Raw genomic sequence first — 55418 nt, 5'->3', positions numbered from 1 at the left:
ACGCCATGACCGCCATCGGTTACGGCGGCTCGTTCATCGCCTTCACCTACCTGGCGCCGATTCTTCAGGACATCTCCGGGTTCAGCGCCGGCACGGTCAGCCTGGTGCTGCTGGTGTACGGCGTGTCGGTCGCCGTCGGCAATATCTGGGGCGGCAAACTGGCCGACAAACGCGGGCCGATCAGCGCCCTGAAAATCATCTTCGCCCTGCTCGCCGCCGTGCTGTTCGTGCTCACTTTCACCGCCGGCAACCCGTGGCTGGCACTGGCCACCGTGCTGGTCTGGGGTGCGGTCGCCTTCGGCAACGTGCCGGGTTTGCAGGTGTATGTGGTGCGTCAGGCGGAACATCACACCCCGCAAGCGGTGGACGTGGCTTCGGGGTTGAACATTGCGGCGTTCAACCTCGGGATTGCCGGCGGTGCCTGGGGTGGCGGGCTGATTGTCGAGCACATCGGCCTGATCCACACCGCGTGGATCGGCGGGCTGGTGGTGCTGGTGGCATTGGCACTGACCGCCTTGAGCGGTCGCCTCGACCGGCTGGGCCCGGTGTATGCCGAACCCGCTGAAGGCTCTGCTCGCGTCATTACCGGCCACTGATCTGACGAATACCGACCGTCCGTAGTCCCGTCGAAACTTTCTCGAACCGACCGCAGTCATCCACAGACAGAGGCGGTACGAGGACTTTCGACGGGAGGACGGCATGGCGGCGATTCGCATCGATGACTCAAAGGGGCGCCCTGCCCCTTGGCGCGGCAAGCGCCACACCCCTGCGGGCATGCCGTCATGAGCATTCCCGAGCCGGTCGGCGTCACCGATGAGCAGGCCAGCGTCATCACCACGGTGCGCCGCTTTACGGTGCTGACGGTCAATACCCACAAGGGCTTCACCGCGCTGAACCGGCGCTTCATCCTCCCGGAACTTCGCGAAGCGGTGCGCAGCGTGTCCGCCGACGTGGTGTTCCTGCAGGAAGTCCACGGCACTCACGAACACCATCCCAAGCGCTACAACAACTGGCCGACGATGCCGCAATACGAGTTCCTCGCCGACAGCCTGTGGCCGCAGTTCGCCTACGGGCGCAACGCGGTGTACCCGGAGGGCGATCACGGCAATGCCCTGCTGTCGAAATTCCAGATCGTGCGCCACGACAACCTCGACGTTTCCATCAGCGGTCATGAAAACCGTGGCCTGTTGCATTGCGTCCTGCGCCTGCCGGGAGACGATCGGGAACTGCATGCGATCTGCGTGCACCTGGGCCTGCGTGAAAGCCATCGCAACGCACAGCTGAAACTGCTGCGAAAACGCCTCGCTGACCTGCCGAACGATGCGCCGGTAATCGTCGCCGGCGACTTCAATGACTGGCGCCAGCGCGCCGATGCGCTGCTGGAACCTTGCGGCCTGCGTGAAGTGTTTGCCGAGCATCAGGGCAAACCGGCGCGCAGTTTTCCGGCGCGCTGGCCGGCGTTGCGGCTGGACCGGATCTACGTGCGCAACCTCAAGGCCTGCCAGCCGAAAGTGCTCGCCAACCGGCCCTGGTCACACCTGTCCGATCACGTGCCGCTGTCAGTGGAGATCGAACTATGAGCAGCGCGCCGCTGGAAAAATCCGCCGTGGAACCGATCACCATCACCCCACCGATCCGAGAGCCCGGTCACGTCGATGTCGACTATGGCTGGCAGGGCAACAACCGCGTCGAACTGCTGGAAAACGGCGAGGCGTATTTCCCGCGAGTCTTCGATGCCATGCGCGCGGCGAAGAGTGAAATCCTGCTGGAGACCTTCATCGTTTTCGAAGACAAGGTCGGTAACGAGTTGCAGCAGATCCTGATCGACGCCGCCCGGCGTGGCGTGCGCACCACCGTCAGCCTCGACGGCTTCGGCTGTGGCGAGCTGAGCACCGGTTATCTGACCGCGCTGAGCGATGCCGGTGTGCACCTGCAAATCTTCGACCCGGCACCCAAACGCCTGGGTTTTCGCACGAACTGGTTCCGGCGCCTGCACCGCAAGATCGTGGTGGTCGACGGGCTGATTGCGTTTATCGGCGGGATCAATTTTTCCGGCGATCACCTGGCGGATTTCGGCCCCGAGGCGAAGCAGGATTACGCGGTAGAAGTTCAGGGCCCGGCGGTGGCCGACATCCATCATTTCGCCCTGCTGCAAAGCGGTCGCCCCGGTCGGGCGCGGTTCTGGTGGCAGCGCCGGCGCCAGCGTCGGGCGGAGATGGCGTTCACCGAACATGACGGTCAGGTGCGCCTGGTATTCCGCGACAACGACCAGCACCACACCGATATCGAAGACGTTTATATGCAGGTATTGCGCAGGGCGCGTCGGCGGGTGGTGATCGCCAATGCCTACTTTTTTCCCGGCTACTGCCTGCTGCGTGAAATGCGCAACGCGGCCCGGCGCGGCGTCGATGTGCGGCTGATCCTGCAAGGCCAGCCGGACATGCTGGTGGCCAAACTTGCAGCACGCATGACCTACGACTACCTGCTCAAGGCCGGGGTGCAGATTCACGAATATTGCGAGCGTCCGCTGCACGGCAAAGTCGCGCTGGTGGATGAGGAATGGAGCACTGTCGGGTCGAGCAATCTTGATCCGCTGAGCCTGTCACTGAATCTGGAAGCCAATGTGTTGATCCGTGACCGGGCCTTCAATGGTCATCTGTTTGAACGTCTCGAAGATCTGAGCAACAACCATTGCAAAGCGATGGACGCCAGCAAATCGCCGCGTGGACGTCTCTGGCACATGACCGTGGGGTTTCTGGTGTTTCACTTCCTGCGCCATTTCCCGGCCATTGCCGGTTGGTTGCCAGCACATAAACCACGGCTGAAACCCTTCATCCGCACTGCCGGGAGCGATCCGTCATGAGCCGTTCCGATGCTCCCGCCGCCACACATTCGAAGCCTGCGGCCACGTCACGCTGGAGCCGCTGGAAGCGTCCGCTGACGTTGCTGTTTTTCCTCGCACTGATCGTCCTGCTGACGATGTTCGCCAGTCGCATCGAATGGACCGAGGTGCTGCAAACCCTCGCCGACTTCAAGGTGCGCACGCTGATCATCGCTTCCAGCCTGACGCTGTTGAGCTTTCTGGTGTACGCCAGTTTCGACCTGATCGGCCGCACTTACATCCGTCAGGATCTGACCTGGAAACAGATCCTGCCGGTGGGCATCATCAGTTACGCATTCAACCTCAATCTGAGTGCGTGGGTCGGCGGGATCGCCATGCGCTATCGGCTGTATTCGCGACTCGGCGTGAGCAAAAGCAACATCGCCAAGATCCTCGGGCTGAGCCTGGCCACCAACTGGTTCGGCTACATGACCATCGCCGGTGCGGTGTTCAGCAGCGGTCTGGTCAGCATGCCGCCGGGCTGGAAAGTCAGCAGCGATGCGTTGCAGGGCATCGGCGTGTTGCTGCTGTTGCTGAGTGCCGGTTATCTGGTCGCCTGCCAGTTTTCCCGGCGCCGCGAGTGGTCAATTCGCGGGGTGGAAATCAATCTGCCGTCGCTGCGCATGGCCGTCCTGCAACTGCTGCTCGGCGCGCTGAACTGGTCGTTGATGGCGGCGGTGATTTTCACCTTGTTGCCGGGCAAACTCGACTATCCGCTGGTGCTCGGGGTGCTGTTGATCAGCGCGATTGCCGGGGTCATCACCCACATTCCGGCCGGACTCGGCGTACTGGAAGCGGTGTTCGTGGCGCTGCTGCAACACGAGGCTTCGCGCGGCAGTCTGGTGGCAGGCTTGCTGGCCTATCGGGCGATTTATTTTCTGCTGCCGCTGCTGATCACCGTGCTGATGTACCTGGTGGTGGAAGCCAAGGCCAAGGCATTGCGGATCGAGAAGAAACCCAAATCTGATCAGCGCGACTGAATGATGCTCAACCGTTCGCCCACCACCATCTCGGTGATCCAGTCGACCAGGATCGAGGTGTAGGCCTGCTGAGAAGTTGGATCGCTCAGGGCATGGTCGGCGCCGTCGATGATTCGGTGTGTCAGCGAGTGGGTCTGCTGACACGCGGCGCGGTAGCTCATGATTGTCGCGTGGGGCACGTAGTCGTCGGTTTCCGATTGCACCAGCAGCACGTCCCCGGTGAATTGCGAGCAGGCATGCAGCGCCCGATTGCTGTCGGCCCGCACCAGCGTGCCGCGATAATCGCGCAGGTCAGCCTTGTCCAGATCGCGCTTGGGCGTGTGCCATTGTTCGTCGCGATACAGCGCCGGCACCCGCAGCGCCAGCCAGCGCACCGGGCGCAATGAGGTGAGGATCGAAGCGAGATAACCGCCGTAGCTGGTGCCGACCACCGCGATGGCCGAGGTGTCCAGCGCCGGGTGCGCGAGCAGCCGGTCGTAGGCCGCCAGCAAGTCCCGCAGGTTGTCTTCACGGGTCACCCGGCTCAGCGGAATACCGGTGCCACCGGTATGCCCGCGCAAATCGAACGTCAGGCACACGCAGCCCAGGCCGGCGATGCCTTTGGCCCGTTCCAGATCTCGCTCCTGGCTACCGCCCCAACCGTGCACGAACAACACGCCGGGGACTTTCGATTTGGGGCTGAGGAAGGTCCCGCTCATCTGTTCGTCATCAATGTCGATTTGAATGCTTTCGCTTCTAGCCGTCATAGGATTTGACCGTTACGTATTTGAGGAGAAAGTCGCTGTTCTCGGCCGGGCCGCGATAGATCTCGATGGCATCCGCCGGCAGAGCCTGGTCGATGTAGGTTTCCACCGACGAGACGCGGATCGCCTGCATCGACGGATCGTTGACGAAGCTCTGCAACGCCGCCACTTCGGCACTGCTCGCGCCGCCCATGCGCCAGGATTGTTCGAGCACGCCGCTGCGCTGCTGACCATCACTGCCCAGCCCCTGGGCGATGTCGTAATTGCGCCGCGAGGCGTAGAAGCGTGGATAGGCTTCATCCGCCGCACTGTCGAAAACCTGCGCCTGTTCGATGGCCAGCCGCACATCGCCCGGCAGATCCAGCTTCAGCAGTTCATAGTAGCCGCCCTGCACCACCAGCAGGTTCGAGCCGCCATAGACATCTTCGCCGTGGGCGTCCTCGGTCAAGTATTGATCACCGCAGTAACTGAGCACCCGGTCACCGATGAACGACTGGCCGACGCTGTGGGTAACTACCTGGCTCAAGTCCTGTTCCAGCACCACGCCTTCGCTGAACTGCTTGGCAATATCCGGACGCGCGAGGACTTCGTCGAAAGCATCGAGGCTCTTGATAACTTCCTGACCGCGACCGGCACACGCATGAATCGGCTTTAAACGGATCGGGCCGCTGTACAACAGATGTTCGGCGGCAGGTCGCGCATCCTCCAGGGCAAACACACTCAGCCCGTCGAGCACGACATTGCGCGTGCGTTCGGAGAACAGCGGCGACCAGCCTTGCGGCGCGTGAGCCCTATGGCTGCGCAAACCGTGGCTGATGGCTTTGGTGCAGATGAAATCGTGCTCGACGAAACCGCCCCACAGATCTTCGGGCCCCCTGATGCCCAGTTCATGGGCCTGGGCAGCGCCGACGATGGTTTGGGTCGGCAGCAGATACAGGTCGCGACCGCGGTGCTTTTGCGGGTCGTAGCTGCCGCCGAATTTCAGCCCGAGAATCTGCGCCAGCCAGCGGGCCAGCGCCTTGTTGGTCTGCACTTCGTGTTGTGGTGCCTCGGGGCGTACGGAATGGGCGACCACTATTTTGTTGCGAGGTGTCGGGGTCATGCGTCCCCCTTCCAGCGGCGAGATGAATGTAGGTCAGAGGGTGCAGAGATCAGGCCAAACGGCTGCTGCGCGAAACCCCACGCAAATCAGTTAATTAGCCTTTTCGTACTGGCACCCCGCCCGTTTCAATCTGCACGACCGGCGCCATGGCCCCGGCATTTTGCACGACCGTCAGACGCTATCTCGCCAGCGCCGTCGGCGGTGTCACGCCAAACCGCGCCCGATAATCGCTCGGCGCCAGCCCGGTGATTTTCTTGAAGATCGCGCGAAATGCCCCCGGATCCTGATACCCCACCGTCCACGCAATGTGATCGATGGTGCCGTTGGTGAACTCAAGCATTTCCCGCGCCTTGCCGACCCGCAGGTGTTGGCAGTACTCGGTGGGTTTCAGACCCGTCGCGGCACGGAAACGACGCAGAAATGTGCGCTCCTCCAGCCCCGAGCGCTCAGCCATCGAGGCCAGTGACACATCGGTCGCACCGGTGCTTTGCAGCCAGTGCTGGACCTTGAGAATCGACGCGTCGCCATGGCTGAGGATCGGCGCGAAATTGCTGCCGCAGGCACTGGCGCTGTCGCTGTGTTCCATCACCAGAAATCGCGCGGTGGCGCTGGCGATGCTCGGCCCCAGCAGACGATCGACCAGCCGCAGCCCCAGCTCCGACCAGGCCATCAGCCCGGCCGTGGTGATCAGGTCGCCGTCATCGACAATCGGTGTGTCAGCCTTGAGTTTGATGTCTGGATAACGCTCGGCAAACGCCTTGGCCGAGGTCCAGTGAGTGGTGGCGCTGCGACCGTTGAGCAGACCACTTTCGGCCAGCAACCACGAGCCCACGCAGACTCCGCCCAGCGTTGCGCCACGGGCATGCTGATCGCGCAGCCATTGCAGCAATCCCGGCGATGTCTGCTCCGCGCTGAACCCTGCGATCGAAGGTGGGATCAGCACCGCGAGCAAGCCTGTTTCGGTTGCGGGATGACTGTCGTAAACCCTGACCGGAGCTTGCCCGTTCTCGACCTGCCAGTGACTCACTCGCAGCCTTGGCAATTGCGCAGCCTGATGCTCGACCGCGATTCGATCGGCCACGCCGAACAGATCAGTCAAGCCATGCACCGCCGCCAGTTGCGCGCCGGGATAAATCAGCACGCCCAATTCGGCAACGGCCCTTTCAACACCCATTGTCAGTTTTCCCCTGTCTATTGTCGGTGCGGCCAATCCTCGAAACCGTGGCCAGCGCAAATACTGATTCCACACCCAACAAACACTTCGAGGACACACCCATGGCCAGGCAAGCACTCATCGTAGTCGATATCCAGAACGACTACTTCCCCCAAGGCAAGTGGCCGCTGGCTGGCGTCGACGCCGCCGCCGACAACGCCGCCCGACTGATCGCAGCGTTCCGTGAAGCGGGTGAGCCGGTGATCCATATCCGTCACGAATTCACCTCGGCGGATGCGCCGTTTTTCACCCCGGGCTCCGAGGGCGCCAGGTTGCATTCCAAGGTGCTCAACCGCGCCGACGAACCGGTAGTGCTCAAGCACTTCGTCAACTCGTTCCGCGAAACCGAACTGCAATCGATCCTTGATGAGCAAGACATCAAGGAACTGGTGGTAGTCGGCAGCATGAGCCACATGTGCATCGATGGCGTCACCCGCGCGGCGGCGGATCTGGGTTACACCGTCACAGTGATCCACGATGCCTGCGCCACCCGCGATCTGGAATTCAATGGCCTGACCGTTCCGGCGGCCTACGTACACGCGGCATTCATGTCATCGCTGGGTTTTGCCTACGCCAGCGTGGTCTCGGCAGACGAATTCCTCGCGGCCAGCCGTTAATCCTCGTCCGCGAACCTTCGCAAGAAACACAGGCCCGCCATGTTGCGGGCCTTTTTTCGTGCACTGAAAAAATCTCACGCGTGAGCCATTGATGGCACTTTGAATTGGTTGTAGTGTGGCTCACGCGTGAGTTATTCATAACAGAGTCATCGCCATGAAAAGCAACTCCCCAGCAACAAAATCGGAGAGCCCGAAGGGAGTACGCTCGACAACGTCCGCGAAAAAACCATCGAGTTTCTATATGAAGCAGATGCGTGCGGGCCTGGCGGCCGCCGGTTATGTGAAACACGAAACTTGGGTGCTTCCGGAGAACCGAAGCTTGCTCAAGCAAATGGAGCAACAGCTACGCCAACCGATTCTGGCTGGCTCTTTCATGTCGGAGAATTACATGAGCGCAGGCAACAACTGGAACATCGATAGCCTCTACAACGCTTTCAAGGCACTGGACGAAGTGGCTTCGCAAGAAATCACGCTGTCCCTGATCCAGAGCGCCGAACCCAGCCTCAAGCTGGAAATGAACGAATTCGGCGGCCTGCCGATTCACATCGCCATCGCGGGTCAGCAGATCATCGTCGACACCGTGCTGGTGGACATCGATTCGATCACCGACGTGCACACCTTCAACGATGCGGTCCTGCGCAGCCGGGAAATGTTCCCGCTGTCGTCGATCGGCATCGAGACCATGCCGAACGGCCAAACCGTCTACAACATGTTCGGCGCGCTGAGTGCTGATTCGAGCCTGACCAACGTGGTCACCGAGGTGAAAACCCTGGTCGATAACGTGCAGCGCGCCAGCGAAGCCTTCGAACACTTTTTCAAGTAATCAACAGGGAAAATCCAATGACTCAGTCCATCTGGAGCAAGTTGTTCACCGCACTGCGCGGCGGCGCCAATGAAGTCGGCGAAGCGATCGTCGATCAACAGGCCCTGCGCATTCTCGATCAGGAAATCCGTGACGCCGACAGCGCCCTGTCCAACGCCCGTCGCGAACTGGTCACCATCATGGCCAAGCACAAGCTGTCCGCCGACCGCGTGAGCGAGTACGACGCCAAGATCAAGGATCTGGAAGCCAAGGCAGTCTCCGCCCTGAACGCCGGCCGTGAAGACCTGGCGATGGAAGTGGCCGAAGCGATTTCGACCCTGACCAACGACCTGACCACCGAGAAGGCCCAGAGCGACGAATTCGGCACCTACGCCGAAAACATGCGCAAGGACATCAACAAGGCCGAAGCACGGATCAAGAGCCTGCGTCAGCAAGTAGACATGGCCAAGGCCCGTGAAAGCGTGCAGAAAGCGCAGGTCAGCGCCTCCATCGCCAGCGGCGGCGCCAACGGCAAGCTGGAAACCGCAGTCGGCACCCTGAACCGTCTGCAGGAGAAGCAAAAGCAACGCGCCGCCGAGCTGAACGCTCAGGACGAACTGGCCGATGCCACGACCGGCAACGACCTGGAGCGCAAGCTGCGCGACGCCGGCATCACGCCGAACGAGGGCAGCGCCAACGCGATCCTCGAGCGACTGAAGCAGAAGTCGGCCCAGTAAGGGTAGCCAGAGAAAAGAAGGGCACCGGGTGCCCTTCTTTTTCGCCTGCTCGTTTGTCACGAGGCCGGTACACTAGCGGCGTTTTGCCAACGAACACCTCCACCCGCTTCAAGGAATGTACCCATGGGATGGTTAAAGAACTTGCTGGGGACCCCGGCTCCAACACCTGAAGCTGTCGGCGGCCCGCTTGGCCTGGCGCAAGGCAAGGGGATCCGGTTCGATTCGACGCTCGGCCTGCTGCTCGATGGCAGCACCTCGGTACGGGTTCCCGAGGCCCAGGCCATCTGGAGCGCCGGCTGGATCGACCTCGGCCAGTCGAACAAGCTGCATCGCTATTACCTGAACAACGAAGATTTCTGGCTGCAGGTCCACGTCACCGGCGACGATCAGATCGAATCGGTGACGCTGTTCAATTACGTCAGCTACGTCACAGTCAACAGTGACGCCGAACTGCAGCGCCTGGCCGGCCCAAATAGCCTGATCGGCCTGCCGGTCTACACCCATGAGGGCGTGTCCTTCACCCGTGAATGGGGCACCGAACGCGGCCAGACCGAACTGGTCCCGCTCACCGAACAAGTGATCAATCCCGACGAGTCCTACACCATCGAACATCATTCGATGCTGTACGCCCGGGAAACCGGCCTGACCGATCGTCGTGAGCTGCTGCTGTTCTCCGTCGAACAGGACGAAGAAGGCACCGTCAGCCTGAGCACATCGCTGGGCATCTCGCTGTACACCACCGACCTGAGCACCATTTAAAAGGAAGTTCCCCATGCTGGAAGTGCTGTCCGTTTCCCTGAACAAGGCCGCGCTGGTCGGTTTCGCCGCCTACCTGATCGGCGCCGTGCTGCTGTTCATGCTGTTTCAGTTCGTCTACACCCGCATCACGCCACACAAGGAATTCGAACTGATTCGCGACGGCAACAACGCTGCCGCCATCGCCCTGTCGGGTGCGATCATCGGTTTCGCGATTCCGGCGAGCAACATCATCGCCCACTCGATCAACGTCCTCGATTTCGTGCTCTGGGCGGTCATCGCCGCTGCGGTGCAATTGCTGGCATTCCTGGCGACCGGCCTGGTGCTCAAAGGCACGTCCCAACGCATCGCCAACGGTGAAGTCGCCGCCGGCATCTACGTCGCTGCGGTAGCGATCAGCGTGGGCATGCTCAACGCCGCGTGCATGACACCGTCCTACTGATCGGCAGGAAGCCTGAAATGAAACGAAGCAAGTACGTTCAACTGTCCTTGGCGGCCTCGGTGGCGCTGGCGATTTCCGGCGAAGTGGCCGCCCAGGAACAACGCAACTTCCAGAGCGTGGAACAGTGCGTCGACGCCGAAGTGGCCGCCGATGCCTGCTCGAACGCCTACGTCGCGGCCCTGACCGAACACCGGCGCATCGCCCCGGCCTATGACGATAAAGCGCAGTGCGACGCAGACTTCGCCGCCGGCTGGTGTCAGAAAAACTCCGACGGCCGCTTTGTGCCGAAGCTGGGCGGCTTCAAGGTGCCGCAAAACGTTGAGCCGACGCAGAACCTCGATGCGATCGCCAATGCGCAGATGCCAGCGGGTGACCCGGCACCTGCCCAGACCACACAGAGCACTTCCCATGGTTCCAGTGGTGGCGGCGGTGGTAACGGCTGGCTCAGCGGGTGGCTGATCGGCAATGCCATGAGCAACAATCGCGCAAGCGACTCGCGGACGGTCTATCGCGATCGTGACACTCGCCAGACGTACGACACTTCGACGCTGAACCGCCGGATCGAATCAGCTCCGACGACTCGAAACGATTCGGACTACACCAGCTCTCGCAGCAAGTCGGTCAACGTGGCGTCCTCGACCTCCCGTGGCGGCTTCGGCAGCCAGTCCAGTGCGCGCAGCGGTTGGGGTGGCTGGGGCAGTTCGAGCAGCTGATCATGAAGAAGATCCATTGCGCTGAGCGCCCCGACTGGAAACAGACCGCCGAAAGCCTCGGCTTCCTGTTTCACACCATCGACGACGAGCCCTACTGGGACGAACGCGCGTACTACCAGTTCACGCTCGCGCAGATCGAAAACGATCTCGAGGATCCGACCACCGAACTGCACGAGATGTGCATGGACCTGGTCGACCGGGTGGTGCACAGCGAAGAGTTGCTCGATCGCCTGAGCATCCCCGCGTCGTACTACGACATGATCCGAACGTCCTGGCTGCAAGGTCATCCGCATCTGTACGGACGCATGGACTTCTCCTACAGCGGCAACGGCCCGGCAAAGTTGCTGGAGCTCAATTACGACACGCCCACCAGCCTGTACGAAGCGGCGGCGTTTCAGTGGGGCTGGCTGGAGCAATGCATCGAGCGCGGGATGCTGCCGCGCCATGCCGACCAGTTCAACAGCATCGACACCCGCCTGCATGAAGCCTTTGCCCAACTGAAGCTCAAGCGCCCGTTCTACTTTGCCTCGATGAAAGGCTCGGTCGAGGACAAGGGCACCACGGACTACCTGCGACTGATCGCGGAAAAGGTCGGCATCGAATCGCGGCACATCGATATTGAAGACATCGGCCTGACGGCCGAAGGACGTTTCGTCGATCTTGAAGATCGCTGGATCCCGCACCTGTTCAAGCTGCACGCCTGGGAGTTCATTTTCCACGAGCCGTTCGGCGCAGCCATCGCCGAATGCGACACGCAGTTTTTCGAACCAGCCTGGAAATCCATTCTCTCCAACAAGGGCGCCCTACCCTTGCTCTGGGAGCTGCACAAAGGTCATCCGAACCTGCTGGCGGCGCATCTTGACCCGAATCCAGGTAGCGCAGTGCCAAAAGGTTGGGTACGCAAACCGTACTTTTCCCGTGAAGGCGCCAACATCGAGCTGCAAACCGCCGACGGTCTGGTTGTCAAAGAGGACGGCCCCTACACGGACGCGCCCTTCATCCTGCAGGAGTTTGCGCCGCTGCCGAAGTTCGATGACAGCTACACGCTGATTGGCTCCTGGGTGATTGGTGATCAGGCCGCAGGAATAGGCGTGCGCGAAGACAACAGTCTGATCACCAAGGATTCGAGCCGATTTTTACCGCATCTGATTCTTGACTGATTCGAGGCTGGCAATAAAAAACCCGTAGCGTTTGCGCGCTACGGGTTTTTCGTTTCGGCGTCGGTCAAGACAGTTCGGTCGTGCGCGCCGGCACCTCGGACGCTGACTTTTCCTTGACCGGCTCGACAGTGCTGACCCCGGCCATTCTCCGGCGCGCAATTTCCGCACCGCGACGACGCAATGGGGTTTCGACAAAACGGTAGTTCAACTCGATGCACACCAACATGATTGCAAACGAGGTCAGCAACATCGGCACAGTGAACTCTGCACCCAACGCGACACCCCGTTCGCTGGCCACCCGGCTCCAGATTTCGGTGCTCAGGTGGTAGGCGAACATATGCACAACGTACAAGGCATACGAGCGCGACCCTAGCCATTGCCCGATCCCACTCAAAATCGCCGGGCAGTAGATGTAGCCCTTCTGGTAGCTGGAAAGCCAGACGAGAATCAACGCATTGATTGCGATCAGCCCCACCGCGATCGGCATGGCGATCATCTGACCGGCAATGGCACCGAGCATGTAAAGCAGGAACAGCGTGAGTGCCAGCCGCTTGAACAAGCTGGCACCCAATGCCGTGGGCTCAATGTCCTTGTACAGCGATGTGCGCGTGAACAGGCACAGCAAGATGCCCCACATCATCGCATCCAGACGGAACGAGAACAGCATGCCGGCCAATGGCCCGCCAAACGCATAGCGATTGAAGGGAAATTGCACGGCAATCAGCGCGATCAGGGTGATCACCCGCCAGCGCGTGGAGGTGATCAGCAGCAGGAACAGCGGGAAAATGAAGTAAAACTGCTCCTCCAGCGCCAGGCTCCAGTACACCGAGTTCGGCCCCAGCAGTACGCCGTACTGGTTCGCCAGATTCCCCGTGAACGTCGCAACGGCAGTGAAGCTGCGAAGATTCTCGAACCACGACTGGAAGGCATTCGACTGGTTGAAAAAGATCGAAAACGCCAACGGGATCAGAACCCACAGCCACGCCGTGGGCAGCAGACGATAGGCGCGACGAATCCAGAATGAAGTGGCGGCGAGGCCGAAGCGGTTTTGTTCGCGGTTCTTGTCGAAGTAGTCGAGATAGGCCTTGCTGACGACAAAACCTGAAATACAGAAGAACAGATCCACCCCCGACCAAGGGGAATAGACACTGAACAGCTTTACCATGAACTCGTTATGGAACGGCAGTAACAGCGCGCTGTGAGCCAACACCGTCATCAGGATAGCCACGCCGCGCAGGTACTCGATTTCCTTGTTCTTGCTACTGCTCATTGTTTTCTCTTGTTCTTGTGATGGAACTGACGCCCGACGCCGGGGAGCCCGCTCTTGCAAAATGGACGGGCTCGAAAGCGCCGGACCGATCATGGATTGGCTTGCCGCTGCCTTCAAGACTCTACGCGAAACTTTATTGCCCTGACCGCCGGGACCGATCAGTCAGTTCACGATCATCGAAAAACCATGTGCGCCGGCCAAAACGACGAAGCCCCCGCAATGCGGGGGCTTCGAATGCAAACCGGAAAAGGTTCGGGTGCTTCAATCAGAACGGGATATCGTCATCGAAGCTGTCGAAATCCGGAGCTGGTTGCGGTGCGGCCTGCTGTGGAGCCGGAGCCGAACGCTGTTGCGGTGCCGACTGCTGCGGACGCGGAGCCTGCTGGCGTGGCGCCTGCTGCTGATAGTTGTTGCCACCGCCTTGCTGGTCGCCCTGTTGTGGACGGCCGCCCAGCAGTTGCATGGTGCCTTGCATGTCGACCACGATTTCGGTGGTGTAACGCTTGATACCGTCTTTTTCCCACTCACGGGTCTGCAGCTTGCCTTCGATGTATACCTGCGAACCCTTGCGCAGGTATTCGCCGGCGATTTCGGCAACCTTGCCGAACATCGATACACGGTGCCACTCGGTCTTCTCGACCTTCTGACCGGTCTGCTTGTCGGTCCACTGCTCGCTGGTCGCCAGACTCAGGTTGGTCACGGCGTTACCGTTGGGCAGGTAGCGTACTTCGGGATCCTGGCCGCAAGTACCGACCAGAATGACTTTGTTAACCCCACGGGCCATAACGTTCTCCTAGGCTTCGCACGCAGTCTGCGCCGGGTTGTTCACCAGGCGCTCAAGAGTGGTGCGATCCATTAATTCGGTGTCCAGTTTGATGTAGATCGCCGCTTCATCAGCGACTATGACTGCATCAGTTACCCCTACGAGGGCCTTGAGGCGCTCGACCAGACCCGCTTCGCGGATCGCTTCGGGCGACAACGGCAGGCGCAGGCTCGTCACGTAGGGAGGTTCGCGCATGGTAACAGCAAAGGCCAGCCAAAGTGCAGCCAGCCCGGCACATCCGAGGAACACAACCGACAGACCGCCATGCTGGAACATCCAGCCGCCGAGAATCCCGCCGAGTGCAGAACCGAGGAACTGGCTGGTGGAGTACACGCCCATGGCCGTGCCTTTGCCACCTGCCGGTGAAACCTTGCTGATCAGCGATGGCAGCGAAGCTTCCAGCAGATTGAACGCGGTGAAGAACACCACCGTCCCGATCACCAGAGCCCGCAGGCTGTCACCGAACTGCCAGAAGAATAGCTCAGTGAGCATCAGCGTCATCACGGCGCCGAGCAAAACTCGTTTCATTTTGCGTTTCTTCTCGCCGTAGATGATGAACGGGATCATGGCGAAGAACGAGATCAGCAAGGCTGTGAGGTAGACCCACCAGTGCTGTTCCTTGGGCAGCCCGGCTTTTTCGACCAGGGCCAGGGGCAGCGCGACGAAGCTCGACATCAACATCGCATGTAACACAAAGATGCCCAGATCCAGGCGCAACAGGTCCGGGTGCTTGAGCGTCGGCATCAATGCCTGACGCGCCACGCCGGATTCGCGATGGCTCAGCGGCCCGGTGGACTTTGGCACCATGAACATCACGATCACGATGCCGACCAGTGCCATGCCACCAGTGGCAAGAAACAGGCCGGACAGACCAAATGCGCGGGTCAGCAACGGGCCGACCACCATGGCCACGGCGAACGACAGGCCGATGGTCATGCCGATCATGGCCATCGCTTTGGTGCGGTGCTGTTCGCGAGTCAGGTCGGACAGCAACGCCATGACTGCCGCGGAAATTGCGCCGGCGCCCTGCAGGACCCGGCCGGCAATCACGCCCCAGATCGAATCGGCCTGGGCCGCCAGCACACTGCCCAGGGCGAAGACGATCAGCCCCAGGTAAATCACCGGACGGCGGCCGATGCGGTCGGAAATGATCCCGAACGGAATCTGGAAAATCGCCTGGGTCAGGCCGTAAGCGCCAATCGCCAGCCCGATGAGGGCCGGGGTCGCTCCCGCCAGATCCATGCCATAGGTCGCCAGTACCGGCAGCACCATGAACATGCCAAGCATACGGAAGGCGAACACCAGGGCCAGACCGCTCGCCGCGCGGGTCTCGCTGCCACTCATGCGTTCGCTGTGGGGATCGTGCATGGAAAAACCTCGTGTGAACCGGCGGCGATTCTACCAGTCCCATCGAAAGACGGGGTATATCGCGACGCTTTGCCGCGTACAGATGAAACTCTCTTCATGTAAGGCAAAAAACCCTTTATTTGATAGTGTGCATCCATCCAGTATTTGGCCGTATACTCCTGTGTTTTCGACGCCCGCCGAGCGAGGCCACTTTGGACAAGATCCTGATACGTGGGGCCCGTACCCACAACCTGAAGAACATCGACCTGACCCTGCCACGGGACAAACTGATCGTCATCACCGGCCTGTCCGGATCCGGCAAGTCGTCCCTGGCCTTCGACACGCTGTACGCCGAAGGTCAGCGCCGCTATGTCGAATCCCTGTCGGCCTATGCCCGGCAGTTCCTGTCGATGATGGAAAAGCCCGACGTCGACACCATCGAAGGTCTGTCGCCGGCCATCTCCATCGAACAGAAGTCGACCTCGCACAACCCGCGCTCCACGGTCGGTACCATCACCGAAATCTACGACTACCTGCGCCTGCTCTACGCACGCGTCGGTACGCCGCGCTGCCCGGATCACGACATCCCGCTGGAAGCGCAGACCGTCAGCCAGATGGTTGATCTGGTGCTGGCACAACCGGAAGGCAGCAAGCTGATGCTGCTTGCGCCGGTGATCCGTGAGCGCAAGGGCGAACACCTGTCGGTATTCGAAGAGCTGCGCGCCCAAGGCTTCGTCCGAGCCCGGGTCAACGGCCGGCTCTGCGAGCTGGACGAACTGCCGAAACTGGATAAACAGAAGAAGCACACGATCGAAGTCGTGGTCGACCGCTTCAAGGTGCGCGCCGACATGCAACAGCGTCTGGCCGAATCCTTCGAGACCGCGCTGAAGCTGGCGGACGGCATCGCCCTGGTTGCACCGATGGACGATGAGCCGGGCGAAGAGATGATCTTCTCCGCACGCTTCGCCTGCCCGATCTGCGGCCATGCGATCAGCGAACTGGAACCCAAGCTGTTTTCCTTCAACAACCCGGCCGGCGCCTGCCCGACCTGTGACGGCCTGGGCGTGAAGCAGTTCTTCGATATCAAGCGTCTGGTCAACGGCGAACTCACCCTGGCCGAGGGCGCGATTCGCGGCTGGGACCGGCGCAACGTCTATTACTTCCAGATGCTCGGCTCGCTGGCCGCGCATTACGGCTTCAGCCTGGAGCAACCGTTCAACGAACTGCCGGCCGATCAGCAGAAGCACATCCTGCACGGCAGCGGATCGCAGAACGTCGATTTCAAATACCTCAACGACCGGGGCGACATCGTCAAACGCTCGCACCCGTTCGAAGGCATCGTGCCGAACCTCGAGCGTCGTTACCGCGAAACCGAATCGGCCAGCGTGCGTGAAGAACTGGCGAAGTTCCTCAGCACCCAGTCATGCCCGGATTGCCGTGGTACCCGTCTGCGCCGCGAAGCGCGGCATGTGTGGGTAGGCGAGAAAACCCTGCCGGCAGTGACCAACCTGCCGATCGGCGATGCCTGCGACTACTTCGGCGAGCTGAAGATGACTGGCCGGCGCGGTGAAATCGCCGACAAGATTCTCAAGGAGATCCGCGAGCGTCTGCAGTTCCTGGTCAACGTGGGGCTGGATTACCTGTCGCTGGATCGCAGTGCGGACACGTTGTCTGGTGGCGAAGCCCAGCGGATTCGTCTGGCCAGCCAGATCGGCGCCGGCCTGGTCGGCGTTCTGTACATTCTCGACGAACCGTCCATCGGCTTGCACCAGCGCGACAACGATCGCCTGCTCGGCACCCTCAAGCACCTGCGCGACATCGGCAACACGGTGATCGTGGTCGAACACGACGAAGACGCGATCCGGCTGGCCGACTACGTGGTCGATATCGGCCCGGGCGCCGGCGTTCATGGCGGGCAGATCGTCGCCGAAGGCACGCCGGCCGAAGTTATGGCACACCCGGACTCGCTGACCGGTAAATACCTGTCGGGTCGGGTGAAGATCGAAGTGCCTGCCAAGCGCACGCCGCGCAACAAGAAGCAGGTGCTGTCGCTCAAGGGCGCGCGGGGCAACAACCTGCGCAACGTCGACCTGGAGATCCCGATCGGCCTGCTGACCTGCGTGACCGGTGTTTCCGGCTCCGGTAAATCGACGCTGATCAACAACACGCTGTTCCCGCTGAGCGCCACGGCACTCAACGGCGCGACCACTCTGGAAGCGGCAGCCCACGACAGCATCAAAGGGCTGGAGCATCTGGACAAGGTCGTGGATATCGACCAGAGCCCGATCGGTCGTACGCCGCGTTCCAACCCGGCGACCTACACCGGTCTGTTCACGCCGATCCGCGAACTGTTCGCCGGCGTGCCCGAGTCCCGCTCCCGTGGTTATGGCCCGGGGCGTTTCTCCTTCAACGTCAAGGGCGGTCGCTGCGAGGCTTGCCAGGGCGACGGTCTGATCAAGGTGGAAATGCACTTCCTGCCGGACATCTACGTGCCGTGCGACGTGTGCAAGAGCAAACGCTACAACCGCGAAACCCTGGAGATCAAATACAAGGGCAAGAGCATCCACGAAACCCTCGAGATGACCATCGAGGAAGCGCGGGAGTTCTTCGACGCGGTGCCGGCGCTGGCGCGCAAGCTGCAAACACTGATGGATGTGGGTCTTTCGTACATCAAGCTCGGTCAGTCGGCGACCACGCTGTCCGGCGGTGAAGCGCAGCGGGTCAAGCTGTCTCGCGAGCTGTCCAAGCGCGACACCGGCAAGACCCTGTACATCCTCGATGAGCCGACTACCGGCCTGCACTTCGCGGATATCCAGCAACTGCTCGACGTGCTGCATCGCCTGCGCGACCACGGCAACACCGTGGTGGTCATCGAGCACAACCTCGATGTAATCAAGACCGCCGACTGGCTGGTGGATCTCGGCCCCGAGGGTGGTTCGAAAGGTGGGCAAATCATCGCCACCGGTACACCGGAGGAAGTGGCCGAGATGAAGCAGTCTCACACTGGCCATTACCTCAAGCCGCTGCTGATCCGCGATCGAGCCTGATTGCCGGGCATGAAAAAGCCCCTGTCACTTCACCAGTGACAGGGGCTTTTTTTGTATCGGTTGCAATCAGGATGTATGGGACTGCAGGTAGTTCTGAATGCCGATCAGCTTGATCAGGCCCAACTGCTTTTCAAGCCAGTAGGTGTGGTCTTCTTCGGTGTCGTGCAACTGAAGCTTGAGGATATCGCGGCTTACGTAGTCGCCATTCTTTTCGCACAGTTCGATGCCTTTGCACAGCGCGGCACGCACCTTGTACTCAAGGCGCAGATCCGCTTCGAGCATGGTCTCCACCGTGGTGCCGACGTCCAGATCATCAGGACGCATGCGCGGCGTACCTTCCAGCATCAGGATCCGGCGCATCAAAGCGTCAGCATGACCGGCTTCTTCTTCCATCTCGTGGTTGATTCGTTCGTAGAGCTTGGTGAATCCCCAGTCCTCATACATCCGCGAGTGAACGAAATATTGGTCACGCGCGGCCAGTTCGCCGGTCAGCAACGTGTTGAGGTAATCGATAACGTCTGGGTGGCCTTGCATCGCCCTACATCTCCCTTCTTGAAAGTCTGTAGTTTGAACCAACATGACTGCGAGGTCACTCACTTCGCGCAATAAAAGCGAAGATATTCTGAGAAAAGCAGGTTAAATAACGCAAAAACCGCCCTAATGAGGGCGGTTCTGCTTCTCGTTTAGACTTCGTTAAGCTGTACGTTGAGCAGCTTTGCGATTGCTTCTCCATACGCCGGGTCGGCCTTGTAGAAATGCTGCAACTGACGGTCGACGACATCACTCGAAACACCCGCCATCGCACCGGCGATGTTGCTGACCAGCAACGCTTTCTGCTCGTCGCTCATCAAACGGAACAGCGCACCGGCATGGCTGTAGTAGTCGGTGTCTTCGCGGTGATCGTAGCGATCCGCTGCGCCACTCAAGGCCAGCGCAGGCTCAGCGTAATGCGGCGCCTGCTTTGGCGACTCTACGTAGCTGTTCGGCTCGTAGTTGGGGGCCGCACCACCGTTGCTGCCGAATGCCATCGAGCCATCGCGCTGGTAGGTATTCACCGGGCTGCGCGGAGCGTTCACCGGCAGTTGCTGGTGATTGGTGCCGACGCGATAGCGATGCGCATCGGCGTAGGCAAACACGCGACCTTGCAGCATGCGATCCGGCGAAAGACCGACACCCGGAACCATGTTGCTCGGGCCGAATGCAGCCTGTTCGACTTCGGCGAAGTAGTTCAGCGGGTTGCGATTCAACTCCAGCTCACCGACTTCGATCAGCGGGAACTCCTTCTGCGACCAGGTCTTGGTCACGTCAAACGGGTTCTCGTAATGTGCTGCGGCCTGGGCTTCGGTCATGATCTGGATGCACACGCGCCATTTCGGGAAGTCGCCGCGCTCAATGGCCTCGAACAGATCACGCTGCGCGTAATCAGGATCGGTACCCGCCAACCGTGCCGCATCTGCCGGCGCAAGGTTCTTGATCCCTTGCTTGGTTTTGTAGTGCCACTTCACCCAGTGACGCTCGCCTTGCGCACTGATCAAGCTGTACGTGTGGCTGCCGAAGCCGTGCATGTGGCGGTAGCCGTCAGGAATACCGCGATCGGAAAACAGAATGGTGACCTGGTGCAGCGCCTCGGGCGAGTGCGACCAGAAATCCCACATCATCTGCGCACTTTTCAGGTTGCTCTGCGGCAGGCGTTTCTGGGTGTGGATAAAGTCAGGGAATTTCAGCGGATCGCGAATGAAGAACACTGGCGTGTTGTTGCCAACGATGTCCCAGTTACCTTCTTCTGTGTAGAACTTCAGGGCAAAGCCACGAGGATCGCGCTCGGTGTCAGCCGAACCACGCTCACCACCCACCGTGGAAAAACGCAGAAAGGTTGGTGTCTGCTTGCCTACAGCAGAGAACAGCTTGGCGCTGGTGTACTGCGTGATATCACGAGTGACAGTGAAAGTACCGTAGGCGCCCGAGCCCTTGGCATGCACACGACGCTCGGGAATGTTTTCACGGTTGAAATGGGCAAGCTTCTCGATCAAGTGAAAGTCATCGAGCAGCAACGGACCACGCGGCCCGGCAGAGCGGGAGTTCTGGTTGTCGGCGACTGGCGCGCCGCTGGCAGTCGTAAGCGTCTTGTTCTGGCTCATGCGATCTTCTTCCTCTGTCAGTCTTGAACTGCCGGCTAATCGGCTTGTTGGGGAGTATCGATCATCAACATGACAGCCACAAATTCATTAACTCATGGTCATCAATAGAAAAAAGCTAACGATAAATCCCCGCACATAGTGCAGACCCAGACAGGGTAGAAGCTTGTACGAACCGCGCATTTCTTGCGGGCACAAAAAACCGGGCACTAGGCCCGGTTCTTTGTTTCAGACTGACGTCTTACTCAGCGGATACAGCTTCACCGCCGACAGCACGATCAACCAGTTCGACGTACGCCATAGGCGCGTTGTCGCCAGCGCGGAAACCGCACTTGAGGATGCGCAGGTAGCCACCCTCACGGGTAGCGTAACGCTTGCCCAGGTCGTTGAAGAGCTTACCAACGATAGCTTTCGAACGAGTACGGTCGAAAGCCAGACGACGGTTAGCAACGCTGTCTGTCTTGGCCAGAGTGATCAGCGGCTCGGCAACGCGGCGCAGTTCTTTGGCTTTTGGCAGAGTAGTTTTGATCAGCTCGTGCTCGAACAGCGACACCGCCATGTTTTGGAACATGGCCTTGCGGTGCGAGCTGGTGCGGCTCAGGTGACGACCACTTTTACGATGACGCATGGTTCATTCCTTACCAAACACAACGTTCGGTGATTACGACGATCAGGCAGTCGCCTTGTCGTCCTTCTTAAGACTTGCAGGCGGCCAGTTGTCGAGGCGCATGCCGAGGGACAGACCGCGGGAGGCCAGAACGTCCTTGATTTCAGTCAAGGATTTCTTGCCCAGGTTCGGAGTCTTCAACAGCTCTACTTCGGTACGCTGAATCAGGTCGCCGATGTAGTAGATGTTTTCCGCCTTAAGGCAGTTAGCCGAACGTACAGTCAGTTCCAGATCGTCAACCGGGCGAAGCAGGATCGGATCGATCTCGTCTTCCTGCTCGACAACCACTGGCTCACTGTCACCTTTGAGGTCGACGAACGCAGCCAACTGCTGTTGCAGAATGGTTGCAGCACGACGGATAGCCTCTTCAGGATCCAGAGTACCGTTGGTTTCCAGATCAATAACCAGCTTGTCCAGGTTGGTACGCTGTTCGACACGGGCGTTTTCCACCACGTATGCGATACGGCGAACCGGGCTGAACGAAGAGTCAAGCTGCAAGCGACCGATGCTGCGGCTTTCGTCTTCATCGCTCTGACGCGAGTCTGCTGGTTCATAACCACGACCACGAGCTACGGTGAGCTTCATGTTCAGGGCGCCGTTAGACGCCAGGTTAGCGATTACGTGATCGGGATTAACGATCTCGACATCATGATCCAGCTGAATATCGGCAGCGGTAACCACCCCCGAACCCTTCTTCGACAAGGTCAGCGTAACTTCGTCACGGCCGTGCAGCTTGATAGCCAGACCTTTAAGGTTCAACAGGATTTCAATTACGTCTTCCTGTACACCTTCGATGGCGCTGTACTCGTGGAGCACACCGTCAATCTCGGCCTCGACTACTGCGCAGCCGGGCATTGAGGACAACAGGATGCGGCGCAGCGCGTTGCCCAGGGTGTGGCCGAAACCACGCTCGAGAGGCTCGAGAGTGATCTTGGCGCGGGTTGGACTGACAACCTGCACATCAATATGGCGGGGTGTCAGGAACTCATTTACCGAAATCTGCATGGATGCACCTATTTTCTAGCCCTTACTTGGAGTAGAGCTCGACAATCAGGCTTTCGTTGATGTCGGCGGACAGATCACTGCGAGCAGGAACGTTCTTGAAAACGCCCGACTTCTTCTCAGTGTCTACTTCTACCCACTCTACGCGGCCACGTTGAGCACACAGATCGAGAGCTTGGACAATGCGAAGTTGATTTTTTGCTTTCTCGCGAACAGCGACCACGTCACCAGCACGAACCTGGTACGAAGGAACGTTTACGGTCTGACCGTTAACGCTGATCGACTTGTGCGATACCAGCTGACGGGATTCGGCACGAGTCGAACCAAAGCCCATACGGTATACGACGTTGTCCAGACGGCATTCGAGCAGTTGCAGCAGGTTTTCACCGGTTGCACCTTTCTTGCCAGCAGCTTCTTTGTAGTAGCCGCTGAATTGACGCTCGAGAACGCCGTAGATACGACGGACCTTCTGCTTTTCACGCAGTTGGGTGCCGTAGTCGGACTGGCGACCGCGGCGTTGGCCGTGGATACCAGGTGCTGCTTCAATGTTGCACTTCGATTCGATCGCGCGCACGCCGCTCTTCAGGAAGAGATCGGTGCCTTCGCGACGAGCGAGTTTGCATTTTGGACCAATGTAACGAGCCATTCTTTACAATCTCCTGGATTACACGCGGCGCTTCTTCGGCGGACGGCACCCGTTGTGCGGGATTGGCGTCACGTCGGTGATGCTGGCGATCTTGTAGCCACAGCCGTTCAAAGCGCGGACTGCGGATTCACGACCTGGACCTGGACCCTTGACGTTCACGTCGAGGTTTTTCAGGCCGTATTCCAGCGCAGCTTGACCAGCACGCTCAGCAGCTACTTGAGCAGCGAACGGGGTGGACTTGCGGGAACCGCGGAAACCCGAACCACCGGAGGTAGCCCAGGAAAGAGCGTTACCTTGACGGTCGGTAATGGTCACGATGGTGTTGTTAAAAGAAGCATGGATGTGGGCGATGCCATCAACCACTGTCTTTTTAACTTTTTTACGAGGACGAGCAGCAGGTTTTGCCATGATTAAATTCCTGTCGATTCGCTGGGGCGATTACTTGCGGATCGGCTTACGCGGACCTTTACGGGTACGCGCGTTGGTCTTGGTACGCTGACCGCGTACTGGCAGACCACGACGATGACGCAGACCGCGATAGCAACCGAGGTCCATCAAGCGCTTGATTTTCATGTTGATTTCGCGACGCAGGTCACCTTCAGTGGTGAACTTCGCCACTTCGCCACGCAGCTGTTCAATCTGCTCGTCGCTCAGATCCTTGATCTTTGCGGCTGGGTTTACCCCAGTCTCTGCACAAATCTTCTGTGCAGTAGTGCGACCAACACCATAGATGTAGGTCAGCGAGATAACAGTATGCTTGTTATCTGGAATGTTAACGCCTGCAATACGGGCCATTCAGTGGGACTCCAATTGACAGCTACCTACGCCCCGGAAGCCAAGAAATAGGGCGCGAGATAATATCGCTGTAATAACAAATAATCAACCCGGCAGCGCACTAGCTGCCGGGCTTGAAGCACAATCACACTCAGCCTTGGCGCTGTTTGTGACGCGGTTCCGCGCTGCAAATTACTCGAACAACACCTTCGCGGCGAATAATCTTGCAGTTACGGCACAGCTTTTTCACCGATGCACGAACTTTCATCACCAACTCCTCGAACCTTATGGGTACTCAGCGCAACATGCCGCTGCCGTAACCCTTCAGGTTGGCTTTCTTCATCAGGGATTCGTACTGGTGCGAAACGAGGTGCGATTGTACTTGGGACATGAAGTCCATCACAACCACGACCACGATCAGCAACGAGGTCCCGCCAAGGTAGAACGGAACGTTTGCTGCAACCACCAGGAACTGGGGCAACAGGCACACGGCCGTCATGTAAAGAGCACCGAACATGGTCAAGCGAGTCAGAACGCCATCAATGTAGCGCGCGGACTGCTCACCTGGACGGATGCCCGGAATAAAGGCACCGGACTTCTTCAGGTTTTCCGCTACGTCTTTCGGATTGAACATCAACGCCGTATAGAAGAAGCAGAAGAAAATAATCCCTGCACTAAACAGCAGAATATTCAACGGCTGACCAGGAGCGATCGACTGCGAGATGTCCTGCAACCAGCCCATACCTTCAGACTGACCAAACCAGGCACCCAGCGAAGCCGGGAACAGCAGAATGCTGCTCGCGAAAATAGCCGGAATAACACCGGCCATGTTCACCTTCAGCGGCAAGTGGCTAGTCTGCGCAGCGAAAACCTTGCGGCCTTGCTGACGCTTGGCGTAGTGAACGGCGATACGACGCTGACCACGCTCAATGAACACCACGAAACCGATAATCGCTACTGCCAGCAAACCGATGGCAACCAGGGCGAAGATGTTGATATCACCCTGACGCGCAGACTCGAAAGACTGCCCGATTGCTCTCGGAAGACCGGCGACGATACCCGAAAAAATCAACATCGAGATACCGTTACCTACACCACGCTCAGTAATCTGCTCACCCAGCCACATCATGAACATCGCACCAGCCACAAAAGTGGATACCGCGACGAAATGGAAGCCAAAGTCACCAGTGAACGCAACGCCCTGCCCCGCCAGACCAATGGACATGCCAATGGCCTGGACGAGAGCGAGGACGACGGTGCCGTAGCGGGTGTACTGGCTGATCTTGCGACGGCCAGCTTCACCTTCCTTCTTCAACTGCTCCAGCTGCGGGCTGACGGCGGTCATCAGTTGCATGATGATCGATGCCGAAATGTACGGCATGATCCCCAGTGCAAAAATGCTCATCCGCTCCAGCGCACCGCCGGAAAACATGTTGAACAAGCTAAGAATGGTCCCCTCATTCTGTCGAAACAGGTCCGCGAGTCGGTCCGGGTTGATACCTGGAACCGGGATGTGTGCGCCTATTCGGTAGACGATAATCGCCAGGAACAGAAAACGCAGACGAGCCCAGAGTTCAGACATACCGCCTTTGCCGAGCGCAGAGAGAGCACCTTGCTTAGCCATTTATTCCTCGAACTTGCCGCCAGCTGCTTCGATAGCCGCACGCGCACCTTTGGTGGCGCCGATTCCCTTGCCGATAGTGACAGCGCGAGTCACTTCACCGGACAGCATGATTTTCACACGCTGTACGTTGACGTTGATCACGTTGGCATCTTTCAGGGACTGCACGGTGACGATGTCGCCTTCCACTTTAGCCAGCTCGGACAGACGCACTTCTGCGCGGTCCATAGCTTTCAGGGAAACGAAACCGAACTTCGGCAGGCGACGATGCAGCGGTTGTTGACCGCCTTCAAAGCCTGGAGCAATAGTGCCACCGGAGCGGGAGGTCTGACCTTTGTGACCACGGCCACCAGTCTTACCCAAACCACTACCGATACCACGGCCCGGACGATGCTTTTCGCGACGGGAACCCGGCGCTGGACTCAGATCATTGAGTTTCATCGATTAACCCTCGACACGCAGCATGTAGTAAGCCTTGTTGATCATCCCGCGATTCTCGGGAGTATCCTGGACTTCTACAGTGTGACCGATGCGACGCAGACCCAGACCCTTAACGCACAGTTTGTGGTTAGGGATGCGGCCGGTCATGCTTTTGATCAGCGTAACTTTAACGGTAGCCATGATTACTTGATCTCCTCAACACGCAGGCCACGCTTGGCTGCGATGGATTCAGGAGACTGCATAGCCTTCAGACCCTTGAAAGTGGCGTGAACCACGTTTACAGGGTTAGTCGAGCCGTAGCACTTGGCCAGAACGTTCTGAACGCCAGCAACTTCGAGGACAGCACGCATAGCGCCGCCAGCGATGATACCGGTACCTTCAGAAGCAGGCTGCATGTACACCTTCGAAGCGCCGTGAGCGGACTTCATTGCGTACTGCAGAGTGGTGCCGTTCAGATCAACCTGGATCATGTTGCGGCGAGCAGCTTCCATTGCCTTCTGGATCGCAGCAGGCACTTCACGCGACTTGCCACGGCCGAAGCCAACACGCCCTTTACCATCACCAACCACGGTCAACGCGGTGAAAGTGAAGATACGGCCGCCTTTAACGGTTTTGGCTACGCGGTTAACTTGAACCAGCTTCTCAATGTAGCCTTCGTCGCGCTTTTGGTCGTTATTTGACATAACTTAGAACTCCAGCCCAGCTTCACGAGCAGCATCAGCCAGCGCTTTAACGCGGCCGTGGTACTTGAAGCCAGAGCGGTCGAAAGCCACCTGCGAGACGCCAGCGGCCTTAGCACGCGTAGCGACCAGCTGGCCAACCTTAGTGGCCGCGTCGATGTTGCCAGTGGCGCCATCACGCAGTTCTTTATCCAAAGTCGAGGCGCTTGCCAGGACTTTGTTGCCGTCGGCCGAAATGACCTGGGCGTAGATGTGCTGCGACGAGCGGAACACGCAGAGACGCACGACTTCGAGTTCGTGCATTTTCAGGCGTGCTTTGCGAGCGCGACGCAGTCGAGTAACTTTTTTGTCGGTCATTTGCTATGCCCTACTTCTTCTTGGCTTCTTTACGACGGACGACTTCGTCCGCGTAGCGCACACCTTTGCCTTTGTACGGCTCTGGTGGACGGAAGTCGCGGATCTCGGCGGCCACTTGACCTACCAGCTGCTTGTCGATGCCCTTGATCAGGATATCGGTCTGGCTAGGGGTCTCAGCGGTGATGCCTTCCGGCAGTTCATAATCCACTGGGTGCGAGAAGCCAAGAGCCAGGTTCAGCACTGTGCCTTTTGCTTGCGCTTTGTAACCAACACCGACCAGCTGGAGCTTGCGCTCGAAGCCTTGGCTTACGCCCTGGACCATGTTGTTAACCAACGCACGAGTGGTACCGGCCATTGCGCGAGTTTGTTGATCGCCATTGCGAGCAGCAAAACGCAGCTCACCGGCTTCTTCAACGATCTCAACGGACGAATGGACGTTCAGTTCGAGAGTGCCCTTGGCACCCTTCACCGAAAGCTGTTGGCCTGCGAATTTGACTTCGACACCGGCTGGCAGCTTAACGGGGTTCTTAGCGACGCGAGACATGCTTATCCCCCCTTAGAACACAGTGCAAAGAACTTCGCCGCCGACACCGGCAGCGCGCGCAGCACGATCAGTCATCACACCTTTGTTGGTGGAGACGATAGACACACCGAGACCGCCACGTACTTTTGGCAGATCTTCGACGGACTTGTACTGACGCAGGCCTGGACGGCTAACGCGCTTGACTTCTTCGATGACCGGACGGCCTTCGAAATATTTCAGCTCGATAGACAGCAGTGGTTTTGTTTCGCTGCTGATCTGATAACCCGCGATGTAACCTTCGTCCTTCAGGACTTTAGCTACAGCCACCTTCAACGTGGAAGAAGGCATGCTTACGACGGACTTTTCAGCCATCTGGGCATTACGGATTCGAGTTAGCATGTCCGCTAACGGGTCCTGCATACTCATGGGCTAGACGCTCCTAATACAGAAAAATTAGCCTTGCGGCTACTACTTGTCGCCGAGAAATTCCGGGCATAAAAAACACGGGCTCAGGCGAGCCGGTCATTCTAGACATACCCCAGAAATGAATCAAGCCCCAAAAGGGGCTTGATTCATGTTCAAGGCCACCGATGGTCAGGTTCTTGCGAAGCCGACCATCGAGACTTTGACAGCAATTACCAGCTGGCTTTAACCAGACCTGGAACATCACCACGCATTGCAGCTTCACGCAGCTTGTTACGGCCCAGGCCGAACTTGCGGTAAACGCCGTGCGGACGACCAGTCAGGCGGCAGCGGTTACGCATGCGCGAAGCGCTTGCGTCACGTGGCTGCTTCTGCAGAGCTACGGTAGCTTCCCAACGCGCTTCTGGACTTGCGTTCAGATCAACGATGATAGCTTTCAGCGCTGCACGCTTGGTGGCGTACTTGGCAACGGTGAGCTGACGCTTCAGCTCACGGTTCTTCATGCTCTTCTTGGCCATTTTCCTACTCCAATCAGTTGCGGAACGGGAATTTGAAAGCACGCAGCAGAGCGCGGCCTTCATCATCGTTCTTGGCAGTGGTGGTCAGGGTAATGTCCAGACCGCGGAGAGCATCGATCTTGTCGTAGTCGATTTCCGGGAAAATGATCTGCTCTTTCACGCCCATGCTGTAGTTGCCACGACCATCGAAGGACTTGGCATTCAGGCCGCGGAAGTCGCGAACCCGAGGCAGGGAGATCGACAGCAGACGATCCAGGAACTCGTACATACGCTCACGGCGCAGAGTCACTTTGACGCCGATCGGCCAACCTTCACGGACTTTAAAGCCAGCGATGGATTTGCGAGCGTAGGTCACAACGACTTTCTGGCCGGTGATCTTTTCCAGGTCAGCAACAGCGTGCTCGATGACTTTTTTGTCGCCGATCGCTTCGCCCAGACCCATGTTCAGGGTGATTTTGGTAACGCGCGGAACTTCCATCACGTTCGAAAGCTTAAGTTCTTCCTTAAGTTTCGGAGCGATTTCCTTCCGGTAAATCTCTTTTAGTCGTGCCATGGTCTTCTACCTAGCAGTGTTCAAGCATCAACCGCTTTTTGGGTCGACTTGAAGACACGAATTTTTTTACCGTCTTCTACTTTGAAACCAACGCGGTCAGCCTTGTTGGTTTCGCCGTTGAAGATGGCGACGTTAGAAGCGTGCAGTGGCGCTTCTTTCTCGACGATACCGCCCTGTACGCCCGACATCGGGTTAGGCTTGGTATGACGCTTGACCAGGTTCAGACCACCAACAACCAGACGGTTGTCAGCAAGAACCTTCAGCACCTTACCGCGCTTACCTTTGTCTTTGCCGGCGATCACGATGATCTCGTCGTCACGACGAATCTTTTGCATGTCGGATCTCCTTACAGCACTTCTGGGGCGAGCGAGACGATCTTCATGAACTTCTCAGTACGAAGTTCACGGGTCACTGGCCCAAAGATACGGGTGCCGATCGGCTCTTGCTTGTTGTTCAGAAGAACAGCAGCGTTGCCATCAAAGCGGATAATGGAGCCATCAGCACGACGTACGCCGTGACGAGTGCGGACTACAACTGCAGTCATCACTTGGCCTTTTTTCACCTTACCGCGAGGAATTGCTTCCTTCACGGTAACTTTGATGATGTCACCGATACCAGCGTAACGACGATGGGAGCCACCCAGCACCTTGATGCACATAACGCGGCGAGCGCCGCTGTTATCGGCCACATCGAGCATGGATTGAGTCTGAATCATATAATTTCTCCGACCCCTAGCCCTTAGACTTCCACAGCGCGTTCGAGAACATCAACCAGCGCCCAAGACTTGGTCTTGGCCATCGGACGAGTTTCACGAATAGTGACTTTGTCGCCGATGTGGCACTGATTGGTTTCGTCGTGCGCGTGCAGCTTAGTCGAACGCTTAACGTATTTACCGTAGATCGGGTGCTTAACGCGACGCTCGATCAGAACGGTGATGGTTTTGTCCATCTTGTCGCTGACAACACGGCCAGTCAGCGTACGGACAGTTTTTTCGGCTTCAGCCATGATCACTTACCTGCCTGCTGGTTGAGCACAGTCTTCACGCGAGCGATGTCACGCTTAACTTGCGAGAGCAGATGAGACTGCCCCAACTGGCCAGTTGCTTTCTGCATGCGCAGATTGAACTGGTCGCGCAGCAAGCCGAGCAGTTGCTCGTTCAGCTGCTGTGCGGATTTTTCACGAAGTTCATTCGCTTTCATCACATCACCGTCCGTTTAACAAAGGAGGTGGCGAGCGGCAGCTTTGCAGCAGCCAGGGCGAAAGCCTCACGCGCCAGCTCTTCAGAAACACCCTCGATTTCATACAGGACTTTGCCTGGCTGAATCTGGGCAACCCAGTACTCCACGTTACCCTTACCTTTACCCATACGAACCTCGAGAGGCTTCTTGGAGATCGGCTTGTCCGGGAATACACGGATCCAGATCTTGCCGCCACGTTTTACGTGACGGGTCAGAGCACGACGCGCTGACTCGATCTGACGAGCGGTGAGACGACCACGAGCTACAGACTTCAGCGCGAACTCGCCGAAGCTGACTTTGCTACCGCGCAGTGCCAGACCACGGTTGTGGCCGGTCATCTGCTTGCGGAACTTCGTACGCTTTGGTTGCAACATTTGGCGTACCCCTTACTTAGCAGCTTTTTTACGAGGCGCTGGTGCTTGTGGTTTCAGTTCTTCTTGGCGACCACCAATTACTTCGCCCTTGAAGATCCAAACCTTTACACCGATCACACCGTAAGTGGTGTGAGCTTCGTAGTTGGCATAGTCGATGTCGGCACGCAGGGTGTGCAGTGGCACACGACCTTCGCGATACCATTCAGTACGTGCGATTTCAGCACCGCCGAGACGACCGCTCACTTGGATTTTGATGCCTTTGGCACCAATGCGCATGGCATTCTGTACAGCGCGCTTCATAGCGCGACGGAACATTACGCGACGCTCCAGCTGCTGAGCTACGCTCTGCGCAACCAGCATACCGTCGAGTTCCGGCTTGCGGATCTCTTCGATATTGATGTGCACAGGCACACCCATTTGCTTGGTCAGGTCCTGACGCAGTTTCTCAACATCTTCACCTTTCTTCCCGATAACGATACCTGGACGAGCGGTGTGGATGGTGATGCGTGCAGTTTGGGCCGGACGATGGATATCGATACGGCTTACGGACGCGCTTTTTAGTTTGTCTTGGAGGTATTCACGCACCTTCAGATCAGCGAACAAGTAGTCCGCATAAGTCCGACCGTCTGCGTACCAGACGGAGGTGTGCTCCTTGACGATTCCCAGGCGAATGCCAATGGGATGTACTTTCTGACCCATCTCTTCGACTCCGTTACTTGTCAGCAACCTTGACAGTGATATGGCAAGACCGCTTGACGATGCGATCAGCACGGCCTTTGGCACGTGGCATGATGCGCTTCAGCGAACGCCCTTCGTTGACGAAAACGGTGCTGACCTTCAGGTCATCAACGTCTGCGCCTTCGTTATGCTCGGCGTTGGCTACGGCCGACTCCAGCACTTTTTTCATGATCTCGGCGGCTTTCTTACTGCTGAAAGCCAACAGGTTGAGCGCTTCGCCCACCTTCTTCCCGCGGATCTGGTCGGCGACCAAGCGGGCTTTCTGGGCGGAGATTCGAGCGCCCGACAACTTAGCGGCTACTTCCATTTCCTTACCCCTTAACGCTTGGCTTTCTTGTCTGCCACGTGCCCGCGATAGTTGCGGGTACCGGCGAACTCGCCCAGTTTGTGGCCGACCATGTCTTCGTTAACGAGAACTGGGACGTGCTGACGACCGTTGTGTACTGCGATGGTCAGACCGACCATTTGTGGCAGGATCATCGAACGACGCGACCAAGTCTTAATTGGTTTGCGATCGTTCTTTTCCGCCGCCACTTCGATCTTCTTCAGTAGGTGAAGATCAATAAAAGGACCTTTTTTCAGAGAACGTGGCACTGTCGTATCCCTCTATTTACTTGCGACGACGGACGATCATTTTGTCGGTACGCTTATTACCACGAGTCTTCGCGCCCTTAGTCGGGAAGCCCCATGGCGATACCGGATGACGACCACCAGAGGTACGACCTTCACCACCACCATGTGGGTGGTCAACCGGGTTCATGGCAACACCACGAACGGTTGGGCGAACGCCACGCCAGCGCTTGGCACCAGCTTTACCCAGCGAACGCAGGCTGTGCTCGGAGTTCGAGACTTCGCCCAGGGTCGCACGGCATTCAGCCAGTACTTTACGCATTTCACCGGAACGCAGACGCAGGGTCACGTAAACGCCTTCACGAGCGATCAGCTGAGCCGAAGCACCAGCGGAACGAGCGATTTGTGCGCCTTTACCTGGCTTCAGTTCGATGCCGTGTACGGTGCTACCAACTGGAATGTTGCGCAGTTGCAGAGCGTTGCCCGGCTTGATCGGTGCCAGAGCACCTGCGATCAGCTGGTCGCCAGCGCTCACGCCTTTAGGGGCGATGATGTAGCGACGCTCGCCATCTGCGTACAGCAGCAGAGCGATGTGAGCAGTACGGTTTGGATCGTATTCGATACGCTCGACAGTGGCAGCGATGCCATCTTTGTCGTTGCGACGGAAGTCGACCAGACGATAATGCTGCTTATGACCACCACCGATGTGACGAGTGGTAATACGGCCATTGTTGTTACGACCACCAGACTTCGATTTTTTCTCGAGCAGCGGTGCGTGAGGAGCGCCTTTATGCAGCTCCTGGTTGACCACCTTGACCACAAAACGGCGGCCAGGGGAAGTCGGTTTGCATTTAACGATTGCCATGATGCACCCCTTCCTTACTCAGCACTGCTGCTGAAATCGAGATCTTGGCCTGGCTGAAGGGAGATAACTGCCTTCTTCCAGTCATTACGCTTGCCCAGACCGCGAGCGGTGCGCTTGCTCTTACCCAGAACGTTCAGGGTAGTAACACGCTCAACTTTCACGCTGAACAGGCTTTCGACGGCCTTCTTGATTTCCAGCTTGGTTGCGTCAGTAGCAACCTTGAAAACGAACTGGCCTTTCTTGTCTGCCAGAACCGTAGCCTTCTCGGAAACGTGCGGGCCAAGCAGAACTTTAAATACGCGTTCCTGGTTCATCCCAGCAGCTCCTCGAATTTCTTCACGGCCGACACGGTGATCAACACCTTGTCGTATGCGATCAGACTAACTGGATCGGAACCTTGCACGTCACGTACATCTACGTGTGGCAGGTTACGAGCAGCCAGGTACAGGTTCTGATCAACAGCGTCCGACACGATCAGAACGTCGGTCAGGCTCATGTTGTTCAGTTTGCCCAGCAGGTCTTTGGTTTTCGGAGTTTCAACTGCGAAATCCTGAACCACAACCAGACGATCAGTACGCACCAGCTCAGCAAGGATGGAACGCATTGCTGCGCGGTACATCTTCTTGTTCAGCTTCTGGGAGTGATCTTGTGGACGAGCTGCGAAAGTGGTACCGCCGCCGCGCCAGATTGGGCTACGGATAGTACCGGCACGAGCACGGCCAGTACCTTTCTGACGCCATGGGCGCTTACCGCCACCACGAACGTCGGAACGGGTCTTTTGCTGCTTGCTACCTTGACGGCCGCCGGCCATGTAGGCCACGACTGCTTGGTGAACCAGCGTCTCGTTGAACTCGCCGCCAAATGTCAGTTCGGAAACTTCGATCGCTTGAGCGTCATTTACATTTAATTGCATGTCAGCTTCCCCTTAACCGCGAGCCTTGGCTGCTGGACGTACAACCAGGTTGCCGCCAGTAGCGCCAGGAACAGCACCCTTGACCAACAACAGATTGCGTTCAGCGTCCACGCGCACTACTTCCAGGGACTGCACGGTCACGCGCTCAGCGCCCATATGACCGGACATTTTTTTGCCCTTGAATACACGACCAGGAGTCTGGCACTGGCCGATAGAGCCTGGGACGCGGTGGGATACGGAGTTACCGTGGGTGTTATCTTGCCCGCGGAAATTCCAACGCTTGATCGTACCCTGGAAGCCTTTACCTTTGGACTGACCGGTTACATCAACCAGTTGACCAGCAGCGAAGATTTCAGCGTTGATCAGATCGCCGGCCTGGTACTCGCCTTCTTCAAGGCGGAATTCCATTACGGTACGACCAGCGGCAACGTTCGCTTTGGCGAAGTGGCCAGCCTGAGCAGCTGTTACACGGGAAGCACGACGCTCGCCGACAGTGACTTGCACTGCACGATAGCCATCGGTTTCTTCAGTTTTGAACTGGGTGACGCGATTCGGCTCGATCTCAATGACCGTGACCGGAATGGAGACACCTTCTTCGGTGAAAATACGGGTCATACCCGCTTTACGACCGACTACACCAATAGTCATGTTGTAAACCTCATGAGTGTACGGGGCTTTCACCCGCTATGGCCGCCCATTTCAGAGCGTTACACGACCAAGACCGAGTCTTAGCCGAGGCTGATCTGCACTTCCACACCGGCCGCAAGATCAAGCTTCATAAGTGCATCAACGGTTTTATCCGTTGGCTGGACGATGTCCAGAACGCGCTTATGAGTGCGGATTTCGTACTGGTCACGCGCGTCTTTGTTGACGTGCGGGGAAACCAGAACGGTAAACCGCTCTTTACGGGTAGGCAGTGGAATTGGACCACGCACTTGAGCACCAGTACGTTTCGCGGTTTCCACGATTTCCTGGGTTGATTGGTCGATCAGGCGATGGTCAAAAGCCTTCAACCTGATACGGATTTGCTGATTTTGCATTGGATTTCAGACTCCGGCTGCTATTCCCACCGGGCGCAATACGCCCGTTAAAAGGAGGCGCAATTCTATAGACGCCCCAGATAGGTGTCAACCCAATAAAAAAGCCCCCGCTAAGCGGGGGCTTTTTCAACTCATCAAAGCGATCTCAAAAAAGAGATTACTCGATGATTTTGGCTACGACGCCAGCGCCGACGGTACGACCGCCTTCACGGATAGCGAAACGCAGACCGTCTTCCATCGCGATGGTTTTGATCAAGGTAACAGTCATCTGAATGTTGTCACCTGGCATTACCATTTCAACGCCTTCTGGCAGCTCGCAGTTACCAGTCACGTCAGTAGTACGGAAGTAGAACTGTGGACGGTAGCCTTTGAAGAACGGAGTGTGACGACCGCCTTCTTCCTTGCTCAGAACGTAAACTTCTGCGGTGAACTTGGTGTGTGGCTTAACCGAACCCGGCTTAACCAGAACCTGACCACGCTCAACGTCGTCACGCTTGGTGCCACGCAGCAGAACGCCGCAGTTCTCGCCAGCACGACCTTCGTCCAGCAGCTTGCGGAACATCTCAACACCGGTGCAGGTGGTGGTGGTGGTGTCACGCAGACCAACGATTTCCAGAGCATCTTGAACGCGAACGATACCGCGCTCGATACGACCAGTCACAACAGTACCGCGACCCGAGATCGAGAACACGTCTTCGATTGGCATCAGGAATGGCTTGTCGATCATACGAACTGGCTCAGGGATGTAGGTATCCAGAGTTTCAACCAGTTTACGAACGGCAGTGGTGCCCATTTCGTTGTCGTCTTTGCCTTCCAGCGCCATACGAGCCGAACCGATGATGATCGGAGTGTCGTCGCCTGGGAAGTCGTAGGTCGACAGCAGGTCACGAACTTCCATCTCAACCAGTTCCAGCAGCTCAGCGTCGTCTACCAGGTCAGCCTTGTTCAGGAAAACCACGATGTACGGAACGCCTACCTGACGGGACAGCAGGATGTGCTCACGGGTTTGTGGCATCGGACCATCAGCGGCCGAGCAAACCAGGATCGCGCCGTCCATCTGGGCAGCACCGGTGATCATGTTCTTCACGTAGTCAGCGTGACCTGGGCAGTCAACGTGAGCGTAGTGACGAATAGTCGAGTTGTACTCAACGTGCGCGGTGTTGATGGTGATACCACGAGCTTTTTCTTCTGGAGCGCTGTCGATCTTGTCGAATTCAACTACGGCCGAACCGAAAACTTCGGAGCAGACGCGAGTCAGAGCAGCGGTCAGAGTGGTTTTACCGTGGTCAACGTGACCGATGGTGCCAACGTTTACGTGCGGTAGGGAACGATCAAATTTTTCTTTAGCCACGACAATTAACTCCTAGCCTAAAGGGGCTGAATCAGCCTTGTTTTTTGGTAACGGATTCGACGATGTGCGACGGAGCCGTATCGTATTTTTTGAATTCCATAGAGTAGCTTGCGCGACCCTGGGACATGGAACGAACGTCGGTCGCATAACCGAACATCTCACCCAGTGGAACTTCGGCACGGATAACCTTGCCGGACACTGTGTCTTCCATACCCTGGATCATGCCGCGACGACGGTTAAGGTCGCCCATCACATCACCCATATAGTCTTCAGGCGTAACAACCTCTACCGCCATGATCGGCTCAAGCAGCTCACCACCGCCCTTCTGGGCCAGTTGCTTGGTCGCCATGGAAGCAGCCACTTTAAACGCCATCTCGTTGGAGTCGACGTCGTGGTAAGAACCATCGAACACGGTAGCCTTCAGGCCGATCAGCGGATAGCCGGCAACAACGCCGTTCTTCATCTGCTCTTCGATACCCTTCTGGATAGCCGGGATGTATTCCTTAGGAACCACACCACCTACTACTTCGTTCACGAATTGCAGACCTTCCTGACCTTCGTCAGCAGGAGCAAAACGGATCCAGCAGTGACCGAACTGACCACGACCACCGGATTGACGAACGAACTTGCCTTCGATTTCGCAGTTCTTCGTGATGCGCTCACGGTACGAAACTTGAGGCTTGCCGATGTTGGCTTCGACGTTGAACTCACGGCGCATCCGGTCAACCAGGATGTCCAGGTGCAGCTCGCCCATGCCGGAGATGATCGTTTGACCAGTCTCTTCATCAGTTTTAACGCGGAAAGACGGGTCTTCCTGAGCAAGCTTGCCCAGAGCGATACCCATTTTTTCCTGGTCATCCTTGGTCTTAGGCTCTACGGCAACCGAAATAACCGGCTCCGGGAAGTCCATGCGAACCAGGATGATTGGCTTGTCAGCGTTGCAGAGGGTTTCACCAGTGGTGACGTCCTTCATGCCGATCAGGGCCGCGATGTCGCCAGCGCGTACTTCCTTGATCTCTTCACGGGCGTTTGCGTGCATTTGCACCATACGACCCACGCGCTCTTTCTTGCCTTTAACCGAGTTGATCACGCCGTCGCCGGAGTTCAACACGCCCGAGTAAACGCGGACGAAGGTCAAGGTACCCACGAATGGGTCGGTAGCGATCTTGAACGCCAGGGCCGCGAACGGCTCGTCGTCGCTTGCATGACGCTCCATTTCCTCTTCCTCGTTATCAGGGTTGGAACCCTTGATAGCAGGAATGTCGGTCGGAGCAGGCAGGAAGTCGATAACGGCGTCGAGAACCAGGGGAACGCCCTTGTTCTTGAAGGAAGAACCGCAAACGGCCAGAACGATTTCGCCGGCAATAGTACGCTGACGCAAAGCAGCTTTGATCTCTTCGATCGACAGCTCTTCGCCTTCCAGGTACTTGTTCATCAGCTCTTCGTTGGCTTCGGCAGCAGCTTCAACCATGTTGTTGCGCCACTCGTCAGCCAGCTCTTGGAGCTCGGCAGGAATGTCCTTGCGAACAGGGACCATACCCTTGTCAGAGTCGTTCCAGTAAACAGCCTGCATGTTGATCAGGTCGATCTGGCCCTGGAAGTTGTCTTCCGAACCGATAGCCAGCTGGATCGGCACCGGAGTGTGACCCAGACGCTGTTTGATCTGACCGATCACGCGCAGGAAGTTGGCACCAGCACGGTCCATCTTGTTTACGTAAACAAGACGTGGAACGCCGTATTTGTTGGCCTGACGCCATACGGTTTCCGACTGAGGCTCAACACCCGAAGTACCGCAGAACACAACGACAGCGCCGTCGAGTACGCGCAGGGAACGTTCTACTTCAATGGTGAAGTCTACGTGGCCCGGGGTATCGATTACGTTGAAGCGATGCTCGTGAGCGTACTGCTTCTCGGAACCTTTCCAGAAGGCGGTAATGGCAGCAGAAGTAATGGTAATACCACGCTCCTGCTCCTGAACCATCCAGTCTGTGGTCGCGGCGCCGTCATGCACCTCGCCCATTTTGTGACTTTTGCCAGTGTAAAAAAGGACGCGCTCGGTGGTGGTGGTTTTACCAGCATCCACGTGAGCGACGATACCGATGTTACGGTAGCGACTAATCGGAGTAGTACGAGCCATAAAGCCCTCGCAAAATTAGTGAAGCTAAAATTAGAAGCGGTAGTGCGAGAAAGCTTTGTTGGCTTCGGCCATACGGTGCACGTCTTCACGCTTCTTAACAGCAGCACCTTTACCTTCAGCAGCATCCAGCAGCTCGCCAGCCAAGCGCAGAGCCATAGACTTCTCGCCGCGCTTACGGGCGAAGTCTACCAACCAGCGCATTGCCAGAGCGTTACGACGGGACGGACGAACTTCGACCGGAACCTGGTAAGTAGCACCACCAACGCGGCGCGACTTCACTTCGACCAGCGGAGCGATGGCGTCGAGTGCTTTTTCGAAGAGTTCCAGGGGATCGGTGCCAGCCTTACGGGTCGCAACGGTTTCCAGGGCACCATAAACGATACGCTCGGCAACGGCTTTCTTGCCGCTTTCCATAACGTGGTTCATGAATTTGGCGAGGATTTGGCTTCCGTATTTCGGATCGTCCAGAATCTCACGCTTTGCTGCTACGCGACGTCTTGGCATTGATAAGCCCTCAAACGGTCTTCAGGTTAGCTCGGGACAGATCCAGAGGATGCGCGCCCGACCTTACTCTTATCGACTCAATAAAATGAAAATCTGCAAAACGGCCGATTACTTCGGACGCTTGGTACCGTACTTCGAACGACCTTGGTTACGACCTTTAACACCGGAAGTATCCAGGGAGCCGCGAACGGTGTGGTAACGAACACCTGGCAAGTCTTTTACACGACCGCCGCGGATCAGTACCACGCTGTGCTCTTGCAGGTTGTGGCCTTCACCACCGATGTACGAGGAAACCTCGAAACCGTTGGTCAGACGCACACGGCATACTTTACGCAGTGCCGAGTTAGGTTTTTTCGGCGTAGTGGTGTACACACGGGTGCACACGCCACGACGTTGCGGGCAGTTCTGCAGCGCAGGTACGTCGGATTTCTCGACGATACGCTTACGCGGCTGACGTACCAGCTGGTTGATAGTTGCCATCTACTAGCTCCACTGTTGTCTTGCGACGCTATTGTCTTGCAAGAAAAGCAAAATGGCAGGAACGAATTCCCGCCAAATTTAGGGGATCAAGAGTCTAAAGAGGATCTTGTCCCCAGTCAAGGCAAGGCCCCGACCTCCCCGCTCGTCGAACCTCGACAAATTGTCTCGATTCGATGAACGGTTCGATCAGGGCCTTAGCTCATTTTTCGCAGAACTCAGTTACCGCTCGAGTTCAGCGCTTCGGTCAGTGCAGCTTCCACTTCACTGGCGCTTACGCGCAACGGTTTGTCTGCATCACGGCGACGTTTACGCTCGCTGTGATAAGCCAGACCGGTACCAGCAGGGATCAGACGACCCACGACCACGTTTTCTTTCAGGCCGCGCAGGTAATCGCGCTTGCCGGTTACGGCCGCTTCGGTCAGTACACGGGTGGTTTCCTGGAAGGAAGCCGCCGAGATGAACGATTCGGTCGACAACGACGCCTTGGTAATACCCAACAGAACGCGGGTGAACTTGGAGACAAACTTGTCTTCCGCGTTCAGACGCTCGTTCTCTACCAGTACGTGAGTCAGTTCCATCTGGTCGCCCTTGATGAAGCTGGAATCGCCGGACTCGGAGATCTCAACTTTACGCAGCATCTGACGCAGGATGGTCTCGATGTGCTTGTCGTTGATCTTCACGCCTTGCAGACGGTAAACGTCCTGGATCTCGTTAACGATGTACTTGGCCAGCGCGCTCACACCCAGCAGACGCAGGATGTCGTGCGGATCGCTCGGGCCGTCGGAGATAACTTCGCCGCGGTTTACCTGTTCGCCTTCGAACACGTTCAGGTGACGCCACTTCGGAATCAGCTCTTCATACGGATCGCTACCGTCGTTCGGAGTGATGACCAGACGGCGCTTGCCCTTGGTCTCTTTACCGAACGCGATGGTGCCGCTGACTTCAGCCAGAATCGACGCTTCTTTCGGACGACGGGCTTCGAACAGGTCGGCAACACGCGGCAGACCACCGGTGATGTCACGGGTTTTCGAAGTTTCTTGCGGGATACGAGCGATAACATCACCGATCGCAATCTTCGCACCGTCCGCAACACCGACCAAGGCGTTGGCTGGCAGGAAGTACTGAGCGATAACGTCAGTGCCTGGCAGCAACAGATCCTTGCCGTTGTCATCGACCATCTTCACCGCAGGACGGATGTCCTTGCCGGCAGCCGGACGGTCTTTGGCATCGAGCACTTCAATGTTGGTCATACCGGTCAATTCGTCAGTCTGACGCTTGATCGTGATGCCTTCTTCCATGCCCACGTAGGTCACGGTACCTTTCATTTCGGTAACGATCGGGTGAGTGTGCGGATCCCACTTGGCCACGATTGCGCCAGCGTCGACCTTGTCACCTTCTTTAACCGAAATCACAGCACCGTACGGCAGCTTGTAACGCTCGCGCTCACGACCGAAGTCATCAGCGATTGCCAGCTCACCGGAACGGGACACAGCAACCAGGTTGCCATCCACGCGCTCAACGTGTTTCAGGTTGTGCAGACGGACGGTACCGCCATTCTTCACCTGAACGCTGTCGGCTGCGGAAGTACGGCTTGCCGCACCACCGATGTGGAACGTACGCATCGTCAGCTGGGTACCCGGCTCACCGATGGACTGGGCAGCGATAACGCCGACCGCTTCACCGATGTTCACCTGGTGACCACGAGCCAGGTCACGGCCGTAGCACTTGGCGCAAATGCCATAGCGGGTTTCGCAGCTGATCGGCGAACGCACGATCACTTCGTCGATGCTGTTCAGCTCGATGAACTCGACCCACTTCTCGTCTACCAGGGTGCCAGCAGGAACGATGACGTCCTCGGTACCCGGCTTGAATACGTCACGGGCGATAACACGACCCAATACGCGCTCACCCAACGGCTCTACAACGTCACCGCCTTCAATGTGCGGAGTCATCAGCAGACCGTGTTCGGTGCCGCAATCGATCTCGGTTACAACCAGATCCTGCGCAACGTCTACCAGACGACGAGTCAGGTAACCGGAGTTCGCAGTTTTCAACGCGGTATCCGCCAGACCTTTACGAGCACCGTGAGTGGAGATGAAGTACTGAAGTACGCTCAAACCTTCACGGAAGTTCGCAGTAATCGGCGTTTCAATGATGGAACCGTCCGGCTTGGCCATCAGACCACGCATACCGGCCAGCTGACGGATCTGTGCTGCGGAACCCCGCGCACCCGAGTCAGCCATCATGTACATCGAGTTGAACGACTCTTGATCGACTTCGACGCCGTGACGGTCGATGACTTTCTCTTTCGAGAGGTTGGCCATCATCGCCTTGGAGACTTCGTCGTTCGCTTTCGACCAAAGGTCGATCACTTTGTTGTACTTCTCGCCCTGGGTTACCAGGCCGGAGGCGTACTGGCTTTCGATCTCTTTCACTTCGTCGGTGGCTGCACCGATGATGCGGGCTTTTTCATCCGGGATAACGAAGTCGTTAACACCGATGGAAACGCCGGAGATGGTCGAGTAGGCAAAACCGGTGTACATCAACTGGTCAGCGAAGATCACGGTCTCTTTCAGACCAACCACGCGGTAGCACTGGTTGATCAGCTTGGAGATCGCCTTTTTCTTCATCGGCAGGTTGACGACGTCGAACGACAGACCTTTTGGCACAACCTGGAACAGCAGCGCACGGCCGACAGTGGTGTCGACGATACGGGTACCGCTCACGCTGTTGCCATCACGATCGTTCACGGTTTCGTTGATACGAACCTTGATCTTGGCGTGCAGTGCGGCTTCGCCGGCACGGAACACACGGTCAACTTCCTGCAGATCCGCGAACACACGACCTTCGCCCTTGGCGTTGATCGCTTCACGAGTCATGTAGTACAGACCCAATACAACGTCCTGCGACGGAACGATGATTGGCTCACCGTTGGCTGGCGACAGAATGTTGTTGGTCGACATCATCAACGCACGCGCTTCGAGCTGGGCTTCCAGCGTCAGCGGTACGTGCACGGCCATTTGGTCGCCGTCGAAGTCGGCGTTGTACGCGGCGCAGACCAGAGGGTGCAGCTGGATAGCCTTACCTTCGATCAGTACCGGTTCAAACGCCTGGATACCCAGACGGTGAAGGGTCGGTGCACGGTTGAGAAGAACCGGGTGTTCGCGAATCACTTCAGCGAGAACGTCCCAAACTTCCGGCAGCTCGCGCTCGACCATTTTCTTGGCCGCTTTGATGGTGGTCGCCAGACCACGCATTTCCAGCTTGCCGAAAATGAACGGCTTGAACAGCTCGAGAGCCATCTTCTTCGGCAGACCGCACTGGTGCAGACGCAGGGTCGGGCCTACGGTAATTACCGAACGACCGGAGTAGTCAACACGCTTACCGAGCAAGTTCTGACGGAAACGACCTTGCTTACCCTTGATCATGTCAGCCAGGGATTTCAGAGGACGCTTGTTCGAACCGGTGATAGCGCGGCCACGACGACCGTTGTCGAGCAGTGCGTCGACAGCTTCCTGCAACATACGCTTTTCGTTGCGCACGATGATGTCCGGAGCGGACAGATCCAGCAGGCGCTTCAAACGGTTGTTACGGTTGATCACTCGACGATACAGATCGTTGAGGTCGGAAGTCGCGAAACGACCGCCATCCAGCGGGACCAGTGGACGCAGATCTGGCGGCAGAACCGGCAGAACGGTCAGCACCATCCACTCTGGCAGGTTGCCGGAACCCTGGAAGGCTTCCATCAACTTCAGACGCTTGGACAGCTTCTTGATCTTGGTTTCGGAGTTGGTTTGCGGAATTTCTTCACGCAGACGGCCGATCTCGTGTTCCAGGTCGATAGCGTGCAGCAGTTCACGGACAGCTTCAGCACCCATGCGGGCGTCGAAGTCATCACCGAACTCTTCCAGCGCTTCGAAGTACTGCTCGTCGTTCAGCAGCTGACCTTTTTCAAGAGTGGTCATGCCCGGATCGATAACGACATAGCTCTCGAAGTAGAGAACGCGTTCGATATCACGCAGGGTCATGTCCATCAGCAGGCCGATACGGGACGGCAGCGATTTCAGGAACCAGATGTGGGCAACCGGCGAAGCCAGCTCGATGTGCGCCATGCGCTCACGACGAACCTTGGCCAGTGCAACTTCAACGCCGCACTTCTCGCAGATCACACCACGATGCTTCAAGCGCTTGTACTTACCGCACAGGCACTCGTAATCCTTTACCGGGCCAAAGATCTTGGCGCAGAACAGACCGTCACGCTCGGGTTTGAACGTACGGTAGTTGATGGTTTCCGGCTTTTTAACTTCACCGAACGACCACGAGCGGATCATCTCAGGCGAGGCCAATCCGATACGGATGGCGTCGAACTCTTCGACTTGACCCTGGTTTTTCAGCAAATTCAGTAGGTCTTTCAAGGCCTTTCCTCCTGGCGGAGCAGAGAGCGGGCAATCCTGCCCCGCTCTCGATCGCGTCACGTGTTATTCGGTTTCCAGATCGATATCGATGCCGAGGGAACGAATTTCCTTGATCAACACGTTGAAGGACTCGGGCATGCCCGGCTCCATACGGTGATCGCCGTCCACGATGTTTTTGTACATCTTGGTCCGGCCGTTCACATCGTCCGACTTCACTGTGAGCATTTCTTGCAGAGTGTAAGCAGCACCGTATGCTTCCAGTGCCCAGACCTCCATCTCCCCGAAACGCTGACCACCGAACTGTGCCTTACCACCCAGCGGCTGCTGGGTAACCAGGCTGTACGAACCGGTAGAACGCGCGTGCATCTTGTCGTCTACCAAGTGGTTCAGCTTCAGCATGTACATGTAGCCAACGGTAACTGGACGCTCGAACTTGTTGCCGGTACGGCCGTCGGTCAGCTGCATCTGGCCGCTTTCTGGCAGGTCCGCCAGTTTCAGCATGGCCTTGATTTCGCTTTCCTTGGCACCGTCGAACACTGGAGTGGCCATTGGAACACCGCCACGCAGGTTCTTCGCCAGATCCAGGATTTCCTGATCGGAGAAGCTGTCCAGATCTTCGTTACGACCGCCGATCTGGTTGTAGATCTCGTCCAGGAAGGTACGCAGTTCAGCGACTTTACGCTGCTCTTCGACCATCCGGTTGATCTTCTCGCCCAGGCCTTTGGCCGCGAGGCCCAGGTGGGTTTCAAGGATCTGACCAACGTTCATACGCGAAGGTACGCCCAGCGGGTTGAGGACCACGTCGACCGGTGTGCCATTGGCATCGTGCGGCATGTCTTCAACCGGCATGATCACGGAGACCACACCTTTGTTACCGTGACGACCGGCCATCTTGTCGCCCGGCTGGATGCGACGACGGATTGCCAGGTAAACCTTGACGATCTTCAGCACGCCTGGAGCCAGGTCATCGCCCTGCTGCAGTTTGCGCTTCTTGTCTTCGAACTTGTCGTCCAGCAGACGGCGACGATCAACGATGTAGGCCTGAGCCTTCTCGAGCTGCTCGTTCAGAGCATCTTCAGCCATGCGCAGTTTGAACCACTGACCATGCTCAAGACCGTCGAGTACTTCGTCGGTGATGTCCTGACCTTTCTTCAGGCCCGCGCCGCCTTCAGCCTTGTGGCCTACCAGAGCGGAACGCAGACGTTCGAAGGTCGCGCCTTCAACGATGCGGAACTCTTCGTTCAGATCCTTGCGGATCTCGTCCAGCTGGGTCTTCTCGATCGACAAGGCACGAGCATCACGCTCAACGCCGTCACGAGTGAAGACCTGCACGTCGATGACAGTACCTTTGGTACCGGTAGGTACACGCAGGGAAGTGTCTTTAACGTCGCTGGCTTTTTCACCGAAGATCGCACGCAGCAGTTTTTCTTCCGGAGTCAGTTGGGTCTCGCCTTTCGGAGTGACCTTACCTACCAGGATGTCGCCTGCGCCAACTTCAGCACCTACGTAAACGATACCGGCTTCGTCCAGTTTGTTCAGTGCAGCTTCACCCACGTTCGGGATGTCCGCAGTGATTTCCTCTGGGCCAAGCTTGGTGTCACGAGCCACGCAGGTCAGTTCCTGGATGTGGATCGTGGTGAAGCGGTCTTCCTGAACCACACGCTCGGACAGGCAGATGGAGTCTTCGAAGTTGAAGCCGTTCCATGCCATGAACGCGATGCGCATGTTCTGACCCAGTGCCAGTTCACCCATATCGGTGGACGGGCCGTCGGCCATGATGTCGCTACGCTGAACGCGATCACCCTTGCTCACCAGCGGACGCTGGTTGATGCAGGTGTTCTGGTTCGAGCGGGTGTACTTGGTCAGGTTGTAGATGTCGACACCAGCTTCGCCGGTTTCAACTTCGTCATCGGCAACACGAACCACGATACGGCTGGCATCAACGGAGTCGATCACGCCGCCACGACGAGCCACGACGCAAACGCCGGAGTCGCGAGCCACGTTACGCTCCATGCCGGTACCTACCAGCGGCTTGTCAGCACGCAGGGTTGGTACAGCTTGACGCTGCATGTTCGAACCCATCAACGCACGGTTGGCGTCGTCGTGCTCGAGGAACGGAATCAGCGACGCTGCAACCGAAACTACCTGCTTCGGCGAAACGTCCATCAAGGTGACTTCTTCAGGCGCCTTGACGGTGAATTCGTTCAGGTGACGTACGGCTACCAGTTCGTCGATCAGGACTTTCTGGTCGTTCATGGTCGCCGAAGCCTGCGCGATCACGTGATCGGCTTCTTCAATAGCGGACAGGAACACGATCTCGTCGGTAACCACACCCTCTTTCACCACACGGTACGGGCTCTCGAGGAAGCCGTACTGGTTGGTGCGAGCGTAAGCAGCCAGGGAGTTGATCAGACCGATGTTCGGACCTTCCGGCGTTTCAATCGGGCAGACACGACCGTAGTGAGTCGGGTGTACGTCACGAACTTCGAAGCCCGCGCGCTCACGAGTCAGACCGCCAGGGCCGAGTGCAGAAACACGACGCTTGTGGGTAATCTCGGACAGCGGGTTGTTCTGGTCCATGAACTGCGAGAGCTGGCTGGAACCGAAGAACTCTTTCACCGCCGCAGCCACAGGCTTGGCGTTGATCAGGTCTTGCGGCATCAGGCCTTCGCTTTCGGCCATCGACAGACGCTCTTTGACCGCACGCTCAACACGCACCAGGCCAACGCGGAACTGGTTCTCGGCCATTTCGCCTACGCAGCGAACACGACGGTTACCCAGGTGGTCGATGTCGTCGACGATGCCTTTACCGTTACGGATGTCGACCAGAGTCTTCAGTACCGCGACGATGTCTTCCTTGCACAGCACGCCCGAACCTTCGATCTCGGTACGACCGATACGACGGTTGAACTTCATCCGGCCGACCGCAGACAGGTCATAACGCTCAGGGCTGAAGAACAGGTTGTTGAACAGGGTTTCGGCAGCGTCTTTGGTTGGCGGCTCGCCTGGACGCATCATGCGATAGATTTCGACCAGCGCTTCCAATTGGTTGCTGGTGGAGTCGATCTTCAGAGTGTCGGAGACGAACGGACCGCAGTCGATATCGTTGGTGTACAGCGTTTCGATGCGAACGACGCCGGCCTTGGCGATTTTCGCCAGGACTTCAGTCGACAGCTCGGTGTTGCACTCTGCCAGGATTTCGCCGGTAGCCGGATGCACGATGACCTTGGCGGTGGTGCGACCCAGGACGTAGTCCAGAGGTACGTCCAGCTCTTTGATCCCGGCTTTTTCCAGCTGGTTGATGTGACGGGCAGTGATACGACGACCCTGCTCGACAATCACCTTGCCTTTGTCGTCCTGGATATCGAGGACTGCAACTTCACCACGCAGGCGCTGAGGCACCAGTTCCAGGCTCAGGGTCTCGCCCTTAACGTGGAATACGTTGGTGGTGTAGAACGCGTCCAGCACTTCTTCGGTGGTATAGCCGAGCGCGCGCAGCAGAACCGAGGCCGGCAGCTTGCGACGACGGTCGATACGTACGAATACGCAGTCCTTCGGGTCGAACTCGAAGTCCAGCCACGAACCGCGGTAAGGAATGATGCGCGCGGAGTACAGCAGTTTACCGGAGCTGTGCGTCTTGCCACGGTCGTGGTCGAAGAACACACCCGGGGAGCGGTGCAACTGGGAAACGATTACACGCTCGGTACCGTTGATTACGAAGGTACCGTTCTCAGTCATCAGGGGGATTTCACCCATGTAGACTTCTTGCTCTTTGATGTCCTTGATCGCTTTGTTCGACGACTCTTTGTCGAAAATGATCAGGCGCACTTTTACCCGCAAAGGTACGGCGAAAGTTACACCGCGCAATACGCATTCTTTGACATCAAATGCCGGTTCGCCCAGGCGATAACCGACGTACTCCAGCGCAGCATTGCCGGAGTAGCTGATGATCGGGAAAACGGATTTGAAGGCCGCATGCAGGCCCACGTCGCGGAACTGATCTTTAGTCGCTCCCGCTTGCAAGAATTCACGATACGAATCCAGCTGGATGGCCAGGAGGTAAGGCACATCCATGACGTCCGGCAACTTGCTAAAGTCCTTGCGGATACGTTTTTTCTCAGTATATGAGTAAGCCATCAGCGTTCCCCAGCTTGGTCACCTGCTTGTTTGGCCCCTCCCGACGGGAGCAGCCAGAAAATCGTGCAAACCCCATGGTTTGCGCCACCGCATCGGGTGGTTACAGCTCGTTATCAGCACCGACCCAGTCGGCTGCCAATAACGGAAAAAGGCCGGTGGCAAGAGCCACCAGCCATCAGCCTGTCGCTTGACGCTCGGGCTGGAGGAGCAAAGTCGATACTTATTTCAGCTCGACTTTAGCGCCTGCTTCTTCCAGCTTCTTCTTGGCGTCTTCAGCAGCTTCTTTCGAAACGCCTTCAGCTACAACCTGAGGAGCGCCGTCTACTTTCTCTTTGGCTTCTTTCAGGCCCAGACCGGTCAGTTCACGAACTGCCTTGATCACGTTAACCTTCTTCTCGCCAGCTTCCAGCAGAACAACGTTGAACTCGGTTTGCTCTTCAACAACAGCGGCAGCAGCAGCTGGACCAGCCGAAGCAGCAGCAGCGGTAACACCGAAGGTTTCTTCCATCGCTTTGATCAGCTCAACGATTTCCACTACGGATTTCTGGCCGATTGCTTCGATGATTTGTTCGTTAGTCAGAGACATGACTCAATTCCTGAATTGGGGGACGGCCTACGCGACCATCGAAATAAACAAAAAACGCGAGAAGCTGACGAGCCTTAGGCTGCAGCAGCTTCTTTCTGGTCGCGAATTGCCGCCAGAGTACGAGCCAATTTGCTGGTAGCGCCTTGAATCACGCTCATCAGCTGGGAAATTGCTTCGTCACGGGTCGGCAGAGTTGCCAGTACGTCGATCTGATTAGCTGCGAGGAACTTGCCCTCGAACGCAGCTGCCTTGATCTCGAACTTGTCCTGACCCTTCGAAAACTCTTTGAAAATACGAGCAGCAGCGCCCGGATGTTCGTTCGAGAATGCGATCAGGGTCGGGCCAGTGAACACGTCGTTGAGAACACTGAATTCAGTGTCAGCAACAGCGCGCTTGAGCAGGGTGTTACGTACAACACGTACGTAAACGCCAGCTTCACGAGCCTCTTTACGGAGTCCGGTCATTGCGCCTACTGTTACGCCACGGGCATCAACCACGACAGCGGACAGAGCGACTTTGGCAGCCTCGTTGACTTCAGCGACGATGGCCTTCTTGTCTTCGAGATTAATTGCCACGGGTTTAACTCCTGCTTGTTACCGTTTCACTCGATCGAAACCGAATGTCGTTTTGGTGTCTGATTCGGTAAGGAACCGGGAGCACCATCTGCGTAGGCTTGAGGTTTAAGACTTGCGCCGCCTACGGTCTTGGATAGCCCCCGCCAGGCAGGGACCCCAATCTTTCGATTGGCACGATAACTCGTGCCAATGTTGTCTTACGCGTCCAGCGAGCTCTGGTCGATGACCAGACCTGGGCCCATAGTGGTGCTCAGGGTAACGCGCTTGACGTAGATACCTTTCGAGGAAGCTGGCTTGATACGCTTCAGATCAGCGATCAGGGCTTCAACGTTTTCCTTCAGCTTGACGGCATCGAAGCCGATCTTGCCAACGGAAGTGTGGATGATGCCGTTTTTGTCGGTGCGATAACGAACCTGACCAGCCTTGGCGTTTTTAACCGCGGTGGCTACGTCTGGAGTTACGGTGCCGACTTTCGGGTTAGGCATCAGGCCACGTGGACCGAGGATCTGACCCAGTTGACCTACAACGCGCATGGCATCCGGGGATGCGATCACTACGTCATAGTTCAGGTCGCCGCCTTTCATTTCGGCAGCCAGGTCGTCCATACCTACACGGTCAGCGCCGGCAGCCAGAGCGGCTTCAGCAGCTGGACCCTGGGTGAACACAGCAACGCGAACGGTCTTGCCAGTGCCGTGTGGCAGCACAGTAGCGCTACGAACGACCTGGTCGGATTTACGCGGGTCTACGCCCAGGTTTACAGCAACGTCAAACGACTCGCTGAACTTGACAGTCGACAGCTCGGCCAGCAGTGCAGCGGCGTCTACAAAGTTGTAGGCCTTGCCTGCTTCGATTTTGCCGGCGATAGCCTTTTGACGCTTGGTCAGCTTAGCCATTACACACCCTCCACGTTAAGGCCCATGCTACGAGCAGAACCGGCGATAGTACGCACGGCTGCATCCATATCAGCTGCAGTCAGATCCGCGTTTTTGGTTTTCGCGATTTCTTCCAGCTGAGCACGGGTAACAGTGCCAACCTTAACGGTGTTCGGACGAGCGGAACCGCTGGTCAGACCGGCCGCCTTCTTCAGCAGAACCGAAGCAGGGGTGGATTTGGTTTCGAAAGTGAAGCTACGGTCGCTGTAGACAGTGATGATCACTGGAGTCGGCAGACCAGCTTCCAGACCCTGGGTACGGGCGTTGAAAGCTTTGCAGAATTCCATGATGTTCACGCCGTGCTGACCCAGAGCAGGACCAACAGGTGGACTTGGGTTAGCCTGAGCGGCCTTCACTTGCAGCTTGATGTAAGCGGTAATCTTCTTGGCCATGAGGCACTCCAATTACGGGTTCGATCGCCTCGAAAGGCTCCCCGGTTACTTGCGCGTTTATCCCAGTGACGACAAAACCCCACAGCCTAGGGCTGCGGGGTTGGGATGCTTGTCCAGTTAGACCTTTTCGACCTGACTGAACTCCAACTCTACCGGAGTAGAGCGACCGAAAATGAGCACCGCCACTTGGATCCGGCTCTTTTCGTAGTTAACTTCTTCAACAACACCGTTAAAGTCAGCGAAAGGACCGTCATTGACACGAACGGTTTCGCCCGGCTCGAACAACGTCTTCGGCTTCGGCTTGTCGCTACCGTCAGCAACGCGACGCAGAATCGCCTCTGCTTCTTTATCAGTGATTGGTGCAGGCTTGTCAGCAGTACCGCCGATAAAACCCATCACCCGAGGAGTATCCTTGACCAAGTGCCAAGTACCCTCGTTCATATCCATCTGGACCAGCACATAGCCAGGGAAGAACTTACGCTCGCTTTTGCGCTTCTGGCCATTACGCATTTCAACCACTTCTTCAGTGGGAACCAGAATTTCGCCGAAGCCATCTTCCATGCCAGCCAGCTTTACGCGCTCAATCAGCGAGCGCATTACATGCTTCTCGTAACCCGAGTAAGCATGCACAACGTACCAACGCTTAGCCACGGGACACCCTTAGCCGACAATCAAGGAAACAAGCCAGCCGAGCAGGGAATCAAGCCCCCACAACAGCAACGCCATAACCAGAACAACAGCCACAACAATCAACGTGGTCTGCGTGGTTTCTTGGCGAGTTGGCCACACGACTTTACGAATCTCGGTGCGAGCTTCCTTAACCAGTACAAAGAAAGACTTGCCCTTGGCAGTCTGCAGGCCTACAAAGGCAGCTACAGCAGCAATGACAAGCAATGCGAGTACGCGGTACAGGATCGGCGAAGCAGAGTAATACTGATTGCCTACAACGCCAACAATCACCAAAGCGACCACTACAAGCCACTTAAGCAGATCGAAGCGAGAGCCTTGAGCTTCAGCCTTAGGAGTCATCTATGAAGATCCTGTGAAAAGAAAGCCAGACACACCGAGTGAATCTGGCAGGTCAGGAGGGAATCGAACCCCCAACCTACGGTTTTGGAGACCGTCGCTCTGCCAATTGAGCTACTGACCTAAAACAAAATCAGGCCGACCATTATGCCGGCCCGAAAAATACATTACAACTACTTACTCGATGATTTTGGCTACGACGCCAGCGCCGACGGTACGACCGCCTTCACGGATAGCGAAACGCAGACCGTCTTCCATCGCGATGGTTTTGATCAGGGTAACAGTCATCTGAATGTTGTCACCTGGCATTACCATTTCAACGCCTTCTGGCAGCTCGCAGTTACCAGTCACGTCAGTAGTACGGAAGTAGAACTGTGGACGGTAGCCTTTGAAGAACGGAGTGTGACGACCGCCTTCTTCCTTGCTCAGAACGTAAACTTCTGCGGTGAACTTGGTGTGCGGCTTAACCGAACCCGGCTTAACCAGAACCTGACCACGCTCAACGTCGTCACGCTTGGTGCCACGCAGCAGAACGCCGCAGTTCTCGCCAGCACGACCTTCGTCCAGCAGCTTGCGGAACATCTCAACACCGGTGCAGGTGGTGGTGGTGGTGTCACGCAGACCAACGATTTCCAGAGCATCTTGAACGCGAACGATACCGCGCTCGATACGACCAGTCACAACAGTACCGCGACCCGAGATCGAGAACACGTCTTCGATTGGCATCAGGAATGGCTTGTCGATCATACGAACTGGCTCAGGGATGTAGGTATCCAGAGTTTCAACCAGTTTACGAACGGCAGTGGTGCCCATTTCGTTGTCGTCTTTGCCCTCCAGCGCCATACGAGCCGAACCGATGATGATCGGAGTGTCGTCGCCTGGGAAGTCGTAGGTCGACAGCAGGTCACGAACTTCCATCTCAACCAGTTCCAGCAGCTCAGCGTCGTCTACCAGGTCAGCCTTGTTCAGGAAAACCACGATGTACGGAACGCCTACCTGACGGGACAGCAGGATATGCTCACGAGTTTGCGGCATCGGACCATCAGCGGCCGAGCAAACCAGGATCGCGCCGTCCATCTGGGCAGCACCGGTGATCATGTTCTTCACGTAGTCAGCGTGACCTGGGCAGTCAACGTGAGCGTAGTGACGAATAGTCGAGTTGTACTCAACGTGCGCGGTGTTGATGGTGATACCACGAGCTTTTTCTTCTGGAGCGCTGTCGATCTTGTCGAATTCAACTACGGCCGAACCGAAAACTTCGGAGCAGACACGAGTCAGAGCAGCGGTCAGAGTGGTTTTACCGTGGTCAACGTGACCGATAGTTCCGACGTTGACGTGCGGTAGGGAACGATCAAATTTTTCCTTAGCCATCGATATCACCCCTCACAGAAGAAATAAGCAAACAACCCTAGCCATTAAAACAAAGGCAGATATTTTCATATCTGCCTTGTTATATGGAGCTCTTGAGCGGATTTGAACCGCTGACCTCACCCTTACCAAGGGTGTGCTCTACCAACTGAGCTACAAGAGCGTAACACTTTGCACAATCTGCAAACTTGGAGCGGGTAGCGGGAATCGAACCCGCATCATCAGCTTGGAAGGCTGAGGTTCTACCACTAAACTATACCCGCGGAGCCTGCAGCTCACGCTAAAATCTGGTGGAGGGAGAAGGATTCGAACCTTCGAAGTCGTAGACGTCAGATTTACAGTCTGATCCCTTTGGCCGCTCGGGAACCCCTCCTAATCAGGCCGGCATTCTATACTATGCCAAACCCTTGTCAAGCATTTTCTCATTTAAAAACCTGAGGTTAGCTGCTTTGACATCGCCCTACCGCTTCAACCTTTTCAGGTCTTCGCTGTGGAGCGGGCGCCATTCTATGCAAACTATTCCGCAGGTGCAACCCCCTCGCACAGCATTATTTTGTGTTTTAACTCATTGAATTCCTTGGAAAGGTTTTGCAACTGAGCATCGCCCAGGAAACGCTGGGTTTCAGGCGTGATTCGGAACCAATATGCATTGCTGGAAAGGTCTTTCGGCAAAGGCTGAGCTTTCGCACCAAGCTCACTCAGGCGCTGCTCCAGTGCCTGGGCAGTTTCGGGACGACCCGAACCTCCTATATATAGACACTGTCCATCGGCTTTCGCACCTCGCGAGGCATCACCAGCCTCACTCAGCAAACGGATATCCTGCTGCGAACCACGATAAAGACTGAGAGGCGTGACGTCCTTTGCACGCAATGGAGCCTCCTGCTGATGCCAGACGTAATAAAACACATTGAGTACCAGAAGCAGGAGAAACAACCAACGCATACAAACCTCAGGACAAAGGACATGCCATAGCCAAACCTACGAACACCAAATCGGAAACGACCCGAGCTTCAGGCGCGACATCCGACACCAGCTCGGCATCACCACCAGTGATAAAGACACTGAATTTTTCACCCCAGTAGGAACGCGCCATCTCCAACTGCGTCAATACAAATCCCCTGAGCATCAATGAACAGCCACGCTCCACCGCCTCGACCGTATTGCGCCCTGGAGCGTGACTCGTCAATGCCCGTTCCGCCGCCAGATCGCCATAGCGAATCTTTCGGGTATGCGTACGCAATTGATAGCGCATTAGCGGCATACCAGGACAAATGAAGCCTCCCAGGTGCTCACCATCCGACGAGATGAAATCAGCAGTCACCGCCGTCCCAAAGTCGAGAACCAGGCAAGCACCACCAGCCAGATGAAAACCACCGAGCATCGCCAACCAACGATCAAGACCAAGACGTTCGTAGTCTTCGTAACCATTTTTGACGCCGGACATTTCGCGAGCAGGTGTTGCACAGACGACGGAAATATCGAACTCACGCTTGAGAAAACCAATCAGCAAATTGGTCTCCTCTTCAGTTCTTACACTGACAAGGCGGCATTTGCCGAGAGACAATTTATCGAGCGAACGAAGGCTGTCGACCAATGCCTCATCAGAGTCGACCACCCCTTCCGCGACCAGGGCACCTGCCTCGGCATCCAGCACCCGCCACTTGATAAAGCTGTTTCCGCAATCAAGCTCAAGAATCATCACGCAACCTCAAGCTGAGCTCACCACCACTAAAGACTTTCTCCACGCCATCCACCTTCAGCCGTAGCGCACCTTGATTATCGATCCCCAGCACCACGCCATCTATCTGGTTGACACCCGCAGTGAGAGAAACCGGCAGTCCCTGCCATAAGTGATTCGCTTCCCACTCCGTCTGAAGCGCCGAGAAACCTCCTGATTGATGACGCTGCAGATAAAGCTGCAACTGCTTGCTCAGCTCAACCACCAGAATATTGCGATCACACGTTTTTCCCGACTCGAGCCGTATCGAGGTCCATTGCTGATCAACCTCGTCAGTGGCTTGCATGTTCACGTTAATGCCAACACCCAGCACTACATGACACACGTCTGCCGGATCCCCGACCAGTTCCAGCAAGATCCCGGCGATTTTTTTTCGCCCAGCCAAAACGTCATTGGGCCACTTCAGCCCTGCACCTGGCACCCCAAGCGCACGGAGGGTTTGCATGACCGCGAGACCGACAACAAGACTTAGTCCTTCAAGTTGACGCATCCCACCATCAATACGCAATACGAGACTGTAATAGAGGTTCTCGGCAAACGGACTTACCCATTTGCGACCTCTACGACCACGTCCGGAGATTTGCCGTTCAGCCAGTACCAGAAAGGGCGCCATTTGACCCCGATCAACGGCACGCAGCGACTCTGCGTTAGTAGAGTCGATGGAGTCGAAGACACTCACAGGCCAGCCGGCAAGACTTTCCTCTATCTTGAGCGAGTCAAGCAACTCCAGTGGCGACGCCAGCTGATAGCCCCGCCCCCGGACTTTATGTATGGATAGCCCAAGCTCAGCCTCCAGGTGTTGAAGCTGCTTCCACACTGCACTTCGACTAATTCCCAGGGCAACTCCCAGAGCCTGACCGGAATGGAATCGCCCATCCTTCAGAAGGTTCAACAACGTCAGCATGCAGGTCTCGCCTCGGAATGAGGCCCGAATAATAGCCATGCACCGAGCCGTTGCATAGAATTCAAACAACCCGCTTTCCTGCGGACAAAACAAAACCCCAACTGCTTTCGCAATTGGGGTTTCGGAATTTAATCTTGACGATGACCTACTCTCACATGGGGA

General features: G+C 57.1%; 64 protein-coding genes and 4 tRNA genes (1 of these 68 running past the window's edge). 12 read left to right on the top strand and 56 right to left on the bottom strand.

The annotated features are described in order from the left end of the window. From AC07VV_RS23140 to AC07VV_RS23125, 4 genes are all read left to right on the top strand, one after another. On the top strand, window positions 1-596 hold the 3' portion of the coding sequence (locus AC07VV_RS23140; protein ID WP_096820739.1) for an MFS transporter. It extends 616 nt beyond the left edge of the window; 596 of the gene's 1212 nt are visible here — the last part of the coding sequence; its start codon lies beyond the left edge, outside the window; its stop codon occupies window positions 594-596. A gap of 186 nt (window positions 597-782) precedes the next feature. Beyond that, complete coding sequence (locus tag AC07VV_RS23135) at window positions 783-1580, top strand: endonuclease/exonuclease/phosphatase family protein (protein ID WP_495037570.1); 798 nt, start codon at window positions 783-785, stop codon at window positions 1578-1580. Beyond that, window positions 1577-2863 (top strand): cardiolipin synthase ClsB, encoded by a 1287-nt coding sequence (gene clsB / locus AC07VV_RS23130; RefSeq protein WP_495037569.1) that lies wholly within the window; start codon window positions 1577-1579, stop codon window positions 2861-2863. The genes AC07VV_RS23135 and clsB overlap by 4 nt, the downstream gene beginning before the upstream one ends. Continuing rightward, complete coding sequence (locus tag AC07VV_RS23125; protein ID WP_495037568.1) at window positions 2860-3861, top strand: lysylphosphatidylglycerol synthase domain-containing protein; 1002 nt, start codon at window positions 2860-2862, stop codon at window positions 3859-3861. The genes clsB and AC07VV_RS23125 overlap by 4 nt, the downstream gene beginning before the upstream one ends. On the opposite strand, the gene AC07VV_RS23120 is transcribed toward AC07VV_RS23125, so the two are convergent. The 3 genes from AC07VV_RS23120 to AC07VV_RS23110 form a co-directional block, all read right to left on the bottom strand. Then, window positions 3849-4607 carry an alpha/beta hydrolase family protein gene (locus tag AC07VV_RS23120; protein WP_007955615.1) on the bottom strand — a complete coding sequence of 253 codons (759 nt, stop codon included), beginning with the start codon at window positions 4605-4607 and terminating at the stop codon, window positions 3849-3851. The two genes, AC07VV_RS23125 and AC07VV_RS23120, sit on opposite strands and share 13 nt — an antisense overlap. Further along, on the bottom strand, window positions 4597-5706 hold the full coding sequence (locus AC07VV_RS23115) for a DUF3182 family protein (RefSeq protein ID WP_495037567.1): 1110 nt from the start codon (window positions 5704-5706) through the stop codon (window positions 4597-4599). Before AC07VV_RS23115 ends, AC07VV_RS23120 begins: the two co-directional genes overlap by 11 nt. A gap of 178 nt (window positions 5707-5884) precedes the next feature. Then, a complete protein-coding gene (locus tag AC07VV_RS23110) occupies window positions 5885-6880 on the bottom strand; it encodes a GlxA family transcriptional regulator (RefSeq protein ID WP_495037566.1) in 996 nt (331 codons plus the stop codon). Between the two features lie 101 nt (window positions 6881-6981). Here AC07VV_RS23110 and AC07VV_RS23105 point away from each other — a divergent pair, with 101 nt between their 5' ends. The 7 genes from AC07VV_RS23105 (at window position 6982) to AC07VV_RS23075 (ending at window position 12146) form a co-directional block, all read left to right on the top strand. Further along, the gene (locus AC07VV_RS23105) at window positions 6982-7536 is read left to right on the top strand and encodes a cysteine hydrolase family protein (RefSeq protein WP_495037565.1); all 555 of its coding nucleotides are present in this window, start codon (window positions 6982-6984) and stop codon (window positions 7534-7536) included. 154 nt (window positions 7537-7690) lie between these two features. Beyond that, the gene (locus AC07VV_RS23100) at window positions 7691-8359 is read left to right on the top strand and encodes a YjfI family protein (RefSeq protein WP_495037564.1); all 669 of its coding nucleotides are present in this window, start codon (window positions 7691-7693) and stop codon (window positions 8357-8359) included. Window positions 8360-8376: 17 nt separating this feature from the next. After that, window positions 8377-9075, top strand: coding sequence for a PspA/IM30 family protein (locus AC07VV_RS23095; protein ID WP_134828265.1), 699 nt, complete (start codon window positions 8377-8379; stop codon window positions 9073-9075). Between the two features lie 123 nt (window positions 9076-9198). Then, window positions 9199-9834, top strand: a complete 636-nt coding sequence (locus tag AC07VV_RS23090; protein WP_495037563.1) for a DUF2491 family protein — start codon at window positions 9199-9201, stop codon at window positions 9832-9834. Between the two features lie 13 nt (window positions 9835-9847). Further along, window positions 9848-10273: a DUF350 domain-containing protein gene (locus AC07VV_RS23085; RefSeq protein ID WP_495037562.1), complete on the top strand. Its 426-nt coding sequence runs from the start codon at window positions 9848-9850 to the stop codon at window positions 10271-10273. 17 nt (window positions 10274-10290) lie between these two features. Further along, window positions 10291-10986 carry a DUF1190 domain-containing protein gene (locus AC07VV_RS23080; RefSeq protein WP_495037561.1) on the top strand — a complete coding sequence of 232 codons (696 nt, stop codon included), beginning with the start codon at window positions 10291-10293 and terminating at the stop codon, window positions 10984-10986. 2 nt (window positions 10987-10988) lie between these two features. Further along, window positions 10989-12146, top strand: coding sequence for a glutathionylspermidine synthase family protein (locus AC07VV_RS23075; protein ID WP_495037560.1), 1158 nt, complete (start codon window positions 10989-10991; stop codon window positions 12144-12146). 64 nt (window positions 12147-12210) lie between these two features. On the opposite strand, the gene AC07VV_RS23070 is transcribed toward AC07VV_RS23075, so the two are convergent. The 3 genes from AC07VV_RS23070 to AC07VV_RS23060 form a co-directional block, all read right to left on the bottom strand. Then, window positions 12211-13416, bottom strand: a complete 1206-nt coding sequence (locus AC07VV_RS23070; protein WP_495037559.1) for an acyltransferase family protein — start codon at window positions 13414-13416, stop codon at window positions 12211-12213. 265 nt (window positions 13417-13681) lie between these two features. Then, a complete protein-coding gene (locus AC07VV_RS23065; RefSeq protein ID WP_003228709.1) occupies window positions 13682-14200 on the bottom strand; it encodes a single-stranded DNA-binding protein in 519 nt (172 codons plus the stop codon). A gap of 9 nt (window positions 14201-14209) precedes the next feature. Continuing rightward, complete coding sequence (locus tag AC07VV_RS23060) at window positions 14210-15607, bottom strand: MFS transporter (RefSeq protein WP_457381299.1); 1398 nt, start codon at window positions 15605-15607, stop codon at window positions 14210-14212. Window positions 15608-15798: 191 nt separating this feature from the next. Here AC07VV_RS23060 and uvrA point away from each other — a divergent pair, with 191 nt between their 5' ends. Beyond that, window positions 15799-18633, top strand: coding sequence for an excinuclease ABC subunit UvrA (uvrA, locus tag AC07VV_RS23055; RefSeq protein WP_249483933.1), 2835 nt, complete (start codon window positions 15799-15801; stop codon window positions 18631-18633). A 66-nt stretch (window positions 18634-18699) separates the two neighbouring features. Here the strand turns inward: uvrA and bfr are convergent, their stop codons facing one another. The 50 genes from bfr to birA all read right to left on the bottom strand — a co-directional run bounded on the left by bfr (window position 18700) and on the right by birA (window position 55256). After that, complete coding sequence (bfr, locus tag AC07VV_RS23050; RefSeq protein WP_085733015.1) at window positions 18700-19167, bottom strand: bacterioferritin; 468 nt, start codon at window positions 19165-19167, stop codon at window positions 18700-18702. Window positions 19168-19316: 149 nt separating this feature from the next. After that, window positions 19317-20771: a catalase gene (locus tag AC07VV_RS23045; RefSeq protein WP_495037558.1), complete on the bottom strand. Its 1455-nt coding sequence runs from the start codon at window positions 20769-20771 to the stop codon at window positions 19317-19319. Between the two features lie 238 nt (window positions 20772-21009). After that, window positions 21010-21396 (bottom strand): 50S ribosomal protein L17, encoded by a 387-nt coding sequence (gene rplQ, locus AC07VV_RS23040; RefSeq protein WP_007955635.1) that lies wholly within the window; start codon window positions 21394-21396, stop codon window positions 21010-21012. Window positions 21397-21438: 42 nt separating this feature from the next. Continuing rightward, complete coding sequence (locus AC07VV_RS23035; RefSeq protein ID WP_003186012.1) at window positions 21439-22440, bottom strand: DNA-directed RNA polymerase subunit alpha; 1002 nt, start codon at window positions 22438-22440, stop codon at window positions 21439-21441. A gap of 22 nt (window positions 22441-22462) precedes the next feature. Then, complete coding sequence (gene rpsD, locus AC07VV_RS23030) at window positions 22463-23083, bottom strand: 30S ribosomal protein S4 (protein ID WP_003176404.1); 621 nt, start codon at window positions 23081-23083, stop codon at window positions 22463-22465. Window positions 23084-23101: 18 nt separating this feature from the next. Further along, window positions 23102-23491 (bottom strand): 30S ribosomal protein S11, encoded by a 390-nt coding sequence (gene rpsK, locus AC07VV_RS23025; RefSeq protein WP_002555466.1) that lies wholly within the window; start codon window positions 23489-23491, stop codon window positions 23102-23104. 30 nt (window positions 23492-23521) lie between these two features. Then, on the bottom strand, window positions 23522-23878 hold the full coding sequence (gene rpsM, locus AC07VV_RS23020) for a 30S ribosomal protein S13 (RefSeq protein ID WP_009045849.1): 357 nt from the start codon (window positions 23876-23878) through the stop codon (window positions 23522-23524). Between the two features lie 130 nt (window positions 23879-24008). Then, window positions 24009-24125, bottom strand: coding sequence for a 50S ribosomal protein L36 (gene rpmJ / locus AC07VV_RS23015; protein WP_002555468.1), 117 nt, complete (start codon window positions 24123-24125; stop codon window positions 24009-24011). A 27-nt stretch (window positions 24126-24152) separates the two neighbouring features. Continuing rightward, on the bottom strand, window positions 24153-25481 hold the full coding sequence (gene secY, locus AC07VV_RS23010; RefSeq protein WP_003228718.1) for a preprotein translocase subunit SecY: 1329 nt from the start codon (window positions 25479-25481) through the stop codon (window positions 24153-24155). Further along, window positions 25482-25919 carry a 50S ribosomal protein L15 gene (rplO, locus tag AC07VV_RS23005; protein ID WP_003228720.1) on the bottom strand — a complete coding sequence of 146 codons (438 nt, stop codon included), beginning with the start codon at window positions 25917-25919 and terminating at the stop codon, window positions 25482-25484. A 3-nt stretch (window positions 25920-25922) separates the two neighbouring features. Beyond that, window positions 25923-26099, bottom strand: a complete 177-nt coding sequence (rpmD, locus tag AC07VV_RS23000; RefSeq protein WP_003176408.1) for a 50S ribosomal protein L30 — start codon at window positions 26097-26099, stop codon at window positions 25923-25925. 2 nt (window positions 26100-26101) lie between these two features. After that, window positions 26102-26602, bottom strand: a complete 501-nt coding sequence (rpsE, locus tag AC07VV_RS22995) for a 30S ribosomal protein S5 (protein WP_007955637.1) — start codon at window positions 26600-26602, stop codon at window positions 26102-26104. Between the two features lie 3 nt (window positions 26603-26605). Continuing rightward, window positions 26606-26956, bottom strand: coding sequence for a 50S ribosomal protein L18 (rplR, locus tag AC07VV_RS22990; protein WP_003186037.1), 351 nt, complete (start codon window positions 26954-26956; stop codon window positions 26606-26608). A 10-nt stretch (window positions 26957-26966) separates the two neighbouring features. Then, window positions 26967-27500 carry a 50S ribosomal protein L6 gene (gene rplF / locus AC07VV_RS22985; RefSeq protein WP_025129400.1) on the bottom strand — a complete coding sequence of 178 codons (534 nt, stop codon included), beginning with the start codon at window positions 27498-27500 and terminating at the stop codon, window positions 26967-26969. A 12-nt stretch (window positions 27501-27512) separates the two neighbouring features. Further along, on the bottom strand, window positions 27513-27905 hold the full coding sequence (gene rpsH, locus AC07VV_RS22980; RefSeq protein ID WP_003228724.1) for a 30S ribosomal protein S8: 393 nt from the start codon (window positions 27903-27905) through the stop codon (window positions 27513-27515). A gap of 209 nt (window positions 27906-28114) precedes the next feature. Next, on the bottom strand, window positions 28115-28420 hold the full coding sequence (gene rpsN, locus AC07VV_RS22975) for a 30S ribosomal protein S14 (protein ID WP_003228726.1): 306 nt from the start codon (window positions 28418-28420) through the stop codon (window positions 28115-28117). Between the two features lie 13 nt (window positions 28421-28433). Further along, a complete protein-coding gene (rplE, locus tag AC07VV_RS22970; protein ID WP_003210069.1) occupies window positions 28434-28973 on the bottom strand; it encodes a 50S ribosomal protein L5 in 540 nt (179 codons plus the stop codon). Between the two features lie 20 nt (window positions 28974-28993). After that, window positions 28994-29308 carry a 50S ribosomal protein L24 gene (rplX, locus tag AC07VV_RS22965; RefSeq protein WP_003186046.1) on the bottom strand — a complete coding sequence of 105 codons (315 nt, stop codon included), beginning with the start codon at window positions 29306-29308 and terminating at the stop codon, window positions 28994-28996. Between the two features lie 11 nt (window positions 29309-29319). Continuing rightward, complete coding sequence (gene rplN / locus AC07VV_RS22960) at window positions 29320-29688, bottom strand: 50S ribosomal protein L14 (protein ID WP_002555479.1); 369 nt, start codon at window positions 29686-29688, stop codon at window positions 29320-29322. Window positions 29689-29711: 23 nt separating this feature from the next. Then, window positions 29712-29978: a 30S ribosomal protein S17 gene (gene rpsQ / locus AC07VV_RS22955; protein ID WP_003194644.1), complete on the bottom strand. Its 267-nt coding sequence runs from the start codon at window positions 29976-29978 to the stop codon at window positions 29712-29714. Window positions 29979-29980: 2 nt separating this feature from the next. Then, a complete protein-coding gene (gene rpmC, locus AC07VV_RS22950) occupies window positions 29981-30172 on the bottom strand; it encodes a 50S ribosomal protein L29 (RefSeq protein ID WP_002555481.1) in 192 nt (63 codons plus the stop codon). Beyond that, window positions 30172-30585 (bottom strand): 50S ribosomal protein L16, encoded by a 414-nt coding sequence (rplP, locus tag AC07VV_RS22945; RefSeq protein ID WP_003228729.1) that lies wholly within the window; start codon window positions 30583-30585, stop codon window positions 30172-30174. Before rplP ends, rpmC begins: the two co-directional genes overlap by 1 nt. A gap of 12 nt (window positions 30586-30597) precedes the next feature. Then, window positions 30598-31284 carry a 30S ribosomal protein S3 gene (gene rpsC, locus AC07VV_RS22940; RefSeq protein ID WP_003176422.1) on the bottom strand — a complete coding sequence of 229 codons (687 nt, stop codon included), beginning with the start codon at window positions 31282-31284 and terminating at the stop codon, window positions 30598-30600. A gap of 13 nt (window positions 31285-31297) precedes the next feature. Beyond that, window positions 31298-31630, bottom strand: coding sequence for a 50S ribosomal protein L22 (rplV, locus tag AC07VV_RS22935; protein ID WP_003103908.1), 333 nt, complete (start codon window positions 31628-31630; stop codon window positions 31298-31300). Between the two features lie 11 nt (window positions 31631-31641). Further along, complete coding sequence (rpsS, locus tag AC07VV_RS22930; RefSeq protein ID WP_011336172.1) at window positions 31642-31917, bottom strand: 30S ribosomal protein S19; 276 nt, start codon at window positions 31915-31917, stop codon at window positions 31642-31644. A gap of 16 nt (window positions 31918-31933) precedes the next feature. Then, window positions 31934-32758 (bottom strand): 50S ribosomal protein L2, encoded by an 825-nt coding sequence (gene rplB, locus AC07VV_RS22925; protein WP_003186055.1) that lies wholly within the window; start codon window positions 32756-32758, stop codon window positions 31934-31936. Between the two features lie 14 nt (window positions 32759-32772). Beyond that, window positions 32773-33072: a 50S ribosomal protein L23 gene (gene rplW / locus AC07VV_RS22920; protein WP_002555488.1), complete on the bottom strand. Its 300-nt coding sequence runs from the start codon at window positions 33070-33072 to the stop codon at window positions 32773-32775. Continuing rightward, on the bottom strand, window positions 33069-33671 hold the full coding sequence (gene rplD / locus AC07VV_RS22915) for a 50S ribosomal protein L4 (protein ID WP_003228735.1): 603 nt from the start codon (window positions 33669-33671) through the stop codon (window positions 33069-33071). Before rplD ends, rplW begins: the two co-directional genes overlap by 4 nt. Before the next feature lie 12 nt (window positions 33672-33683). Further along, window positions 33684-34319, bottom strand: coding sequence for a 50S ribosomal protein L3 (rplC, locus tag AC07VV_RS22910; RefSeq protein WP_007955641.1), 636 nt, complete (start codon window positions 34317-34319; stop codon window positions 33684-33686). Window positions 34320-34399: 80 nt separating this feature from the next. Next, a complete protein-coding gene (rpsJ, locus tag AC07VV_RS22905; RefSeq protein WP_003186070.1) occupies window positions 34400-34711 on the bottom strand; it encodes a 30S ribosomal protein S10 in 312 nt (103 codons plus the stop codon). A 157-nt stretch (window positions 34712-34868) separates the two neighbouring features. After that, complete coding sequence (gene tuf, locus AC07VV_RS22900; RefSeq protein WP_024014521.1) at window positions 34869-36062, bottom strand: elongation factor Tu; 1194 nt, start codon at window positions 36060-36062, stop codon at window positions 34869-34871. A gap of 31 nt (window positions 36063-36093) precedes the next feature. Next, entirely contained in the window at window positions 36094-38199 is a 2106-nt protein-coding gene (gene fusA, locus AC07VV_RS22895; protein ID WP_249484902.1) for an elongation factor G, read from the bottom strand. A gap of 30 nt (window positions 38200-38229) precedes the next feature. Next, a complete protein-coding gene (gene rpsG / locus AC07VV_RS22890; RefSeq protein WP_007916467.1) occupies window positions 38230-38703 on the bottom strand; it encodes a 30S ribosomal protein S7 in 474 nt (157 codons plus the stop codon). Between the two features lie 108 nt (window positions 38704-38811). Then, on the bottom strand, window positions 38812-39183 hold the full coding sequence (rpsL, locus tag AC07VV_RS22885) for a 30S ribosomal protein S12 (protein ID WP_003186084.1): 372 nt from the start codon (window positions 39181-39183) through the stop codon (window positions 38812-38814). A gap of 215 nt (window positions 39184-39398) precedes the next feature. Then, complete coding sequence (rpoC, locus tag AC07VV_RS22880) at window positions 39399-43598, bottom strand: DNA-directed RNA polymerase subunit beta' (RefSeq protein WP_096823078.1); 4200 nt, start codon at window positions 43596-43598, stop codon at window positions 39399-39401. 63 nt (window positions 43599-43661) lie between these two features. Next, window positions 43662-47735, bottom strand: a complete 4074-nt coding sequence (rpoB, locus tag AC07VV_RS22875) for a DNA-directed RNA polymerase subunit beta (RefSeq protein ID WP_096823077.1) — start codon at window positions 47733-47735, stop codon at window positions 43662-43664. 220 nt (window positions 47736-47955) lie between these two features. Continuing rightward, window positions 47956-48321 (bottom strand): 50S ribosomal protein L7/L12, encoded by a 366-nt coding sequence (gene rplL / locus AC07VV_RS22870; protein ID WP_003228750.1) that lies wholly within the window; start codon window positions 48319-48321, stop codon window positions 47956-47958. Window positions 48322-48395: 74 nt separating this feature from the next. Next, window positions 48396-48896, bottom strand: a complete 501-nt coding sequence (rplJ, locus tag AC07VV_RS22865; protein ID WP_495037557.1) for a 50S ribosomal protein L10 — start codon at window positions 48894-48896, stop codon at window positions 48396-48398. 197 nt (window positions 48897-49093) lie between these two features. Beyond that, a complete protein-coding gene (rplA, locus tag AC07VV_RS22860) occupies window positions 49094-49789 on the bottom strand; it encodes a 50S ribosomal protein L1 (RefSeq protein WP_003186095.1) in 696 nt (231 codons plus the stop codon). Then, a complete protein-coding gene (rplK, locus tag AC07VV_RS22855) occupies window positions 49789-50220 on the bottom strand; it encodes a 50S ribosomal protein L11 (protein WP_003228756.1) in 432 nt (143 codons plus the stop codon). Before rplK ends, rplA begins: the two co-directional genes overlap by 1 nt. Window positions 50221-50337: 117 nt before the next feature. Next, window positions 50338-50871 (bottom strand): transcription termination/antitermination protein NusG, encoded by a 534-nt coding sequence (nusG, locus tag AC07VV_RS22850; protein WP_007957598.1) that lies wholly within the window; start codon window positions 50869-50871, stop codon window positions 50338-50340. Window positions 50872-50880: 9 nt separating this feature from the next. Beyond that, window positions 50881-51249 carry a preprotein translocase subunit SecE gene (secE, locus tag AC07VV_RS22845; protein ID WP_011063783.1) on the bottom strand — a complete coding sequence of 123 codons (369 nt, stop codon included), beginning with the start codon at window positions 51247-51249 and terminating at the stop codon, window positions 50881-50883. 45 nt (window positions 51250-51294) lie between these two features. After that, a tRNA-Trp gene (locus tag AC07VV_RS22840) sits at window positions 51295-51370 on the bottom strand. 53 nt (window positions 51371-51423) lie between these two features. Beyond that, window positions 51424-52617 carry an elongation factor Tu gene (gene tuf, locus AC07VV_RS22835; RefSeq protein WP_024014521.1) on the bottom strand — a complete coding sequence of 398 codons (1194 nt, stop codon included), beginning with the start codon at window positions 52615-52617 and terminating at the stop codon, window positions 51424-51426. 84 nt (window positions 52618-52701) lie between these two features. Next, window positions 52702-52777, bottom strand: a tRNA-Thr gene (locus AC07VV_RS22830). 26 nt (window positions 52778-52803) lie between these two features. Continuing rightward, window positions 52804-52877 (bottom strand) — tRNA-Gly (locus AC07VV_RS22825). A 25-nt stretch (window positions 52878-52902) separates the two neighbouring features. Beyond that, window positions 52903-52987, bottom strand: a tRNA-Tyr gene (locus AC07VV_RS22820). A 143-nt stretch (window positions 52988-53130) separates the two neighbouring features. Then, window positions 53131-53556 (bottom strand): hypothetical protein, encoded by a 426-nt coding sequence (locus AC07VV_RS22815; protein WP_249484906.1) that lies wholly within the window; start codon window positions 53554-53556, stop codon window positions 53131-53133. 7 nt (window positions 53557-53563) lie between these two features. Further along, window positions 53564-54313 carry a pantothenate kinase gene (locus tag AC07VV_RS22810; protein ID WP_495037556.1) on the bottom strand — a complete coding sequence of 250 codons (750 nt, stop codon included), beginning with the start codon at window positions 54311-54313 and terminating at the stop codon, window positions 53564-53566. Continuing rightward, the gene (gene birA / locus AC07VV_RS22805) at window positions 54303-55256 is read right to left on the bottom strand and encodes a bifunctional biotin--[acetyl-CoA-carboxylase] ligase/biotin operon repressor BirA (RefSeq protein ID WP_495037555.1); all 954 of its coding nucleotides are present in this window, start codon (window positions 55254-55256) and stop codon (window positions 54303-54305) included. Before birA ends, AC07VV_RS22810 begins: the two co-directional genes overlap by 11 nt. Window positions 55257-55418: the final 162 nt, after the last annotated feature.

The organism is Pseudomonas sp. GW821-FHT02C04, assembly GCF_059421845.1.
This window is presented reverse-complemented; position numbering and strand designations above follow the sequence as displayed.

Excerpts from the sequence above, each read along its gene's own strand:
- AC07VV_RS23135 (WP_495037570.1), top strand. The coding sequence starts at position 783 with ATGAGCATTCCCGAGCCGGTCGGCGTCACCGATGAGCAGGCCAGCGTC.
- clsB (WP_495037569.1), top strand. The coding sequence starts at position 1,577 with ATGAGCAGCGCGCCGCTGGAAAAATCCGCCGTGGAACCGATCACCATC.
- AC07VV_RS23125 (WP_495037568.1), top strand. The coding sequence starts at position 2,860 with ATGAGCCGTTCCGATGCTCCCGCCGCCACACATTCGAAGCCTGCGGCC.
- AC07VV_RS23120 (WP_007955615.1), bottom strand. The coding sequence starts at position 4,607 with ATGACGGCTAGAAGCGAAAGCATTCAAATCGACATTGATGACGAACAG.
- AC07VV_RS23115 (WP_495037567.1), bottom strand. The coding sequence starts at position 5,706 with ATGACCCCGACACCTCGCAACAAAATAGTGGTCGCCCATTCCGTACGC.
- AC07VV_RS23110 (WP_495037566.1), bottom strand. The coding sequence starts at position 6,880 with ATGGGTGTTGAAAGGGCCGTTGCCGAATTGGGCGTGCTGATTTATCCC.
- AC07VV_RS23105 (WP_495037565.1), top strand. The coding sequence starts at position 6,982 with ATGGCCAGGCAAGCACTCATCGTAGTCGATATCCAGAACGACTACTTC.
- AC07VV_RS23100 (WP_495037564.1), top strand. The coding sequence starts at position 7,691 with ATGAAAAGCAACTCCCCAGCAACAAAATCGGAGAGCCCGAAGGGAGTA.
- AC07VV_RS23095 (WP_134828265.1), top strand. The coding sequence starts at position 8,377 with ATGACTCAGTCCATCTGGAGCAAGTTGTTCACCGCACTGCGCGGCGGC.
- AC07VV_RS23090 (WP_495037563.1), top strand. The coding sequence starts at position 9,199 with ATGGGATGGTTAAAGAACTTGCTGGGGACCCCGGCTCCAACACCTGAA.
- AC07VV_RS23085 (WP_495037562.1), top strand. The coding sequence starts at position 9,848 with ATGCTGGAAGTGCTGTCCGTTTCCCTGAACAAGGCCGCGCTGGTCGGT.
- AC07VV_RS23080 (WP_495037561.1), top strand. The coding sequence starts at position 10,291 with ATGAAACGAAGCAAGTACGTTCAACTGTCCTTGGCGGCCTCGGTGGCG.
- AC07VV_RS23075 (WP_495037560.1), top strand. The coding sequence starts at position 10,989 with ATGAAGAAGATCCATTGCGCTGAGCGCCCCGACTGGAAACAGACCGCC.
- AC07VV_RS23070 (WP_495037559.1), bottom strand. The coding sequence starts at position 13,416 with ATGAGCAGTAGCAAGAACAAGGAAATCGAGTACCTGCGCGGCGTGGCT.
- AC07VV_RS23065 (WP_003228709.1), bottom strand. The coding sequence starts at position 14,200 with ATGGCCCGTGGGGTTAACAAAGTCATTCTGGTCGGTACTTGCGGCCAG.
- AC07VV_RS23060 (WP_457381299.1), bottom strand. The coding sequence starts at position 15,607 with ATGCACGATCCCCACAGCGAACGCATGAGTGGCAGCGAGACCCGCGCG.
- bfr (WP_085733015.1), bottom strand. The coding sequence starts at position 19,167 with ATGCAAGGCCACCCAGACGTTATCGATTACCTCAACACGTTGCTGACC.
- AC07VV_RS23045 (WP_495037558.1), bottom strand. The coding sequence starts at position 20,771 with ATGAGCCAGAACAAGACGCTTACGACTGCCAGCGGCGCGCCAGTCGCC.
- rplQ (WP_007955635.1), bottom strand. The coding sequence starts at position 21,396 with ATGCGTCATCGTAAAAGTGGTCGTCACCTGAGCCGCACCAGCTCGCAC.
- AC07VV_RS23035 (WP_003186012.1), bottom strand. The coding sequence starts at position 22,440 with ATGCAGATTTCGGTAAATGAGTTCCTGACACCCCGCCATATTGATGTG.
- rpsD (WP_003176404.1), bottom strand. The coding sequence starts at position 23,083 with ATGGCTCGTTACATTGGTCCAAAATGCAAACTCGCTCGTCGCGAAGGC.
- rpsK (WP_002555466.1), bottom strand. The coding sequence starts at position 23,491 with ATGGCAAAACCTGCTGCTCGTCCTCGTAAAAAAGTTAAAAAGACAGTG.
- rpsM (WP_009045849.1), bottom strand. The coding sequence starts at position 23,878 with ATGGCCCGTATTGCAGGCGTTAACATTCCAGATAACAAGCATACTGTT.
- rpmJ (WP_002555468.1), bottom strand. The coding sequence starts at position 24,125 with ATGAAAGTTCGTGCATCGGTGAAAAAGCTGTGCCGTAACTGCAAGATT.
- secY (WP_003228718.1), bottom strand. The coding sequence starts at position 25,481 with ATGGCTAAGCAAGGTGCTCTCTCTGCGCTCGGCAAAGGCGGTATGTCT.
- rplO (WP_003228720.1), bottom strand. The coding sequence starts at position 25,919 with ATGAAACTCAATGATCTGAGTCCAGCGCCGGGTTCCCGTCGCGAAAAG.
- rpmD (WP_003176408.1), bottom strand. The coding sequence starts at position 26,099 with ATGGCTACCGTTAAAGTTACGCTGATCAAAAGCATGACCGGCCGCATC.
- rpsE (WP_007955637.1), bottom strand. The coding sequence starts at position 26,602 with ATGTCAAATAACGACCAAAAGCGCGACGAAGGCTACATTGAGAAGCTG.
- rplR (WP_003186037.1), bottom strand. The coding sequence starts at position 26,956 with ATGACCGACAAAAAAGTTACTCGACTGCGTCGCGCTCGCAAAGCACGC.
- rplF (WP_025129400.1), bottom strand. The coding sequence starts at position 27,500 with ATGTCTCGCGTCGCTAAGAACCCCGTTAAGCTGCCAGCCGGTGTCGAA.
- rpsH (WP_003228724.1), bottom strand. The coding sequence starts at position 27,905 with ATGAGTATGCAGGACCCGTTAGCGGACATGCTAACTCGAATCCGTAAT.
- rpsN (WP_003228726.1), bottom strand. The coding sequence starts at position 28,420 with ATGGCCAAGAAGAGCATGAAGAACCGTGAGCTGAAGCGTCAGCTCACC.
- rplE (WP_003210069.1), bottom strand. The coding sequence starts at position 28,973 with ATGGCACGACTAAAAGAGATTTACCGGAAGGAAATCGCTCCGAAACTT.
- rplX (WP_003186046.1), bottom strand. The coding sequence starts at position 29,308 with ATGCAAAAGATTCGTCGTGACGACGAGATCATCGTGATCGCCGGCAAA.
- rplN (WP_002555479.1), bottom strand. The coding sequence starts at position 29,688 with ATGATTCAGACTCAATCCATGCTCGATGTGGCCGATAACAGCGGCGCT.
- rpsQ (WP_003194644.1), bottom strand. The coding sequence starts at position 29,978 with ATGGCTGAAGCCGAAAAAACTGTCCGTACGCTGACTGGCCGTGTTGTC.
- rpmC (WP_002555481.1), bottom strand. The coding sequence starts at position 30,172 with ATGAAAGCGAATGAACTTCGTGAAAAATCCGCACAGCAGCTGAACGAG.
- rplP (WP_003228729.1), bottom strand. The coding sequence starts at position 30,585 with ATGTTGCAACCAAAGCGTACGAAGTTCCGCAAGCAGATGACCGGCCAC.
- rpsC (WP_003176422.1), bottom strand. The coding sequence starts at position 31,284 with ATGGGTCAGAAAGTACATCCCATTGGCATTCGCCTGGGAATCGTCAAG.
- rplV (WP_003103908.1), bottom strand. The coding sequence starts at position 31,630 with ATGGAAGTAGCCGCTAAGTTGTCGGGCGCTCGAATCTCCGCCCAGAAA.
- rplB (WP_003186055.1), bottom strand. The coding sequence starts at position 32,758 with ATGGCAATCGTTAAATGCAAACCGACTTCCCCTGGCCGCCGTTTTGTG.
- rplW (WP_002555488.1), bottom strand. The coding sequence starts at position 33,072 with ATGAACCAGGAACGCGTATTTAAAGTTCTGCTTGGCCCGCACGTTTCC.
- rplD (WP_003228735.1), bottom strand. The coding sequence starts at position 33,671 with ATGCAATTAAATGTAAATGACGCTCAAGCGATCGAAGTTTCCGAACTG.
- rplC (WP_007955641.1), bottom strand. The coding sequence starts at position 34,319 with ATGACTATTGGTGTAGTCGGTCGTAAAGCGGGTATGACCCGTATTTTC.
- rpsJ (WP_003186070.1), bottom strand. The coding sequence starts at position 34,711 with ATGCAAAATCAGCAAATCCGTATCAGGTTGAAGGCTTTTGACCATCGC.
- fusA (WP_249484902.1), bottom strand. The coding sequence starts at position 38,199 with ATGGCTCGTACTACTCCGATTAGTCGCTACCGTAACATCGGTATCGTC.
- rpsG (WP_007916467.1), bottom strand. The coding sequence starts at position 38,703 with ATGCCAAGACGTCGCGTAGCAGCAAAGCGTGAGATTCTGGACGATCCG.
- rpsL (WP_003186084.1), bottom strand. The coding sequence starts at position 39,183 with ATGGCAACTATCAACCAGCTGGTACGTCAGCCGCGTAAGCGTATCGTC.
- rpoB (WP_096823077.1), bottom strand. The coding sequence starts at position 47,735 with ATGGCTTACTCATATACTGAGAAAAAACGTATCCGCAAGGACTTTAGC.
- rplL (WP_003228750.1), bottom strand. The coding sequence starts at position 48,321 with ATGTCTCTGACTAACGAACAAATCATCGAAGCAATCGGCCAGAAATCC.
- rplA (WP_003186095.1), bottom strand. The coding sequence starts at position 49,789 with ATGGCTAAGCTGACCAAGCGTCAAAAGGCTATCGCCGGCAAAATCGAA.
- rplK (WP_003228756.1), bottom strand. The coding sequence starts at position 50,220 with ATGGCCAAGAAGATTACCGCTTACATCAAGCTGCAAGTGAAGGCCGCT.
- secE (WP_011063783.1), bottom strand. The coding sequence starts at position 51,249 with ATGACTCCTAAGGCTGAAGCTCAAGGCTCTCGCTTCGATCTGCTTAAG.
- tuf (WP_024014521.1), bottom strand. The coding sequence starts at position 52,617 with ATGGCTAAGGAAAAATTTGATCGTTCCCTACCGCACGTCAACGTCGGA.
- AC07VV_RS22815 (WP_249484906.1), bottom strand. The coding sequence starts at position 53,556 with ATGCGTTGGTTGTTTCTCCTGCTTCTGGTACTCAATGTGTTTTATTAC.
- AC07VV_RS22810 (WP_495037556.1), bottom strand. The coding sequence starts at position 54,313 with ATGATTCTTGAGCTTGATTGCGGAAACAGCTTTATCAAGTGGCGGGTG.
- birA (WP_495037555.1), bottom strand. The coding sequence starts at position 55,256 with ATGCTGACGTTGTTGAACCTTCTGAAGGATGGGCGATTCCATTCCGGT.